The organism is Gemmatimonadota bacterium (assembly GCA_022560615.1).
Taxonomy (GTDB): Bacteria; Gemmatimonadota; Gemmatimonadetes; order Longimicrobiales; family Gaopeijiaceae; genus UBA1138.
In genome coordinates this window covers 113,364-156,045 of record JADFSR010000007.1, presented here as the reverse complement: position 1 = coordinate 156,045, position 42,682 = coordinate 113,364, and the positions used below count along the sequence as shown (strand labels likewise).

The 42,682-nt window shown below is 64.4% G+C and carries 48 protein-coding genes and 1 pseudogene (1 of these 49 running past the window's edge); 27 read left to right on the top strand and 22 right to left on the bottom strand.

What is annotated here, in order from left to right; all coding sequences use genetic code 11:
- The coding region (locus IIB36_06940; protein ID MCH7531490.1) for a hypothetical protein at nt 1-317 on the top strand (317 nt) is incomplete at its 5' end.
- Nucleotides 318-560: 243 nt separating this feature from the next.
- Nucleotides 561-1,400, top strand: coding sequence for a penicillin acylase family protein (locus IIB36_06935; GenBank protein MCH7531489.1), 840 nt, complete (start codon nt 561-563; stop codon nt 1,398-1,400).
- Between the two features lie 172 nt (nt 1,401-1,572).
- Here IIB36_06935 and IIB36_06930 read toward each other — a convergent pair whose 3' ends face one another.
- Both IIB36_06930 and IIB36_06925 read right to left on the bottom strand, forming a co-directional pair.
- Nucleotides 1,573-1,998 (bottom strand): hypothetical protein, encoded by a 426-nt coding sequence (locus IIB36_06930; protein MCH7531488.1) that lies wholly within the window; start codon nt 1,996-1,998, stop codon nt 1,573-1,575.
- Nucleotides 1,999-2,108: 110 nt separating this feature from the next.
- Nucleotides 2,109-2,408 carry a hypothetical protein gene (locus IIB36_06925; GenBank protein MCH7531487.1) on the bottom strand — a complete coding sequence of 100 codons (300 nt, stop codon included), beginning with the start codon at nt 2,406-2,408 and terminating at the stop codon, nt 2,109-2,111.
- Between the two features lie 358 nt (nt 2,409-2,766).
- On the opposite strand from IIB36_06925, the gene IIB36_06920 reads away from it, so the two are divergent.
- Both IIB36_06920 and IIB36_06915 read left to right on the top strand, forming a co-directional pair.
- Nucleotides 2,767-3,156 carry a hypothetical protein gene (locus IIB36_06920; GenBank protein MCH7531486.1) on the top strand — a complete coding sequence of 130 codons (390 nt, stop codon included), beginning with the start codon at nt 2,767-2,769 and terminating at the stop codon, nt 3,154-3,156.
- Nucleotides 3,157-3,357: 201 nt separating this feature from the next.
- A complete protein-coding gene (locus IIB36_06915; protein ID MCH7531485.1) occupies nt 3,358-4,329 on the top strand; it encodes an NAD(P)-dependent alcohol dehydrogenase in 972 nt (323 codons plus the stop codon).
- A 27-nt stretch (nt 4,330-4,356) separates the two neighbouring features.
- On the opposite strand, the gene IIB36_06910 is transcribed toward IIB36_06915, so the two are convergent.
- Entirely contained in the window at nt 4,357-4,740 is a 384-nt protein-coding gene (locus tag IIB36_06910) for a hypothetical protein (protein ID MCH7531484.1), read from the bottom strand.
- Between the two features lie 277 nt (nt 4,741-5,017).
- On the opposite strand from IIB36_06910, the gene IIB36_06905 reads away from it, so the two are divergent.
- The 10 genes from IIB36_06905 (at nt 5,018) to IIB36_06860 (ending at nt 13,946) form a co-directional block, all read left to right on the top strand.
- Nucleotides 5,018-5,422, top strand: coding sequence for a hypothetical protein (locus tag IIB36_06905; GenBank protein MCH7531483.1), 405 nt, complete (start codon nt 5,018-5,020; stop codon nt 5,420-5,422).
- A complete protein-coding gene (locus IIB36_06900) occupies nt 5,412-6,320 on the top strand; it encodes an NAD(P)-dependent oxidoreductase (protein ID MCH7531482.1) in 909 nt (302 codons plus the stop codon). Before IIB36_06905 ends, IIB36_06900 begins: the two co-directional genes overlap by 11 nt.
- 11 nt (nt 6,321-6,331) lie before the next feature.
- Nucleotides 6,332-7,117, top strand: a complete 786-nt coding sequence (locus IIB36_06895; GenBank protein MCH7531481.1) for a c-type cytochrome — start codon at nt 6,332-6,334, stop codon at nt 7,115-7,117.
- Nucleotides 7,114-8,772 carry a PQQ-dependent dehydrogenase, methanol/ethanol family gene (locus IIB36_06890; GenBank protein ID MCH7531480.1) on the top strand — a complete coding sequence of 553 codons (1,659 nt, stop codon included), beginning with the start codon at nt 7,114-7,116 and terminating at the stop codon, nt 8,770-8,772. The genes IIB36_06895 and IIB36_06890 overlap by 4 nt, the downstream gene beginning before the upstream one ends.
- A gap of 99 nt (nt 8,773-8,871) precedes the next feature.
- A complete protein-coding gene (locus IIB36_06885) occupies nt 8,872-9,774 on the top strand; it encodes an NAD(P)H-binding protein (GenBank protein MCH7531479.1) in 903 nt (300 codons plus the stop codon).
- Entirely contained in the window at nt 9,771-10,745 is a 975-nt protein-coding gene (locus IIB36_06880; GenBank protein ID MCH7531478.1) for a hypothetical protein, read from the top strand. The genes IIB36_06885 and IIB36_06880 overlap by 4 nt, the downstream gene beginning before the upstream one ends.
- A 25-nt stretch (nt 10,746-10,770) precedes the next feature.
- Nucleotides 10,771-11,277 carry a CDP-alcohol phosphatidyltransferase family protein gene (locus IIB36_06875; protein ID MCH7531477.1) on the top strand — a complete coding sequence of 169 codons (507 nt, stop codon included), beginning with the start codon at nt 10,771-10,773 and terminating at the stop codon, nt 11,275-11,277.
- A 45-nt stretch (nt 11,278-11,322) separates the two neighbouring features.
- On the top strand, nt 11,323-11,745 hold the full coding sequence (locus IIB36_06870; GenBank protein ID MCH7531476.1) for a hypothetical protein: 423 nt from the start codon (nt 11,323-11,325) through the stop codon (nt 11,743-11,745).
- 98 nt (nt 11,746-11,843) lie between these two features.
- Nucleotides 11,844-12,773 carry an N-acetylmuramoyl-L-alanine amidase gene (locus IIB36_06865; protein MCH7531475.1) on the top strand — a complete coding sequence of 310 codons (930 nt, stop codon included), beginning with the start codon at nt 11,844-11,846 and terminating at the stop codon, nt 12,771-12,773.
- Between the two features lie 54 nt (nt 12,774-12,827).
- Nucleotides 12,828-13,946: a sorbosone dehydrogenase family protein gene (locus tag IIB36_06860; GenBank protein MCH7531474.1), complete on the top strand. Its 1,119-nt coding sequence runs from the start codon at nt 12,828-12,830 to the stop codon at nt 13,944-13,946.
- Nucleotides 13,947-13,968: 22 nt separating this feature from the next.
- On the opposite strand, the gene IIB36_06855 is transcribed toward IIB36_06860, so the two are convergent.
- From IIB36_06855 to IIB36_06820, 8 genes are all read right to left on the bottom strand, one after another.
- On the bottom strand, nt 13,969-14,766 hold the full coding sequence (locus tag IIB36_06855; protein MCH7531473.1) for a hypothetical protein: 798 nt from the start codon (nt 14,764-14,766) through the stop codon (nt 13,969-13,971).
- Nucleotides 14,763-15,794: a VWA domain-containing protein gene (locus IIB36_06850; protein MCH7531472.1), complete on the bottom strand. Its 1,032-nt coding sequence runs from the start codon at nt 15,792-15,794 to the stop codon at nt 14,763-14,765. The genes IIB36_06855 and IIB36_06850 overlap by 4 nt, the downstream gene beginning before the upstream one ends.
- Nucleotides 15,791-16,741, bottom strand: a complete 951-nt coding sequence (locus tag IIB36_06845; protein MCH7531471.1) for a VWA domain-containing protein — start codon at nt 16,739-16,741, stop codon at nt 15,791-15,793. Before IIB36_06845 ends, IIB36_06850 begins: the two co-directional genes overlap by 4 nt.
- A complete protein-coding gene (locus IIB36_06840) occupies nt 16,738-17,760 on the bottom strand; it encodes a hypothetical protein (protein ID MCH7531470.1) in 1,023 nt (340 codons plus the stop codon). Before IIB36_06840 ends, IIB36_06845 begins: the two co-directional genes overlap by 4 nt.
- Nucleotides 17,757-18,539, bottom strand: coding sequence for a DUF58 domain-containing protein (locus IIB36_06835; GenBank protein ID MCH7531469.1), 783 nt, complete (start codon nt 18,537-18,539; stop codon nt 17,757-17,759). Before IIB36_06835 ends, IIB36_06840 begins: the two co-directional genes overlap by 4 nt.
- A gap of 131 nt (nt 18,540-18,670) precedes the next feature.
- Nucleotides 18,671-19,654 (bottom strand): MoxR family ATPase, encoded by a 984-nt coding sequence (locus IIB36_06830; protein MCH7531468.1) that lies wholly within the window; start codon nt 19,652-19,654, stop codon nt 18,671-18,673.
- An 86-nt stretch (nt 19,655-19,740) separates the two neighbouring features.
- Entirely contained in the window at nt 19,741-21,435 is a 1,695-nt protein-coding gene (locus tag IIB36_06825; protein MCH7531467.1) for an FAD-binding oxidoreductase, read from the bottom strand.
- Nucleotides 21,410-23,062 (bottom strand): fatty acyl-CoA reductase, encoded by a 1,653-nt coding sequence (locus tag IIB36_06820; protein ID MCH7531466.1) that lies wholly within the window; start codon nt 23,060-23,062, stop codon nt 21,410-21,412. Before IIB36_06820 ends, IIB36_06825 begins: the two co-directional genes overlap by 26 nt.
- 269 nt (nt 23,063-23,331) lie before the next feature.
- On the opposite strand from IIB36_06820, the pseudogene IIB36_06815 reads away from it, so the two are divergent.
- Nucleotides 23,332-24,088 (top strand): annotated as a pseudogene (locus tag IIB36_06815) (WecB/TagA/CpsF family glycosyltransferase).
- Here IIB36_06815 and IIB36_06810 read toward each other — a convergent pair.
- The gene (locus IIB36_06810) at nt 24,057-25,331 is read right to left on the bottom strand and encodes an MFS transporter (protein MCH7531465.1); all 1,275 of its coding nucleotides are present in this window, start codon (nt 25,329-25,331) and stop codon (nt 24,057-24,059) included. The pseudogene IIB36_06815 and the gene IIB36_06810 sit on opposite strands and share 32 nt — an antisense overlap.
- Before the next feature lie 175 nt (nt 25,332-25,506).
- Here IIB36_06810 and IIB36_06805 point away from each other — a divergent pair, with 175 nt between their 5' ends.
- Complete coding sequence (locus IIB36_06805) at nt 25,507-26,190, top strand: metalloregulator ArsR/SmtB family transcription factor (protein ID MCH7531464.1); 684 nt, start codon at nt 25,507-25,509, stop codon at nt 26,188-26,190.
- 10 nt (nt 26,191-26,200) lie between these two features.
- Here the strand turns inward: IIB36_06805 and IIB36_06800 are convergent, their stop codons facing one another.
- Complete coding sequence (locus IIB36_06800; GenBank protein ID MCH7531463.1) at nt 26,201-26,554, bottom strand: DUF697 domain-containing protein; 354 nt, start codon at nt 26,552-26,554, stop codon at nt 26,201-26,203.
- A gap of 67 nt (nt 26,555-26,621) precedes the next feature.
- Nucleotides 26,622-27,479: a prolyl oligopeptidase family serine peptidase gene (locus tag IIB36_06795; GenBank protein MCH7531462.1), complete on the bottom strand. Its 858-nt coding sequence runs from the start codon at nt 27,477-27,479 to the stop codon at nt 26,622-26,624.
- A gap of 100 nt (nt 27,480-27,579) precedes the next feature.
- Between IIB36_06795 and IIB36_06790 the strand changes: the two genes are divergently transcribed.
- The gene (locus tag IIB36_06790) at nt 27,580-28,398 is read left to right on the top strand and encodes an SMP-30/gluconolactonase/LRE family protein (GenBank protein MCH7531461.1); all 819 of its coding nucleotides are present in this window, start codon (nt 27,580-27,582) and stop codon (nt 28,396-28,398) included.
- On the opposite strand, the gene IIB36_06785 is transcribed toward IIB36_06790, so the two are convergent.
- Nucleotides 28,390-28,635 (bottom strand): cytochrome c, encoded by a 246-nt coding sequence (locus IIB36_06785; protein MCH7531460.1) that lies wholly within the window; start codon nt 28,633-28,635, stop codon nt 28,390-28,392. The two genes, IIB36_06790 and IIB36_06785, sit on opposite strands and share 9 nt — an antisense overlap.
- A gap of 153 nt (nt 28,636-28,788) precedes the next feature.
- On the opposite strand from IIB36_06785, the gene IIB36_06780 reads away from it, so the two are divergent.
- From IIB36_06780 to IIB36_06760, 5 genes are all read left to right on the top strand, one after another.
- A complete protein-coding gene (locus IIB36_06780) occupies nt 28,789-30,570 on the top strand; it encodes a serine/threonine protein kinase (protein MCH7531459.1) in 1,782 nt (593 codons plus the stop codon).
- Nucleotides 30,571-30,619: 49 nt separating this feature from the next.
- On the top strand, nt 30,620-31,168 hold the full coding sequence (locus tag IIB36_06775; GenBank protein ID MCH7531458.1) for a hypothetical protein: 549 nt from the start codon (nt 30,620-30,622) through the stop codon (nt 31,166-31,168).
- Between the two features lie 66 nt (nt 31,169-31,234).
- Nucleotides 31,235-31,702, top strand: a complete 468-nt coding sequence (locus tag IIB36_06770) for a YiiD C-terminal domain-containing protein (protein ID MCH7531457.1) — start codon at nt 31,235-31,237, stop codon at nt 31,700-31,702.
- Between the two features lie 163 nt (nt 31,703-31,865).
- Nucleotides 31,866-32,774 (top strand): cysteine synthase A, encoded by a 909-nt coding sequence (cysK, locus tag IIB36_06765; protein MCH7531456.1) that lies wholly within the window; start codon nt 31,866-31,868, stop codon nt 32,772-32,774.
- 142 nt (nt 32,775-32,916) lie between these two features.
- Nucleotides 32,917-33,996: an ATP-binding protein gene (locus tag IIB36_06760; protein ID MCH7531455.1), complete on the top strand. Its 1,080-nt coding sequence runs from the start codon at nt 32,917-32,919 to the stop codon at nt 33,994-33,996.
- 39 nt (nt 33,997-34,035) lie between these two features.
- Here the strand turns inward: IIB36_06760 and IIB36_06755 are convergent, their stop codons facing one another.
- Together IIB36_06755 and IIB36_06750 are read right to left on the bottom strand one after the other, a co-directional pair.
- Nucleotides 34,036-34,461: a type II toxin-antitoxin system VapC family toxin gene (locus tag IIB36_06755; GenBank protein MCH7531454.1), complete on the bottom strand. Its 426-nt coding sequence runs from the start codon at nt 34,459-34,461 to the stop codon at nt 34,036-34,038.
- The gene (locus IIB36_06750) at nt 34,458-34,745 is read right to left on the bottom strand and encodes a type II toxin-antitoxin system prevent-host-death family antitoxin (protein MCH7531453.1); all 288 of its coding nucleotides are present in this window, start codon (nt 34,743-34,745) and stop codon (nt 34,458-34,460) included. The genes IIB36_06755 and IIB36_06750 overlap by 4 nt, the downstream gene beginning before the upstream one ends.
- Before the next feature lie 111 nt (nt 34,746-34,856).
- Between IIB36_06750 and IIB36_06745 the strand changes: the two genes are divergently transcribed.
- The 5 genes from IIB36_06745 to IIB36_06725 all read left to right on the top strand — a co-directional run bounded on the left by IIB36_06745 (nt 34,857) and on the right by IIB36_06725 (nt 38,597).
- Nucleotides 34,857-35,045 (top strand): hypothetical protein, encoded by a 189-nt coding sequence (locus tag IIB36_06745; GenBank protein ID MCH7531452.1) that lies wholly within the window; start codon nt 34,857-34,859, stop codon nt 35,043-35,045.
- Nucleotides 35,046-35,047: 2 nt separating this feature from the next.
- The gene (locus IIB36_06740; GenBank protein MCH7531451.1) at nt 35,048-35,266 is read left to right on the top strand and encodes a hypothetical protein; all 219 of its coding nucleotides are present in this window, start codon (nt 35,048-35,050) and stop codon (nt 35,264-35,266) included.
- A gap of 158 nt (nt 35,267-35,424) precedes the next feature.
- On the top strand, nt 35,425-35,973 hold the full coding sequence (locus IIB36_06735) for an SDR family oxidoreductase (GenBank protein MCH7531450.1): 549 nt from the start codon (nt 35,425-35,427) through the stop codon (nt 35,971-35,973).
- Nucleotides 35,974-36,177: 204 nt separating this feature from the next.
- The gene (locus IIB36_06730; GenBank protein MCH7531449.1) at nt 36,178-37,713 is read left to right on the top strand and encodes a multicopper oxidase domain-containing protein; all 1,536 of its coding nucleotides are present in this window, start codon (nt 36,178-36,180) and stop codon (nt 37,711-37,713) included.
- Nucleotides 37,713-38,597, top strand: a complete 885-nt coding sequence (locus tag IIB36_06725; GenBank protein MCH7531448.1) for a LamG domain-containing protein — start codon at nt 37,713-37,715, stop codon at nt 38,595-38,597. Before IIB36_06730 ends, IIB36_06725 begins: the two co-directional genes overlap by 1 nt.
- 749 nt (nt 38,598-39,346) lie before the next feature.
- Here the strand turns inward: IIB36_06725 and IIB36_06720 are convergent.
- The 5 genes from IIB36_06720 to IIB36_06700 all read right to left on the bottom strand — a co-directional run.
- Nucleotides 39,347-40,051, bottom strand: coding sequence for a DUF3179 domain-containing protein (locus IIB36_06720; protein MCH7531447.1), 705 nt, complete (start codon nt 40,049-40,051; stop codon nt 39,347-39,349).
- Nucleotides 40,052-40,378 carry a hypothetical protein gene (locus tag IIB36_06715; protein ID MCH7531446.1) on the bottom strand — a complete coding sequence of 109 codons (327 nt, stop codon included), beginning with the start codon at nt 40,376-40,378 and terminating at the stop codon, nt 40,052-40,054. It abuts the gene before it with no gap.
- A gap of 374 nt (nt 40,379-40,752) precedes the next feature.
- On the bottom strand, nt 40,753-40,965 hold the full coding sequence (locus IIB36_06710) for a hypothetical protein (protein ID MCH7531445.1): 213 nt from the start codon (nt 40,963-40,965) through the stop codon (nt 40,753-40,755).
- A gap of 75 nt (nt 40,966-41,040) precedes the next feature.
- Nucleotides 41,041-42,618 (bottom strand): NAD(P)/FAD-dependent oxidoreductase, encoded by a 1,578-nt coding sequence (locus IIB36_06705; GenBank protein ID MCH7531444.1) that lies wholly within the window; start codon nt 42,616-42,618, stop codon nt 41,041-41,043.
- A protein-coding gene (locus IIB36_06700; protein MCH7531443.1) for an NAD(P)/FAD-dependent oxidoreductase crosses the window boundary here: on the bottom strand, nt 42,615-42,682 show its final stretch. It continues 1,519 nt past the right edge of the window; only the last 68 of its 1,587 coding nucleotides appear in the window; the start codon falls outside the window, past its right edge — the gene reads right to left on this strand; its stop codon occupies nt 42,615-42,617. Before IIB36_06700 ends, IIB36_06705 begins: the two co-directional genes overlap by 4 nt.

Genomic DNA, 42,682 nt, shown 5'->3' with positions numbered 1-42,682 from the left:
CAGCGACCAAAAAAATCCTGATTGATGAAAATATGGGATACCGCAATATGCTCGCTCATTTCCGGCGGAGTCTCGTCCTGCTGGACCAGAACAATCTGGTCAAATCGCCGGAAATGATTGATGACACTTTTGTTCTCCTGCAGGAGGTCGTGCTGGTGGACAATCTGGCCGTCCAGGACAATGTCAAAGAGTTTTTCCGCCTGTATAATTCCAGGCTCGTGCGTATGGCGAAGGCCGTTAACAACCAGGCCTATATTGATCTCCTGGTTCAATGGGACCCGGAACGCACCGACTATTACGAGTCGAATCGATATTAAACCTGCCCGCTTCCACTGTGTCCGTTGAACCTGCCATATCTCCGATCTCCCGCACAACATCTGGGTGACACTCGCCCGATAAACTCCAATCGGGCCCGAGGTCTGTCACAGGCCGTGCCGCATCGCATCAGAAATCCCCCCCCCATTCGTTGTTTTTCCACCGGATATCCCGTATTTTGTTTTTGCAAATGCGTGGACATCAGCGTGCGCGCTCCGTCCATCTATCTCTAACATTGAAGGGACTTGGTATTCTATGCCGGAACCGGCGCATACGAATGGGATGGCTTTCGTAGTGACCTCCCGGAGGAGTTTAATCCTGAGCGTGGCTGGATCGGCACCGCGAACCACAACATCCACCCTCCTGGCTACGACCCACCGCTCTTTTTTAAGAGCGCCACGACATTCCCCAGATTTGAGCGCCTGCGGGAGGTGCTCTCGGGCCGAACCGGCTTCACCCTTCAAGATCATATAGACCTCCAGCAAGACGCGTACTCCGCAGCGGCCAACGCGGACCTGCCGTTTTTCCGTGGATGGACCTCAGAGGATCCAGCGATCGAGCGTGCCAGAGCCGACCTCGCCGCCTGGGACGCGGTGTACCAACGTGACAGTCGGGCCGCGGCGATCTACAGCGCGGTGCGGCGTGAGATTCCCGATGACGTTCGGGCAAATGAAGGATCCGAAGAGGCCCGCCATTCGTTGCTGGAGGGAGCCATTCAGCAGGGGCTCGACAATCTTCGAGCAGAGCTGGGGGAGGATTTCGAGGAGTGGCGTTGGGGCATGATTCAGCGGTCCGAATTCCCCCACAGGTTCGTGTCGGCATATGACCTTCCCTCGGTAGAGCGATCCGGAGGGGCTGGGACCATGGCGGCTACCGGAGCGACATACCGCCACATCGTCGATTTCTCCGACTTCGATAACTCCGTCTTTACCAACGCTCCGGGGCAGTCCGGCCGACCTGGGAGTCCGTTTTACGGGAATCTCAGCGAACCGTGGGGGGCCGGGGAATACTTTCCCATGCTCTTTACCAAAGAGGCGGTTGAGGCTCGGGCTGAATATAGGCTTCTGCTGGTACCGGCTCGGTGAAATGAGCTCTGGTATCATGCGGATCTCCTGGAGGTTGGGGATCAGGCTTCAGCCCGCAGGCTGACGAGTAGCCCTTTCACCTCGAGGAGTCGAATCAAGCGAGCCGTACAACCGGGCTTTCCCACTGGACGCATCGGTGGCAGAGAGAGTGGGAGTATGGGCCTCCCCGGCCTTATCGGAAGTCTTGCACTCCGACCAGCTCCGCGCCCCAGGGGCAGAACCGCCCGACCGTCAGATAGTCCTGAAGCAGCGAGTCTACGAGGGACGGCCGACCATCGCATACTTCGATGGTGAAGTCCGCCATCTCGATATCGATCGGGTCCAGGTGCCAGGTCCAGGGAGCGTTATGGTCAGCCCGCCCCTGCCCCTCGCGGAGCGCTCCGTTGGGGATGCTGGCCGAGCTCTTCGCATCCCGAAGGTCGAAGATCTGCCGGATCGTCGCCTCGTTGGTGACCCATACCCGGAACTCCTCCTGGCTCACGCGAAATGTCGCCAGGACTCCTCCTTCCAGTGGCTCCTCAGGAGCTGTGGAGCTCGCTCCGCACGCTGGGAGGGCCGCTATCGCCACGGCCAGCACCAATACTCTCGCGTTCTTCATCGTTTCGACAAGGTGAGTAAAGCCGGCCACGCAACGTCGCCCTGGTGCTCTGGTACGCCCGCTGGGACTGGACCCGGCCGCGGGCTGCTCGGCTCGGCGACCGGATCCTCTCAGCAGCGCTTCGTCTGCTGGATGTAGTCGGCGGGAAGGCAGGACGCGTGATCTACCACCTGCTCTTCGACCAGCTCCGTCGTAGCGCCCGCTTCCGGCGCATCGACCGGCGTCTCCTGTTTCGGAGCGGTTAGCGCCAGGAGCGCGACCATGAGCGGGACACCGATGAGAGGTGCGCCGAGTGCGGCCCACAATGGGACCTCCCGTCTTTCGCTTATATGTGTGTTGAGCATCTTCCCTCCCACTTCACAACCCGGGACGCGGCCCTGCCGCGCTCCCTCACGTTTCACTTCGTTCACGAAGGCTCGGAAGTTTCATCCGGGTGCCTAACACCGCCTGGCACGTCTCGGTTCCCAAGCCCTCTCTTCAACAGCCTGGACGAATATTGGAACAGGACGCGATAGCTACTCCGAGCAAGTAGCTCGACACGTTGCGGGCCGGAAAGATGTGCGCCACCCCGGCAAGAATCTCCGCGCGGCACGTTCAAGTGGGGTGACCGGTATTCGGTGCATGGCTCCCGATTTCAGTGAATAATCTCAGCATTTTGCCGAGATTCGGGGTCGCCACCGATACCTATGCGATGTCTGTGACACCCTGGTACGGCTCCTGCTGCAACAAACCTTTGGGCGCTCCGTGAACTAACCCGAAAGGAAGACGATGAATCCAGCGTTGACCGCTGCGGAGTGGCGGGCGCAGCTCGGAGACCCCGAGGTGGACCCGCACTCGCCGTCCTTGGGAAAAAGGTTGGCGTGGGCCACCCATCACGTCGATCGCTCGCACAAGCTGACCTTGACCCCGTACGGGCTCGCCGCCCTCTGTCTCCACGGCCAGCCGAACGGCTTCACGAGGGAGGATGCGGACAACCACCGGACCTGCGCAGGCTTTCTCTCCAAAGCCGCAGCATACCGTGGCCTAGCTGACTGGCACTACTCAATGGCAGACCGCATCGAGGCCCTACTGCCACCGGAGAACACCAATGCCTCATTAGTTCGAGCGCGTGCGTCACTCGGCGCCGTGCCGGATCCGGCTGATGGGAGACGTCTCTAGAGGGCAATAGCACAGGATCTGCCTTGGCGGTCGCGGAAAAGCACCGCATCTTGATCGGCCTCACACCACACCTATCCGAGTTGATCCATGAAGACAGGCTTCTTCCAGAGGACCTCTCGCGTCGAACAGGTGGCGCTGGCCGGCGGCCTGGCTACGCTGCTGGCGATTCCAGGCCCGGCCACGGGTGCCCAAGCCGAGACCATGCGCCAGTACCAGTTCGGCGTGGTCGACGACGAGGTCACCCTCGTGATGAAGGAAGTGGACCGGCCCGTTCCGGGCGCAAACGAAGTCCTGGTCCGTGTGCGAGCCACTTCCCTGAATCGGCGAGACCTTTCGATCCTCGAATCGCAGTATGGCGGCGGAAGTCCGCGAACCGGCCTCGTGCCCCTCTCGGACGGGGCGGGGGAGGTGATCAGCGTAGGACCCAGCGTCAGTCGCTTTGAGGTCGGAGATCGCGTGGCCGGGACGAACGCATCGGCCAGAGGTGGCGCAATCGACGGCATGCTCTCGGAGATGATCGTCAGTCATGAAGACGGGCTCGTCGAGATTCCGGAGCATCTCACGTTCGAGGAGGCCGCCACTCTCCCCTGTGCGGGGGTGACCGCGTGGAACGCCCTCTTCAAACATGGAGGCCTGACCGAAGACGACTTCGTCCTGCTGGAAGGCACGGGCGGCGTCTCCATCTTCGGACTGCAGTTCTCTGTAGCCGCGGGGGCGAGGCCGATCATTACGAGCTCGAGCGACGCAAAGCTAGTGCGTGCTCGCGAGCTGGGGGCGTACGGCACCGTCAACTACCGGACCAACCCCGAGTGGCAGGACGCGGTGCGGGACATCACCGGCAACGCGGGCGTCACCCAGGTCCTCGAAGTGGGTGGCCGGGACACACTGCCGAGGGCGATGCGGGCACTCGGATACGGCGCCCATATCGCGATAATCGGAGGCCTGTCGGGCTTCGCCAACACCATGCCCATCGGTTCGTTCATCGGCCGTGGAACTTCGGTGACGGGAATCTATGTTGGATCCAGGGAGGACTTCGAAGCGATGAACGCCTTCATCACCCGACATCGGCTGCGCCCAATCATCGACAGGGTATTCACCCTCGAGGACGCGCCCGCGGCATACGAGTACATGGCCAGCGAGAGCCACCTCGGGAAGATCGTGATCACGCTGTAGGACGCCTGAGTTTCTACAAGACGGCGGCTATCCTTCCCGCAGTGCCTCCGACGGCTGAATCCGGAGTCCCCGGCGCACGGGTCCAGCAGCCGCGAGCAGCCCCACGGTGACCATGAGGACCGCCACCCCGATGATGAGGCGCATGTCCCGTTCCACCCCAACCCCAAAATCGAGCTCCATCGGTGGCACGGCGGCCAGCACACTGAGGCCGACCATCACCCCGATCCCGAGTTGTTTCACCGATCGCGCCATCACTCCGGCTAGGACGCGGCGTTGGTTCGCTCCGAGGGCTGAGCGGATTCCGATCTCCCGGCGGCGCTGCGTAACGTCGAAGGACATGAGCGAGAAGATGCCGGCGGTCGAGAGGAGGAGGACACTGAGAATGACGAGGTCGAAGCCACCCGCGGCCACTCGCGTGATCGTCCGCAGTGGGTCGTCCAGGTCACCGAGCAGCGGAGAAGTTCTTCACGAATCGCGGCGCCGTATGCGTCGCCATCGAGCCGCGTTACGGCGAGCATCGTCAGTTGCTGAAGATCTCCTAGGCTCAGCGCAAGGCATGCTCGGAGGCTGTGGCGATCACAGGCCGACGACTCCGCTGGCGCACCGAGATCACACGCTTTAGCCTGTCGCAGCACCCTACCCCGACGCTCGGATCTCAACTACTCGAAGGTAGAAACTGGAGAGGGCAATGAACCGCATCGCCAAACTGGCGAGTATCACCCTAGCTGTCGTCCTGGTAGGCGCCGCAATCACGTACGTCTACATAACGCCCTACGACCGCATTGCTGGCGTCAGGATCGGTGGCGCCGAGACTCCCCCCCCGAGTGATTGGCGCACCGTGAACAACCTGGGCGTGATCCAGCTCAAGACAGGCGGATTCCCTCCGTTCGTGGTGAATGTCGTGTATGTCGGCACGGAGGACGGCGTCATCACCGCGACGAGACCGGACGGTGGCTACTGGGCGAAGCGAGCGCGGGCCAGTCCCGATGGATGGCTCCGCATCGGTGATGCCACCTACGCCATGACGGCCACCGAAATCCTCGCCGACGAGGAGCGGATTCCCAACATCTCGAGCTTCCATCATGATCTTTGAGCCCGGCAGTACTCGAATCGGCTGGATCGGCCTAGGCGTCATGGGGCGCAGCATGTGCGCGCACCTGATCGACCGAGGCTTCTCGGCGACCGTCTACACGCGCACCCAGGAGACGGCCGACGCGGTCCTCGCGAAAGGCGCGACCTGGGCGGACACACCGAAGGCTGTGGCCGAGCAGAGCGACGTGGTGTTCAGCATCGTCGGGTTCCCGAGCGATGTGCGCGAGGTCGTGCTCGGGCCTGATGGTGCCCTCGCCGGCTGCGAGGCTGGAGATGTGCTCGTGGACATGACCACCAGCGAGCCGTCGCTGGCGGTGGAGATCTACGAGGCGGCGAAGGCCAAGGGCGTGGCGAGCGTGGACGCTCCCGTCTCGGGCGGGGACGTCGGCGCGCAGGAAGCGCGCCTGTCGATCATGATCGGCGGGGACGCGGAGGTGGTGGAAGCACTGGGCCCGTGTTGGGAGGCGATGGGCAAGGCGATCGTCCGACAGGGCGGTCCGGGCGCAGGGCAGCATACCAAGATGGTGAACCAGACGCTGATCGCTTCCGGCATGATCGGCGTGTGCGAGGGCCTGCTCTACGCCCACAAGGCGGGGCTCGATCTGGACACCGTCATGGAGTCCGTCGCGTCGGGCGCGGCCGGCAGTTGGTCCCTGTCGAACTATGGTCCGCGGATGATCGCCAACAACTTCGATCCCGGGTTCTTCGTGGAGCACTTCATCAAGGACATGGGGATCGCGCTCGCCGAGGCGAACCGCATGAACCTGGCGCTGCCCGGCCTGGCGTTGGCGCACCAGCTCTACACGGCGCTTCGGGCGCAGGGTGGAGGGAGGAAGGGCACGCACGCGCTCCAGCTCGCGATGGCGAGCCTGTCGGCCCTCGACTGGGAGGGGCGCTGATGAGAGATCACATGAGCCCATTCGTACGGTTTTTTCTCCCGTGGGTCTGCGCGTTCGCTCTACTGCTCCCTGCTGCCGAGCAGAGTCGCGCGCAGGCTTCCGGAGACCATCAATACACCAGCACGGACATCGAGGTGGGCTCTCGCGTCTATACGTCCGAGTGCGCGCTGTGCCACGGAGCGAACGGGGACGAAGTAGATGGCGTGAATCTCCGGCTAGGTCAATTCCGCCGTTCGGTGTCGGACGCCGACCTTCGCGAGGTCATCACGACGGGCCTCTCCAACGCCCGCATGCCCGCCTTCGACCTGCGCTCGGACGAGCTCGACGGGATCGTCGCGTACATCCGCGCCGGCTTCGATCCGAGCGGGGTCGCGGTCAAGGTCGGCGACGTGGCTCGCGGCCAGGATCTCTTCGAGGGTGAGGGTGATTGTTCGTCATGTCATCGAGTGAACGGCCGGGGCCCACGCGCCGCGCCCGACCTCAGCGACATCGGCGCCGTTCGCACGGCCGCCGCGCTTCAGCGAGCGTTGCTCGACCCGATTTCCGCCTTGCTGCCCATCAATCGACCGGTGCGGGCTGTGACTCACGACGGCGAGACCATCCTCGGGCGACGGCTGAACGAGGACACCTACACCGTGCAGTTGATGGACTCGGCGGGACGCCTACGCTCGCTCGTGAAAGCCGAGCTGGCCGAATACGAGGTAAGTGAGACGCCCACCATGGAGCCCACGACGCTCTCCAGCGACCAGGTCGCTGACCTCCTCGGATACCTTCTCTCGCTCAGGGGCATGCAATGAAAACGGTCCGGCGCACCCTTGTGTCACTGTTCGTCCTCGGAGGGCTGCTCGCTTCCGATCAGCTCCACGCCCAGGTGTCGTATGATCGCATCTTGCGCGCCGACGAAGAGCCCGAGAACTGGCTCACGTACAACGGCAACTACTCCAGTCAGCGCCACAGCGGCCTCGATCAGATCACACGGGACAACGTCGACGATCTCGAGCTGAAGTGGATGCTCCAGGATCAAACGTTCGGGGCTTGGCAGTCAAACCCGATCGTGGTCGACGGGATCATGTATGTCACCCAGCGACCCAACGACGTCATGGCCGTGGACGCCGTCACCGGTCGGGTGTTCTGGCTGTACCGGCACACGCCGTCCGAGGACGCGTCGGTTTGCTGTGGCGCGAACAACCGCGGTGTGGCCGTGCTCGACGACAAGGTCTTCATGGGCACCCTCGACGCGCGGCTGATCGCGATCGATGCGATCAACGGCAAGCCGCTCTGGAACATCGAGGTCGCCGACGTGAACCTCGCGTACTCGATCACGATGGCGCCCCTGGTCGTTAAGGACAAAGTCATCGTCGGCGTCGGCGGCGGTGAGTTCGGGATTCGTGGATTCATCGCGGCCTACGACGCCGAAACGGGGGAAGAAGCTTGGCGCTTTCATACGATCCCCGGACCCGGCGAGCCCGGGCATGACACTTGGGAGGGCGACGACTGGGAGCACGGCGGCGCCCCCGTGTGGATCACGGGCTCCTACGACCCCGCGCTCAATCTGACGTACTGGGGCGTGGGGAATCCCGGTCCCGACTGGAACGCCGACCAGCGCCCGGGCGACAATCTCTACTCGGACGCGGTTGTCGCTCTCGACGCCGACACCGGCGAGCTCTCGTGGCACTTCCAGTTCACGCCGAACGACGGCTACGACTACGACTCGGTTCAGGTGCCCGTGCTCGTCGATATGGACTGGAATGGCGTACCGTCGAAGCTCATGCTGTGGGCGAACCGGAACGGCTACTTCTATGTGCTCGACCGCGCTACGGGAGAGTTCCTCCTGGGCGAGCCGTTCGTGAAGGTCAACTGGTCGAGTGGCCTGGACGAGAACGGAAGGCCGATCCCGACGCCACAGCCGGCGGGCGCCCCAACATGGCCGGGTAATCAGGGCGGCACGAACTGGTATCCACCCTCCTACAGTCCGAGCACGGGCCTCTTCTATTTCGCGGCCTGGGAAGACTACGCGACGATTTACGAGCCGGAGCACTCCGACTACCGGCCCGGTCGGCTGTTCCTAGGCGGCGGCTTCAGTGTGCTGGCACCGGTGCCGGGCGCTCCCACCATCGGGATCGGTCGCACCACCCCGATCAACAACTGGACGGACGCAGTCGGGCACGGCGCGGTGATCGCCATGGACCCCCGCGTGGGGGGAGCGGCGTGGAAGTTCCGACAGTTCGACGTCAGCGACAGCGGCATGCTGACCACGGCATCGGACTTGCTGTTCACCGGTGGCCGCGAGGGCCACTTCCACGCGCTCGACGCGTGGACCGGAGAGTTGCTGTGGAAAGCGAGCCTCGGCGGACAAATCGTGATGGCGCCGATCACGTTCATGGTGGACGGGACGCAGTACGTGTCGGTGATCTCTGGTCACACGTTGGTGACCTTCGCGCTGCGCGACTAACGGTCGCGATGGCGCCCCCGACGATCTAGTGTCCCGTTCCAGAAGTTCGCCGGCATTCGGGCACCGATGTATCCACCCTGCTGGGACGGGACACTAGACATGACCATTGCCGTCACTGGCGCCAACAGCAGTGTCGGTCAAAACCTGTTGGCGCATGTCGCCCAGAACGGCAACGTCGACGTCATTGCCGGAGTGCGATCAGAACGGGCCGCTGCCTCCCTTCCAGCTTCGGCTCATATCACACCCTGCATCATCTCTTATGAGGACGTTGTCGAGCTGGCCGAGACCATCGAAGGTGCGTCGTGCGTCGTGCACCTTGCGGGCATTCTGATCGAGAGCAAGACGTCCAACTATACGAGCGCGAACGTCTCCACGACCGCTGCCGTCGTGGAAGCTGCCCGAGCAGCGGGCGCAGGGCATATCGTCTTGATCAGTGCACTCGGCGCCAGCTCGAGTTCGGCCAACGCCTACCTGAGGTCCAAAGGGGACGCCGAGCGGGCGGTCGCGGAGTCAGGGATTCCCTCGACCATCATCCGCACCCCGATTCTGCTCGGACCGGGCACGGCGGGCGCCGACGCGCTCGTGCGAACAGCAATGCGCGGGACAGCCGCGCTCTTGGGAGGCGGCGGTTATTCCCTGCGCCCTTTGGATCTCGATGACTTGAGTCGCGCGATACTACGGATCTGCGACACTCCACCCGAAGGCGTCTCCACGCATGAGCTGGTCGGCCCGGAGTCCATATCTTATCGGCACCTGGTTGAGCGAGTCGCCGATCTCATGGGCGCGGAGTTGTCGCTGCGAACGACCCCCGTTTGGCTCGCCAAGTTGGGTGCGGCCTTCACCAGCCGCATGAGAGGAGGAGGCATCTCGCCGACCGTCATCGACGTCATCACGACGAGCGATGAAGTGCACAACAATGCGGATGATGACATAGGCGTCAGCCTCACGCCGTTATCAGAGACACTGGAAAAGATCCTATCTGAGGTGAAGCAAGAGACATGACAGAGGCAGGACCCGACGACATCACCGCGCCTCGCAAACCAAGTGCATTGCAGCGCCTTCTGTTCCTAGGCCTCACCGCGCTCTGTTTTGCCTACCTCTACTACCGCTTGAACGGCGCCGCCATACGTGAGGGTCTCTCCCTCCTCGACTACATGTCTCAAGTGTTCGCCAACGTTGCCTGGATGCCTTGGCTGTTGTTGATGGTGGCGTACTCGTTCCTGTATTTCTTCATCGACACCCTGGTTGTGACGCGCGCGCTCGGCTGGTTCATCAAAGAGATTCCCTACAGAGACATACTCCCCATCCGGGCCAGCGCCTACATCATCTCGCTCTTCAATGAGCAGATCGGCAAGGGCGCCATGGCCTACTACCTGAATAGGCGCGATCAGGTACCCGGCTGGGAAGTCGGCTCGGTCATGTTGTTCGTCATGTTTTGCGAGATTTTCTACTTGCTGATCTGGGCCACGATCGGGTTCTTCGTCAGTCGTGACTCACTCCCGGAAGTATTCGGTCTCATTCCCCTCATTGCCTTGGGAGCGGCAGTAGCTCTCGCACTATGGATGCTCTACTTCCAGGGCAAGATCCTACCAGGCAGCCAACTACGGGAGAAGCGATTTCTTCACGCCTTCAAGTTGGCCAAGCCATGGCACTATGGAGCCTTCTTCCTGTTGCGCTCCCCCGCCATAATCGCCGCCGTCTTCGTCTATGCGATCGCGCTGACCCTGTTCGGCGTTGATGTCTCCGTTACCTCTTTGCTCGGGTACCTGCCGGTGATCTTCTTCGCGGCCGCGGTACCCACGCCAATGCGCGCTGCGGCGATCACTTCCTGGGTCATTCTGTTTCCCGAAAACGAGGGACAGATGGCCGCCTTCGGATTCGTCCAGCACAACTTCTTCATTCTGTTCAACGCAGGGATCGGACTTCTTTTCTGGCGACGCGCTCAGCGCGACATGTTTGGTCAGGGTGGCTAACCTACTCACCGGCCTTCGATTGATATTGGCGGTGCCGGCCGCACTAGCCTTTGCGCAATCGGAGTTGATGTCGCCACTCTTGCTGCTCGCCATAGTGGTCATTGCGATCGCGACCGACTTCCTGGACGGTGTGCTAGCGCGCGAGACGGACACCGTGTCGCCTCGCGGCCGACTGTTCGATCACGCGACCGACTTCTTTTTCGTCACGTCCGGACTTGCCGGGGCTGCCTTCGCCGGTCAGGTATCGGCTGCACTTCCCTTACTCGTAGTGGTGGCCTTCTCACAGTACGTGCTCGATTCCCATTTTCTACATCGCGAAAAGCAACTGCGCATGAGCTCTCTCGGGCGTTGGAACGGCATCTTCTATTTCGTGCCCTTGGTTCTTATCGCAGTGTCACGCCTCAACGTCGTGGCCGGCGTTACCGAAGTGCTTTCCACGCTAATTATGTCGTTGACCTATCTTCTCATCCTTTCGACGGTAGCTTCGATCATTGATCGGGCCATTGCGCCACGGCGACTCGCTGCGCCATGATCTGATCTCTGACTTGATTCGAACCGCTACACTAGGACGCGCGATATGTCACGGCAGAACGAAGAAATCGATCGCATGCTCGAGAAAGAGCTGCGAGCCAATCCGGAAGCTGCGACCGCTGACCTCCAGGAGAAGGCGGCAAAGATCAAGAAGGGTGTCGCGGAGATGAACCTCCGTTCCTTCCATGGGACTCACGTGGGAGCCGTGAAGAGAAGGATCTCCGGCAAGAAGGGTGGCCGGAAGAAGGGCGCTCGGAAGAAGTCGGTGCCCCGGGGCCGACCAAGGGCTCAGGCGACCGCTGACCTGAGGGCTAGGATCAACTCCCTGATCGAGCGGGAAATCCAAGGAGCCCACAAGTCCTTCAACACGGCTCTCGAGGAGGCTCTGCGGAGAGCCAGAAAGTTCGACAAAATCGAGGACTTCGAGAGGATTCATGAGGTTCTCGTGAAGGCGAGGAGGATGTTCTAGAAAGTGTGGAGTAGAGCCGTGTTGCCTCGCAGCGTGCGCTCGGGTAGCATGGCTGTTGCGTCACCGCCGCGGTGGCGAACGCGCGAGGGGAGGGGAATGTGAGATCGCTTGTGTTTGCCGTCGTGAGCGTGCTGGCAGTGGGGCTCGTGGTCTCTGGCCTCGAGTCCGCGCAGCAGGACCTTACCCACGTTACGCCGCCGCCCCCTGCCGCCTCGGTCAGGCTCGCGGAACCGCAGGCCCAAGAGACCTCCGAAGCGACTTACCCCCAGGTGCACGCGCAGGAGGTGCACGCGCAGGAAGCCATCGCTCCCCCGCTGCCCGACACCCGACGCTTCCGCAGCCGCCGCTGGAGCCGGAGTCGCAACCGCTATCCGGGACCGATCCCGACCCCCGCCGATTGGGAGCCGCCCGAGGGACCGGTGCGCATCGCGCTGCAAGCGGGCCATTGGAGAGCGGACGAGGCGCCTCGCGAGCTTTCCGGCCTGCGGGACAACGGGACGGCCTGGCGAGGCACCGCGGAGTGGGAGACCAATCTGGCGATCGCGCGGAGCGCGGGCGCCATGCTCGAGCAGATGGGCTACGAGGTGGACATCCTCCCGGCCGTCGTTCCACCGAACTACCGGGCCCACCTCTTCATCGCCATACACGCTGACGGGAGTAACGACTCCAGCGCGTCCGGATACCGCGTGGCCGCGCCGCGGCGGGACGCGACCGGGCGTGCGTCTCGATTCGTGAGGCTGCTGGAACGGAGCTACGGAGAGGCCACGAAGCTGAGAAGGCTCCCGACCGTCACCCGACGCATGCAGAACTACTACGCGTTCAACTTCCGCCGGTACGAGCACGCGCTCCACCCGATGACGATCGGCGCCATCATCGAGACGGGGTTTCTGACGAGTTCCAGGGATCGCCGGGTGATCCTGAGCGACCCGGAGCGGGCAGCGCGCGGTATCGTCGAGGCGGTCGTGGCATTCCCGGAAACCCCACCACCGACGCGCCCACCTTCTGCTGTCGGCAGCCAACGGCAATGACCGCCGCCCGCTGACTCGGCGGCAACCGCAGGACTCGAAACGACGGAGGCGACGATGCGAGGCGATACGACGCGCGGGGTGAGGCTGACCACGGTGCTCTTGCTGGCGGCGGCGTGCACCGCCCCGACGGAGACGCCCGGTCAGACCTCCCAGAGCTTCGTCCAGGTACCGCAGGGCTTCGAGGTGTCGATCTTCGCAGAAGGGCTGCCGGGCGTGCGCATGCTCGAGCTGGGTCCCGATGACCGACTGTATGCGGTGCGCTCCTCGGCCGGAGAGGTCGTACGCTTCGACTTGAACGCGGATGGAACCGCGAACGGCGCCCCGACGACCGTCGTGTCGGGACTACGTCAGCCGTACGGACTCGCATTCCGCGCTGGGGATCTCTACATCGGAGAGACCCATCAGGTCATTCGCCTGACAGGGCCGGGCTTCACCCAAGAGACCATCGTCGTGCCGGGGCTTCCGGCGGGAGGGAGTCACTGGACGCGGGAGATCGTGTTTGGTCCCGACGATAAGCTCTACGTCTCCATAGGTTCGACGTGCAACCTCTGCGAGGAGGTTGACGAGCGCCGCGCCGCTGTCGTGCGCTACGCAGCGGATGGTTCGGGCGAAGAGATCGTCGGCGTGGGCATACGCAATGCCGCCGGGTTGGCGTTTCACCCTGAGACCGGGGAACTGTGGGCGAGTCAGAACGAGCGTGACCGTCTAGGGGACGACGTTCCCGCCGAGGAGCTGAACATCCTGGTGCCGGGTGGCGCCGTCGAACACTTCGGGTGGCCGTACTGCTACGAGGCCGGCGTGCCGAATCCCGAATACGCGGATGCCCAGCGATGCGCGGGCACGGTTGCCCCGGCGCTCGAGATGCAGGCGCACTCCGCGCCGCTCGGGATGGTGTTCTACGAGGGGGAGCAGTTCCCGGAGGAGTACCGAGGCGATCTCTTCATCGCCTTCCACGGCTCGTGGAATCGCTCCGAGCGGACCGGATACAAGGTCGTAAGGGTCCGTGTAGAAGACGGTCGACCCGTCTCCTACGAGGACTTCGCCACCGGCTGGCTTACGGGGTCCGGAGCCGTGCGGGGTCGACCGGTGGCGGTCGAGGTCGGGCCCGACGGAAGCCTGTACGTGTCGGACGACGGGACGGGCCGCATCTGGAGGGTGCGCTGGGCGCAGTAGAACGCCGGAGCGAAGACCGCCGCTACCGCTTCGGGCCCACCTTCCCGAGCTGTCTTCCCCACCGGGCCCGGCTTTCGAGCGCGAGCAGTTTCCCCAATATCACGGAGCCGTCGAGCCTGGTCGCTTCGAGGATCTCGATCGCGTCGGCTCTGGAAAGAGGGCCCGGGTCGAGCAACTGGGCGAGCGCCTCCTCCTCACCTTCCAAGGGTGGGGCACCGATACTCGTCGACTCCTCTTCCACCTCGATCGTGTTGTCGGCCCGCAATCGTTCGTCGGAAGGGCCGAGCTCATCAGCTGACGACATCCCGCGTCTTCGGTTGGCCGCGTCCAGCGAATCGAGCATCCGTTGCGCCATGGCGAGATTCCACTTGGCATCGCTTTGCTCGGGGTTGAGACGGAGTGTGCTGCGGTTGGCCTCGACCGACACCGCGGCGTGGACCCGCATCGAGTCGCCGCCCTCGGCAGCCACCGCGCGAAGGAGGCGCGAGACGCCAAGGTTGTAGAGCGCGAGGGCCCGGACCTCCTCGTCCGCGCTCTCGGTGCCGATCGCGAGCTCCGCCTCGGCCGCCGAGCTGCCGAGCTCGAGCAGAGTCGTGCCGAGGTTGTAACGCAGATCGGGCCGAGGTGATTCCGCGTCCGTCCGACCCCGATAGATCGCGGCGGCCTTGGGCAAAGCACCGCTCCGGTGGAGGCGATTGCCACGCTCGACGCTGCTGCGCTCTCGCGCGGTGACGAAGAGCAAGCCTGAGAGCGCGAGCGCCGCGACGGTGGCATACCGCCACCAGCGGGCGATCACGGCGTCCATCTCGCCGCGTTTCACTCTTCAGGCTCCGCGAGGCGGGGGAACTCCACGATGCCGGCCGCGTCCATTCTGCCCTCGACAAGCAGAAGCGGAATCGCCAGCAGGATGAGCCACAGCGCCGCGCCCACAGCCTCGCCTCCCGGAGTGGATTCCGTGTTGGCACGCCGGAAGACACCGAGCAGTGAGCGGAGGCCGGCACCGCCGCTGACGTTCCGGTAGCCTCCCCCGCCTGCAGAGGCTATGCGCCTCAGGAGGTCCTCGTTCAACCGTGACACGACCGGCTCGCCATCGTCCCCCAGAACCGGGAGCGGATCGGGGTCCAGTGTCGACAGCTCCGAGCCCCCGCTGGTGCCGACGCCTGCCGTCCACACGCGGACGCCGGCGGCCACCGCGGCGGCCACCGCGTCCAAGATCTCCGCTTCGTCCTCGTGACCTTCGCCATCGGTGATGAGCAGGATGACCTGCTGAGCCTCCGGCCGGCGGCGCGTGTCGAGCAGCTCGCGCGCGTGCGTGACCACCAACGCCAGCGAAGTGCCTTGGTCACGGTCCGCGACCAGATCCGGCGTGAGCGGCTCGGTGAAGAATCGTATGAGCGCAGGGTCATCGGTCATCGGGAGAACCGAGTACGGCCAGTCGGCAAAGACGGTGAGGCCGAGGCGCTCGTTCGGCATCGACTCCGTGAGCTCCCGGATGACCGACTTGGCGCGCTCCAGCCGGCTCGGCCGGACGTCGGTCCCTGTCATCGACAATGAGAGGTCCACGGCGATGACGAGGTCGACCGGCTGCGTCGGATCGAGCGTAGCGCCCAGGTCGACGTAAGGGCCAGCCGCCGCGAGACTCATCGCCACACCGGCTCCGATGAGGCAAGCGAGGCGGCGGTGCGGGAAGCTGTAGAGGTCCCGCGAAGTCAATCGTCGGGCCGCCGCCGCTCCGCCGAACGCATCTGCGAGCTTCCGGTGCCGGCGCGCTTGGGCGGCGAGCGCGAGCGACAGCAGGAGCACTACGATCGGGACGAGAGCGAGCAGCTCAGGGCGGGAAAACGTCACGGGACGAGCCCCCACCGCGATCCGCGGAGCGTAGTCGCGCCGACAACGAGAACGATCCCGCTGAGCAGGAGCCACAGCCCGAGCGGTATCGCCTGCTCTCGCTCAATCATCACCTCCGACACCGCCTCCAACCGGTCGATTTCGTCGTAGATCGCCTGCAAGGCCTCTACGTTGCTCGCGCGGAAGTACTGTCCTCCGGTGATGCGCGCCGTCTGCGCCAGCACGGTCTCCATGGTCGCCGCCGCCGCGCCCTGCGCCTCGTCCGTGCCGATGGCGATCGGATAGACCTTTATGCCGAACGTCGCTGCCGCGCGGGCCGCGAGCGATGGCACCATCCCGGCTTTGTTGTGCGCCCCGTCCGTAACGAGGATGAGCACCTTCGAGCTGTGGGGCGTGTCCTTGAGCAGCCCCGCCCCCGCGGCGATCGCGCCGGCGACGTCGGTACCGTCGATCGCCAGGCCGACCTCCATCGCCTCGACCGCCATCTCGATGGCGTAGGCGTCGTCAGTCAGAGGCAAACGGATCAGGGCCTCACCGGCGAATGCGACGAGCCCGACGTCGTCGTTGCGCTGCTCGAGAAAGCGCCGCACGGTCGCTTTGGCCACTTGGAGTCGCGTAGTGCGTTCAGCCATGTCCTGCGCCCACATCGACGAAGACAGATCGATCGCGAAGGCGACGCCCACGCCTTCGGTGATCGGCTCCTCGATGACTCGCACGATCCGGGGCTGGCTGAGCACGAGGACCAGGCACGCGAGCGCGGCCAAGCGCATCGCATGTGGAAGCAACTCGATGGTGCGGCCTCGCCAGCCCCCGAGCGCGAGAGATTCGGAGTCCTGTCCCCGGGGGACGAGCAGTCCGGCGAGCCCGCTCGGCCGCACCCACAACCACCAGACCGGCAGCAGCGCCAGGAGGGCCAGGGAGCCGGGGCGGCCGAGCTCGATGCTCATGCCTCGATGCTCCGCGACGCGTGCACCCAGCTCCTCAAGTCTCGCCAGTGGCCTTCCGCGGTGCTCGCATCAGGACGCAAGCGCCCGAACTTGACGATTTCGGCGGTGTGCATCGAGGCGTACAGATCCTGAGCAGATCCGTTCGTCCACGCTTCGAGTCTGCTCATGAGCTCTGAGCTCGTGAGGCTCGGACGCCACCCCGCGTCGAAGCCCTCGACGAAGCTGCGCACGACCGCGCTGCTCCGGCCATAGAACTCGTCGGTCCGCCCGTCGGTGTGCAGCCCGAGCGTGAGTATGTGGTCCAACTCGTCGAGTGCCTTCTGCCAGCGCACCAAAGCGGAGTCCACCGGCGACGCGCTGTCGAGCGGCTCCTCCGTTTGCCGATCAGGGAGCAGACTCAACGCGACGGACCGGGCGACGGCGAGCAAGAGCAACGAAAGCGCGACGATCGCTGCGACAGCCAGGCGGTTCCATCCGGGTCCGATCACGTCCGCCGGGGGTCTCGGCTCGAGCCCGCTCGTGATGTCCTCGGGCACGATGACCGACGCGACCCAGACATCTCGGCGCGGAACCGCGGCCCGCGTGAGTGAAGCCCTGCTTACCGTGCCGGTCTCGATGTCGCGCCACGAGCCGACCACCGATCCGCCGGGCAGTCTCTCGCCACGAACGCCTGCCGCAGGACCGATGTACACATCGAGACCCGGAACCGGGGCCAACCCGACCCTGAACGCGATGAGCGGATACATCAACGTCAGCAATGCTCCGTCGCCGGTGGACTCCGCACTCCAGGTGACAGGGCGGAAACTCTCCAAAGCGAACGCGGTGGCGACCGTGTCCGGGAAGTAGACCGCGCTACCCGGAGGGACCTCCACGGCGACGGAGAGCTCGAAGACGTCGCCCAGTCCGATGGTGTCGGCGGAGAGCGTGACGACGGCTTCCGCGGTGACTTGCGCGGCTGCAGGAGCCACGGCGAGCGCGGACATCAGGACCCACAGGATCGACACACGCGTCCTGCTCACCGGGTCACCCGCTCTCGCCGACGAAAAAAGGCGATTAGGGGCAGCACGTAGTCTTCCGCGGAGCTGACCTCTATCACATCCAATCGGAGCTCCCGGAACAACGTGCCCATAGCCGCGCGCTTCGTCGCGCGGCGCTCCGCGTATTGCCGGCGCACGCGCTCGTCGCTCGTGTTCACGACGTGCCGCAGCCCCGTCTCAGGATCCGCGAGCGAGAGCAACCCGACATCGGGAAGTGTCGCCGTGCCCGGGTCGCTGAGCCGGATCGGAACCAGATCATGCTCGCGACTGAAGCGACGCGCGTCGTGCACGAACATCGGGTCGGAGTCGTCGTCCATCAGGAAGTCGCTGATCAGAAAGACGGCGGTCCGCTGGTGGAGCACCTTCGCCGCATACTCCAACGCTTTGGAGAGCTTGGTGCCGCGCCCGGACGGGCGGAACGAGAGTATCTCGAGCACCAGACGCAGCGCGTGGCGACGGCCGCTGTCCGGCGGGATGAAGAGCTCCACGCGGTCTGTGACCAGAAGTAGCCCCACGCGGTCGTTGTTTCCCGTCGCCGCCAGCGCCAGGATCGCCGCGATCTCCGAAACGATGACCGCGTTCCGTTTCGCGCCCGTCCCGAAGTCCTTGGACGCCGAGAGATCGACGACGAGCAGCGCGGTGAGCTCACGTGCTTCGATGTACTCCTTGACGAAAGGCCGACCACGGCGCGCGGTGACGTTCCAGTCGATCGCCCGCACGTCGTCACCCGGTTGGTATTCCCGGACGTCGGAGAACTCCATGCCCCGGCCTTTGAAGACCGAGCGATACTCGCCGCTGAAGAGCGACTCGACGAGACCGCGCGTGCGTAGCTCGATGCGCCGCACCTGCGCGGCGACTTCCTTCGAGAAGACCCGCTCGGGGCTCACGGCACTCAGGGGGCCGGCACCGCCCCCAGCACACGCCGCATGATCTCATCGGCGTCGATGCCACGGGCGTCCGCCTCGTAGGTGGTGCGTAGACGGTGCCGCAGAACGAGAGGAGCCATCGCCTTCACGTCGTCCGGCATCACGAAGTCCCTGCCGCGCACGTACGCGCGCGCGCGCGACGTGCGCGTGAGAAAGATGGTGGCGCGAGGCGAGGTGCCGAATTCGATCAGATCCTCGAGGTCCTCCATTCCGTAGGCGGCGGGCTCGCGCGTCGCGAAGCCGAGCTCGACCACATAGTCGAGGACCTTCTCCTCGAGGTGAACCGCGGCGACTTCGTGCCGCGCAGCAGAGATCTGCTCGACGGTGGCGACGGCCTCGATCGGCGAGGGATCAGCGTGGGCGACGCGCCGCACGATCGCCTTCTCCTCCTCCCGCGACGGGTAGCCGATGTCGAGCTTCATCGCGAAGCGGTCGAGCTGTGCCTCGGCGAGAGGATACGTGCCGTGGAGCTCGACCGGGTTCTGGGTGGCGAGCACCATGAACGGGGAGTCGAGCGGGTAGGTCTCTCCCGCGATCGTGACCTGTCGTTCCTCCATCGCCTCCAGAAGCGCGGCCTGAACCTTCGGCGGCGCCCGGTTGATTTCGTCGGCAAGGATGATGTTCGAGAAGATGGGGCCCTTGTGGACCCTGAACTCGCCGGTCCGCTGATCGAAGACCGGCGTGCCGACGATGTCCGTCGGCAGCAGGTCCGGCGTGAACTGGATCCTGCGGAAGTCTGTATGAATCGCCTCCGCGAGCGTCCTCACCATGAGTGTCTTGGCGAGTCCGGGCAGCCCCTCCAGTAGGACGTGCCCGCCGGTCAGAAGCGCTATCAGGAGTCCCTCGATGGCCTGATCCTGCCCGACCACGCGCTCGTGCATCGCGCCGGTGACCGTGGTGAGCAGCTCGCTCCCGGTACCGGCCGTCGCCCGCTCCACGTCAGTTGCCATCCACAGTCCTCACTCTGCCCACCTCCTGAGCCTCGAACATGGTCATTGGAGCGAGGGGACAATCTTCGGTGAGGGTGGGCGGTGCGCTAGCCGGAGCCGGTCTGGAGGCCGAATAGACCGCCGGGATTCATGATTCCATCAGGGTCGAGCGCGTCCTTGAGCTGACGAAGGGACGCCACTCCCCGTTCCGACAGCTCCCGCTCGAGCCAGGGCCGATGCTCGTAGCCGACGCCGTGATGGTGTGACAGAGCACCACCGCCGCTCACGAACGTCTCGGTCGCGACCCGCTTTATCTCGGAATACTGCTCGATCGCTTCTTCCGGTGTCGAGCCCTCCCTACACCGAGTGCAGACGGTGTAGTAGAGGCAGGCTCCAGTCTCATAGAGATGGGAGATGTGGCTGCCGATGTATCCTTCGAATCCGGTGACGTCGCGAATGACCCGTCGGAGCGTCTCATTGCTCGCCTCGTAGAGCGGCATGAGGTTGGACCAGACGGTGGCGGTCTCGAACGAGTCGGCGATCGTGCCGTATTCCATCATGAAGTCGCGGAGATAGGGGACGTCGTAGCGCGACTCCTTCCACGACTCCCCGGGACCCCTGCCGAGATCGAAGGCTCGATGCCTCTTGAAGATGGCCAACGCGCGCCGCCGCAGTTCACGGGTCAACGGTCCCGGACCTTCGAAGGCGACGACGAGTGCGGCTGGCCGACCGTATCCACGGGCCTTGAGCAGCCGCTTCACGGGACCCTGAATCAGGGCCTGGATCCCAGTGGAGGGACGCTTCGCCGCAAACATGAGCTCGGTCTCGGCCTCGTCACTCAGACGCGCGAGACTCGGCATGTAACCCGCCCGAACGGACTCGTGCAACGCGTTGAACCCATCCCGGTAGGTCGGGAACAGGAGCATGCGATAGTCTTCATACTCGGGAATCCGATGCACGCGCATCGTGGCTCTCGTGATAATCCCGAAGGTCCCTTCACTTCCCACCAGGAGCCGATTCAGATCGGGTCCCGTCGACGCGGCGGGCACCGGTTTCGTCTCGATGACCCCGGTGGGCGTAACCACCGTCATGCCCAAGACCATGTCCTCGATCTTGCCGTACACGTTGGACTGGGTGCCCGCGGAGCGCGTAGCGAGCCATCCTCCGAGAGTGGAGTAGATGAAGGAATCCGGGTGATGACCCAGCGATAGTCCGTGGGCCGCCAAGGCCGCCTCGATCTGCGGTCCGAACATGCCCGGTTCGAGATCGGCCGTCATGGAGTCGACGTCCAGCGCGAGCAGACGATTCATGCGCCGCATGTCGAGCGTAATCGTGGGACGCTGATCATCCTCCGCGACTTCCACGCACCCGGCGATGTTGGTTCCGCCACCGAACGGAATCAGCGACGCCCTGTGCTCGCTCGCCAGCTCCACGATCCTGACCACGTCGTCGTGTCCCCCTGGATACACGATGACATCCGGAGCACGGTCCACGATGCCGGCACGCAGCCTGGCGACGTCCCGAAAGCTGCGTCCGTAGCAATGAATCAGGCGATCTTCGTCGTCCTCACGAACGTTGCCGTCGCCGAGGGCCAGCCGCAGGGCGCAGGAGAGCGTCTCCGTGTGCCTCGAGGGTGGCAGAGCGATCTGGGCGAGCTCGACAGGCGGGTGCCGTTCGGGATCATCCCCGAGCTCCGCGGTCTGCACGATCCAGGGCCAGAGAGCTGGGCGACCCTCCATGTCGTACTCGATGCCCTCGGGCCCCCAGCCCCACCACTTATGCCGATACTTGTCGTGGCTCATCCGAGGTCCGTTCAGCACTCTGGCCGCGCGCAGACGTAGCGTCCGCGCCTGGCACTCGTGCGCCCGCAGGGCGATCATCCGCCACGTTCATGAGTCCGGGCACCCAGGCGTCCAAGAAGTAATCACGCCAGGCTACCGCATCGATGTCCCACGAGAAACGGTCACGGTCTATGGGATGCAAGGCACGGAGCAGCTCCCGCGAGTTCTCGGTTTCGAACTCGGGGCCTCGTTCGACATAAAACCCATACACGTCGGCAAACTCTGCCATGCGTTTGAGGAGGCGCAACCGAACAGCCGCCCGGCGGGCCCGCCGCTTCAGCCCCAGCCATGAGTACAGGTCTCGTAGCAGCTCGAGTCGTCGACGCGCCCTTTCGACATTCCTCTCGTAGATCCGAGGTGGTGTCCACTTGAACTTCCGGTCCTGCCAGGTACGACCGGGAAGATCTGCAGAGTCCCGCTGGAACGCCTCTCGGAGGAAGGTGGTCATCTCGCCGAGCGTCACCGGGTTGGTCCGGGCACTCGCGATTTGATACACCTCGAAGTGGGTAGGATCGTCAGGGGGCGCGGCCGCGAGCACCAGGTTGGTGACGAGATCACAGGGTACGAGATCGATCTTCGTGTCCTCGTAGCCCGCGAACTCCTGCACGTTGCCACGTCCGTATTCGACGGCGATGGGGTGAAACATTCGTATCCTGTCGAACCACCCCGGCACGGGCTCGGAAAGCGTTCCCTCGATGATCGAGGGGCGAACGATCGAGAGCGGAACGGAGCCGCGATCGCGAGCGAGCAGCTGCTCGGCCAACGATTTGGTGAACTGATAGGCGTCCCTCCAACCGTGCTCGCGGGAAACTTCCGTGCCGTACTCGATGGTGGCACGGTTAGCCAGATTCTGCCGCCAGCGATCGCGGGCTTCCTCGGTGACGGGAACGGCCTGGCCGTCTTCGCCCGGCGAGTCGTCAGGGCGTTCGAGAAACGCGGCGCCCCGAATCGCAGCACATCGAGCGAGCATGTGGTCGATCTCTTCGTCGAGAGAGAACTGCGCTGCCTCCCCGTCTGGCAGGCTTCGCAGCGTGTGACCATCGGGAATGACTCGCTCGGGGGAAACCTCGTAGGCGGTTTCGTACACGTAGGCCGTAGACACGTGCACGAGCGGGACGTTTCCGGCGTCCTGTGCAAGCTTCAGAATGCGCCGCGCGCCGAGGGCATTGATTTGAAGTGCACGGTCGAACTGCTCCCGGAACGAACAAGTCGCGCCGCAGTTGATGATCATCGTCACTTCGCCGGCCAACTTCTCGTACGCAGCGTCGTCGAGACCCAAGTGCCTGCGGGCCAGATCGCCGGAAACCGGTACGACTTTGCTGCTCAAGCTGGAGTGGAAGTTGCTCTGCCACTCGTCGCGGAGACGATCGAACACGGGAGAGCGGGCGATTTGCCAATCGATGCGCGCGGCCGCGTCCACCGAGCGACGCGACCGCACGAGAAGATGCACCTTTTCCACGGACGGCAGGTCGCGGAGGATCTTCTCGAGAACGGACTTCCCCAACAGGCCGGTAGCGCCCGTCAGGAGGATGCGCTGCCCGGCGTACCTGTCCTGCAGTGGCGCGAGTCTCTTGGCTTCCGTCGTCATCGGTGTAGTTAGGGGATCTCTTCTCGTCCGACTGACAGGGGAACCTACCATCTACGCGGCCACAATCACCACGAAAGGTGGTTGATCCGAATCCGCACCGAAGCATGGTAGAGACCAAGACGGCCACATGCGAGATTCCACCCCGAGACTCGGAGGCGACGCCGGCGACGGATTGCGCGAGCGGCGGGACCTGACCTTGATTTCCACAAGCTCCTCGCCACCATATCTCTGGACCGGATGCTTGCTTGACTACTCAGAGCGGGAGACGAATGAGTCGTAGCTCCGCCCGCGTTCTGGGAGTGCCGATCACGCATCGCAGCCTCGACGCGGCCACAGCCGGGATCAATGCCTGTGCCTCGTCCGGCCGGGGTGGATACCTCTGTCTCGCCAACGTCCACATGATCATGGAAGCGTTGGACGACCCCTCGTTCTTCGACGTGCTCGACCACGCAGAGGCCGTGGTCCCCGACGGCATGCCGTTGGTCTGGTCACTCCGCGCCGACGGATACCGGGAAGCCGAACGAGTCGCGGGCATAGATCTCACGACGGCCGTGCTCGAGCTCGCGCAAGAAAGGGGGCTCGCTGTGGGCTTCTTCGGCGGGCAGCCGGAGGTATTGGAGCGGCTGCTCGCGCTGGTGCGCTCGCGGTGGCCAAAGGTTCGCGTTGCATACGCATACAGCCCCCCGTTCCGCGCTCATAGCGAGAGCGAAGTGGAGCAACAGATCCAGGAGATCAATAGCTCGGGGGTGCCAGCTCTTGTTCGTGGGCCTAGGATGCCCCAAGCAGGAGCGATGGACGGCCGCGAATCGGGCGAATACCACGGCCGTGATGCTCGGAGTGCGAGCCGTTTTCGACGTCCTTTCAGGGGCGAAGCCCCACGCGCCAACTCTGATTCGCCGCCTCGGCCTCGAGTGGCTCTTCCGCCTCGTGCTGGAGCCGCGAAGGCTCCTCTGGAGATACGCGCGCCACAATCCGCGGTTCGTGTGGAGACGTGTCACCGAGAGAGTCGGTCGGCGGCGGGGCTAGCAGCCCGTGGTAGCGTCTCGTACATGCGCACGGCCACCACGAGCGCCGACAGCGCGGTGAGCCCCGCGACCGTCCAGATCGCGGCCTCGATCGATACGGCATCCGCGATGATGCCGGCCACCAGCGCACCGACCGCGAAGCCGCTATCCCGCCAGCTGCGATAGATGCCTACGGCGGAGGCTCTCCACTGGGGGTGCGCAACGTCGCCGATCGCCGCGAGCAGCGTCGGATACACCATCGCGGTGCCCACGCCGAGCAGCGCGGACGCCATGGCCCAAGCCCAGATCGTGCCGGCGGACGCAATCGCCGCGATCGCAATGGCCTGCACACCCATGCCACCGGCGATGAGCCACTTTCTGCCCGTTCGGTCCGAGAGCCCGCCGGTGACGAGCTGGCCTAGACCCCAGACCGCTGGGTAGATGGCGGTCAGTAGTCCGATCTGCCCTACCCCGAGGCCCTGGCTCGCGAAGTAGATGGGGAAAATGCCCCAAGCGACGCCATCGTTGAGGTTGTTCACCAGCCCCGCCTGGCTGCATGACGACAGCGCCGGGTCCCGGAAGCTCGTGAGTGTGAACACCTCACGGGTCGAGAGGCTCGCGGAGGCACCTGGTTTCGAAGGATCCCAGGAGGCGCTTTCGAGCCGCGCAAAGTCGCGCGTCTCCCGAACGAAGAGGAGCGACAGGCCCAGCCCCAGCCCCGCGTACGCCAGCCCGAGAAAGAAGGGCGCGGGCCGCAGGCCCGCGCGCTCGGCGATGTACCCCGTCAGCAGGGCGGTAACCGCGACCGCGAGATACCCTGCGGCCTCGTTGAAGCCCATCGCAAGGCCCCTTCGTCGGGGTCCGACGAGGTCGATCTTCATGATCACTGTGGCCGACCACGACAGTCCCTGGTTGACGCCCAGCAGCGCATTCGCCAAGACGATCCAGGACCAACTCGGCGCCCAGATCAGCAGCAGGGGGACCGGAAGACCCACGATCCACCCGGCCAGAAGGACCGGCCTACGGCCGAAGCGGTCGCACAGCGTGCCGGCCGCAAAGTTGGTCGCTGCTTTTACGATGCCGAACGCGACGATGAACGTCAGCGCCGCGGTCAGCCCCGTGAGGCCGAACTCCTCCTTGGCCAGCAGCGGGAGGACGGTGCGCTCCTGCCCGACCATCCCGCCCACCAAGGCGTTCACTCCAACGAGCAGAGAGAACTGAGCGAGGTTCTCCCTGAGGCCCAACCGCATCGGGCTCTTCCCCATCAATCGCTCATCCCGGGATCCGTGAACGCGGGTCTAGCAATGGTCTAGGCAATGCTCATCAGTGCCCTATTCAAATGAACGCTTGAATATGATGCTCGCCCTGTTCGGTATTGTCAAGTATTCTTTTGAATACCAGTTTGGCAGCATTCGCAGGCGATCCCGCGAGGAGGGACGGATGGAGCCGGCCGACTCCAGACATGAGGCGAAGGAAGAGATGTTCGACGGCGTCGCCTCGGTCGCCAAGGCGCTGGGCAGCGGGCGGCGAGGCGAGGTCGTCGACGTGCTCGCGCAGGGCGAACGTTCGGTGGAATCACTGTCGATAGAGATCTCGCAGAGCGTGGCGAACACGTCCCACCACCTCCAGATCCTCGCGCGGGCAGGCCTCGTCCGGCGCCGCCGCGAGGGCACGCACATCTACTACCAGCTCAGCAGTGAGCGCGTGGCAGACCTCTGGGCGGCGCTGCGCGACGTGGCGTCGGTACACGTTTCCGGTTTCCACGACCTTGTGGACGCCTACTTGGGAGATCGGGAGAGCCTGGAGCCAGTGACTCGATCCGAGCTCGCCGGCCGCTTGGAGGACGAGGATCTAGTTCTTCTCGACGTACGGCCGGCATCCGAATACGCCGCTGGGCACATTCCCAGTGCGCGGTCGGTCCCGATCGAGGACATCCACGAGCTCCTGCAGACGCTGCCCGACGATGCCGACATCGTCGCGTACTGCAGGGGGCCGCACTGCGTCTACGCTCTGGATGCCGTGCGTGCGCTGACGGCGCAGGGACGCATGGCTCGGCGGATGGAAGGTGGCCTTCCGGAGTGGCGGCGGGACGGGCTGCCGGTGACGTCCGAGGAGGTTGGCTGAGCCTCCGCCTCTACGGCCCGTCGCCTTCCTCGAGGTTGTCGAGCACGGCCCATCCGATCGCCTCGGTGACGCTGGCCGCCACACCCGCTCGGACCACAGATCCGAAGCCAGGTACCAACGAAGCCAGCAATCGTGCTGAGCCCTTTCCGAGGACCCCTCCAAGGGCGGCGTACCCCGCTGACTTCAGGGCAGCCGCGGGCAGCCGGACGCCGTAGACCGAAGCGAGGCGGAGCACGAGCGCGGCCTGGATCGGCGCGATGAGCGCGGCATCCGAACCCGGGATGGGCGTCAGGAAGCCGATGGCCCCCGCCGCTACTCCGGCCGTGTGGATCGCCCGTGATGCTCGTTCCTTGCGCTCGTCCATGCTTCCTCGCTGTTCGCTTGGGGTCTCGTCGTCCCTTATTAGACGGGTGGAAGGTCGGGATGGTTTCCTACTGCCTCGCGGCCCGCTCGCGCTTCCCCACGATGTTGAAGAAGGAAAAGACCTTCGACAGCGTCTCGGGCGCCTCCCGAACGAACAGCGAGTGGTCGCCGCCCGGGACCTCGATGTAGACATGCTGCATCCCCAGCTCTCGCATGCGAGCCACCCAGGTGCGGCTCCCCTGGACGGGGACGGTCGCGTCCGCGTCACCGTGGAGAACCAACACGGGAACGTCCCTGAACGTCTCGAGCTCATCGAGAGCCTCACGGCGTGGAGCCGGCGCGGCGACGGCCAAACCGGCCCAGATCTCGGGGTATCGGGCAGCGAGGTGGTATGTGCCCGCGCCCCCCATCGAATGACCCCACAGGTAGATGCGACTGTCATCGATGCTGTACGTTTCCTGCGCAATCGCCAGAACGTTCATCACGTCCTGCTCGCTCAGCTTTCCGAGGTTGTCGGGCAGCGTGCCCTCGTCCCCTTCACGCGCGGCGCCGCGCGGGATTCCGTAGCCGCGGCTCCCGTACCAGGCCCGACGGTGGTAGCCCAACGGTGACACGACGACGTAGCCATCTCGCTCGGCGAAGTCGATGAAGCTGTCGTAGCCCATCATCCAGTCGTAGGGCCTCCCCAAGCCGTGAAGAGCGACGATGAGCGGCCACTCTTGGGAGGCATCGTAGTCGGAAGGCACGAAGACGGCGTACGGCACTTCTTCACCGGTCTCCTCGAACACATAGGTGAGGCCCACCACCCTCGAGTCCGCCTCGACCACCGTGCCCGGCTCCTGGGCTGTGGAGCCAACCGGAGCGGCCATCCAGATCATTGCGCCTAGCACAAATAGGCCGATGGCTCTATGGCAACGTTCGATCATGGTTCTATCCTCGGGGAAATGGCTCCTGGCAACATCCGACGCACGGCACCGACGGCGCAAGCGGCTTGATGCTCCGTACGCAACGGAGGAGATTCGGGGAATGGACGGAGAGATCATCGCGAGGGGCCTTGCGTTTCCTGAAGGACCGGTGTGGCTGGACGGCAGCCTCTATGTTGTCGAAGTCCATGCGGGCCGAGTCTCGCGCTGGACTGCCGAAGCCGGAATCGAGCTCATCGCGGAGACGGGCGGCGGACCAAACGGTGCCACTCTCGGGCGCGATGGCGCGCTGTATGTGACGCAAAACGGAGGCGCTTGGAGCGCCCATCGCGCCACGCCGGCGATCCAACGTGTCACGCTCAATGGCGAGGTCGACACGATCACGACTGAGGTGGCAGCGCTCTCGCTCGGGGCACCGAATGACCTCGCGTTCGGGCCCGACGGACGCCTGTACTTCACCGATCCTCGAGGCGCTCCCGACCCCGCCGAGAACAGCGACCCTGGACGGCTCTTCGTGTGGGACGTCGAGGCGGGCACCGGCGAGCTTCTCCGCGAACTCGAGCCCGTATTCCCGAACGGTATCGCGTTCACGGCCGATGGCACACTGCTCTGGACGGAGTCCTTCAGCCGCCGCGTGATGAAGCTGCGGGATGGGCGACCGAAAGTCGTGATCGAGCTGCCGGAGCGACACTTCCCTGACGGGATTTGCGTGGGGGACGACGGACGCCTCTACGTGGCCTCGACCTACGCGCACTGCGTGACGGTGGTCGAGGACGGCGAGATCGTAGACCGCCTGCTCTGCGGCGACGGCATGATCACGAACTGCTGCTTCGGCGGTACCGACCTATACGTCACCGAATCCCGGCACGGGACGCTTTGGCGTTTTCCCGTCGGCCGGCCGGGACTAGGTCTCCTACGCTAGCTCTGAGAGCGTTCCCCCCTCACCTTCCGGCATCGTGGTCCGGGTGATGTAAAAGAGGTCGTCGAGCGTGCGGCCGGGCCGGCCCCACGATCTTACGAACTGCTCGCCTGCGAGCGCGGGAACCGTCCCGTCATCGAGGGCCCGACCGTGACAGGACGCGCAGTCGCTCGTGTAGAGGTCCCTGCCGCGGTCCGCCTGGGCGGCCGTGAAATAGCCACCTTCTCGCTCCGCGGGCACCTGGGCAAATGCCGCGCGAGCGGAAAAGTTTCGATTGTTACTATGCCGCGCCAGCTCTACCTTGGGCCGATAGCGAAAGAGTCTCGAGTCGCGCGGCTGATGTGGGCGCGCATCGTAACATGACGCCGAATCTGACGTAGCCCAGAGGGGCCGATGCCTGACCTTGTCTCTCGGCTAGACACGGCCCTAAAGGGCCGCTACCGCATCGAGCGAAAGCTCGGTCAAGGCGGGATGGCCACGGTATACCTGGCCGTTGACCTGCGCCACGAACGCGAGGTCGCGCTCAAGGTGCTGGTCCCGGAGCTCGTCTCTGCTGTGGGTTCGACTCGATTCCTGCGTGAAATTCGAATCGCCGCCGGCCTGAGGCACCCGCACATCCTCCCGCTGCTCGACTCGGGGGACGCCGACGGATTTCTTTACTACACCATGCCGGTCGTCCGGGGTGGATCGCTTCGGGACCGACTGAAGCGCGAGAAGCAGCTACCGGTCGACGAGGCAGTCTTCATTGTATCCGAGGTGGCTGGCGCCCTCTCGCACTCGCACGCGAACGGGGTGATCCACCGGGATATCAAGCCTTCCAACATCATGTTGGACGAGGGACGGGCCGTAGTTACCGACTACGGCATCGCGCTGGTTGTGCAGAGTGCCTCGAAGGATCGTCTCACGGCCTCCGGATTCTCGCCGGGCTCCCCCGAGTACATGAGTCCCGAGCAGGCCGCGGGCGAGTCGCAGGTCGACGCCAGAAGCGATATCTATTCTTTGGGTTGTGTGCTCTTCGAGCTGCTCGCGGGTGATCCTCCGTTCACCGGCTCAATCCCCCAGGCCATCCTGGCCAAAAAGCTCCTGGCCTCCGTACCGAGCCTGCGCGTGGTTCGGGATTCGGTGCCCCCCCACGTGGAGGCGGCGGTCACGACCGCCTTGGCCAAGAGCCCTGCCGACCGGTTCCGATCGGCCGAAGAGTTCCGCCAAGCGTTGACCGGTGAAGGCCTGGGTTCGACTGGTGCGAGTGTTGGGGGTGCGGACGTGCTCCGCGGGCGCTCGGTTTCGCTCCCTCTCGATTCATCCGAGCGCCTCAAGGCGTGGTCGGCGGGCGCCCTCGCGGCTTTGGTCGTCGGAGTCGCCGCTGTTCTCACCGGGATCGGCTTCCTGAGCACGATCGCTTATGACGTCACGCTGAACATTCCGGCGGAGTACACACCGTCTCGGACCGACTTCCCGATCGTCGGCGCGCGCGCGCTGGTGCCCGCCGTCTTCTACGGGTTCGCAGTGCTCGTAGCGTACGTGTCGCTTCGCTACGTCTGGCGAGCGGTCGTCTTCGGCCTAGTCCGTGTTCCAAGGGTAGGGCCGACGCTGGAGTCGATGGGGCGCCGCTCCAGTGCCATGTGGTTCGCGCTGTGGAAACCGCTGAGCCCAACTACCGTGGCCGATGTGTACTTCGTGTCCGCTGTCTTGTCCGGCGTCTTGCTCATAACGGTCTTCTGGGGTCTGCTTTTGGTCTTCTTCGAGCCTCATGACACGGGCATTTTGTCGCCCATGTTCCAGTCCCTTCACCAAGGCTTCTACTTCTCCTTCACGCTTCTCGTGATCGTGCTGGCCGCCGGATACCATCGCGTGTTTCGCTACGTGCGCAGGAGAGAGGGCGGGGGCGGACGCGTGATTGCAGCGAAGTGGGGCAGTCTCGCGTGGATGATCATCCTCGTTGTGATCATGACGTTGCCCTGGCGACTCATTTGGAACAACGAGCATCCAAGGGCACTGTTCAACGGGGATCCAGCGTATATCCTCATCGAGACAGATGCCGAGGTCGTGATCTACAGACCCGGGACTCAGTCTACGGAGAGGTATCGCAAGGACGGTTCGCTGGATCTCGAGCGCCTGGGTACGATCGGATACCTGTTCGAGGGTATGGACGCGTTCGAGGACGCGGACCCCTGATGATCACGTGGCAATCCCACCATGGTTACTCACAGTGAAGGAGGGTCGCATGAAGAGGCTCGTACTCTGCTCGGTCCTGACAGTCGTCGTCAGCTTGGGGACCCAGCAGCCCGTTCAGGCACAAGGCATGGGAGCAGTCCTGGATTTCATCCACAAGCTGAGCGGCCCGAAGATGATCGGCCCGGCGCTTTCCGTGTACACGGAAGGGGAGCGGGTACGGGGCCGCTTTACAGGTGCTTGGCGGTGGAGCTTCAACTCCGACGACAAGATCGATCCCGATGGCTCCAAGATCACGATGCTTTCGCTTCAGCCCACTGTCGAGGTGCCCTTGGGGTCTTCGCCCCTGGACGCCGTGGCAGGCTTCGCCCTCCACCGATTCGGAGGTGATGTGAAGGAGGACTTCTGGCACTGGTCCATTCCCGCATACTTGCAACTGCGGTTCCCGTTGACGGGGCCGGTGAGCGTGAGGTTAGCTGTTGGAGGCCACTATTTCGCCGAGTTCGGAGCTACGGACTTCGATGATTTGGTCGTGGACGTATCGCGGACGGGAGGCGAATGGGTCTGGGCTTCGTTCGCGGGCATCGACATCGCGTTCTAGCGCGGATAGCCTCCAGCGGTTGGTCGCATCCCAACGGCGCGACCGACCCCGCCCGCGAGTGGAGCCATGACTGACGACGGTTGGAACCCAGAGTCCCTGCGCGCCCAACTCAACGCCTATCCGCCCTACGCCGGCGGGGGCGTCCTCGTCACGCACATCGCCGAGGACGCCAGCGAGATTCGCGTGGAGATGCCGCTCACCGAGCAGAACCTCAACCTGGTCGGGACGCACTTCGGGGGCAGCCTGTACGCGATGGTCGATCCGCACCTGATGATCCTTCTGATGCAACGGCTGGGCCCCGACTACGTCGTCTGGGACAAGGAGGCGACCATCGGCTTCCGGAAGCCAGGAGTCGGCACGGTGCACGCCACGGTCCGCGTCACCGACGAAGAGATCGCGGCAATGCGAGCGGCTACGGCGAACGGCGACAAGTGCCTGCCGCAATGGACGCTCGAGGTCCTGGACGAGGGGGACGAAGTGGTCGCAACCGTGCTCAAGACCCTCTACGTGCGGCGTAAGCACACCCCTCATTGACCCTGGCGCCGACTTCGATGCGCGACGGTTCGACGCGCTGACTCTTGGTTTCCGGTGGACGCCCGGGTAGCCGCTGCGCTAGACGGGTTCTTTCCGGGTGCCGGTGTTTTCGCGATGATCGGGAGAAGTGAACACCTGATGTGACTCTTGATGGGGCAACGCCGTGATCGATGCGCTGATTGGGCGCACGCCGGTGGTTCGGCTGGAGAAGGTCGTCGAGCCCGACTCCGCCGAGGTTTGGGTCAAGCTGGAGGGCATGAACCCCGGCAGCTCCATCAAGGATCGGCCGGCGCTCGCCATGGTCCTCGACGCAGAAGAGAAGGGACTTCTCTCCCCCGGTGACACGATCGTGGAGCCCACGTCCGGCAACACCGGCATCGGCTTGGCACAGGTCGCTGCCGCACGCGGATACAGGCTCGTCCTATGCCTTCCCTCTTCGATGAGCATGGAGCGGAAGCGCACGCTTAGCGCCTACGGTGCTGAGCTCGTGCTCACGGATCCGGAGCTGCGCATGATCGCCGCAATCGAGGAGGCAGAGCGAATCCGTGACGAGACGGGGGCGTTCCTACCGAACCAGTTTTCCAACCCGGCCAATCCGAGGAGCCACTACGAGACCACCGCCCCTGAGCTCTGGGATGGGCTCGACGGACGGATCGACGCCTTCGTATACGGAAGCGGTACCGGAGGCACGATCTCAGGCGTCGGAAAGTTCCTGAAGGAGCGCCTCGATGACGTGCTGGTCGTAGTTGTCGAGCCCGCGAGGAGCGCCGTCATTTCCGGAGAGCCGCGTGGCCAGCACAAATTTCAGGGGATGGGGCCCGGATTCATCCCTGAGAACCTCGACCAGTCAGTGATCGATCGGATCGAGAAGGTCCTCGAGGAGGACGCCTTCCCGCTGGCTCGTCGACTGGCGCGCGAGGAAGGGCTCTTCGTGGGAATGAGCAGCGGCGCCATCCTCTGGACAGCGCTGAAGATTGCGCGCGAGTTGGGACCGGGGCACCGCGTCGCATGCATCGCGCCGGACTCGGGGAGCCGGTACCTGACCACCGAGTTGTTTGAGGACGATCAGTAGAGCTCCGTAACCGTCCCAGTTGAGGTTTTGCGAAATAGAAATTGATTTCTAAAATGCAAAACATGATCCGACGGACGATTGACCAGCTCCTCCTGGAGCGCGTGGAGACCTATCCGGCCGTGGCACTCGTCGGCCCCCGCCAGTGCGGGAAGACCACTCTTGCACAGGCGATAGGATAGGGGGGGCCTATTTCGACCTCGAGCAGGAAGCTGAGCGCCTGCGCCTGGACCTCGACTGGGACCGGCTGATGGCCGAAAAGGATCTCCTGATCTTGGACGAGGCCCACTGCTGGCCCGAGGTCTTCGCCCGGTTGCGCGGGGCGATTGACCGGGACCGCAAGCGCATGGGGCGCTTTCTGCTTCTGGGCTCCGTGTCACCTTCACTCATGGTCCAAGTCTCGGAATCGCTGGCAGGCCGTCTGTCATTGATCGAGCTGACACCGTTTCTCCTGAGCGAACTGGACACGAAGGCGTCGCGTGAACGCCGCTGGTTGTGCGGGGGTTATCCCGATGGCGGCGTGTTGGAGCCCAAGCGCTTTTCACAGTGGCAACTGGATTACCTGGCGCTGATCTCTCAGCGCGACCTGCCGACCTGGGGCTTGCCTGCCAAACCGCAGACCACGGAGCGCCTATCACGAATGCTGGCAGCGCTACACGGCCAGGCGTGGAATGCTTCGCAGGTGGGCCAAAGCCTGGGACTCTCATACCAGACAGTCAACAGCTACGTCGACTACCTGGTTGGGGCCTTCCTGATCCGGAGGCTGCAGCCCTATAAGACCAATATCAGAAAGCGCTTGGTTAAGAGCGCCAAGGTCTACTGGCGCGACAGCGGTCTGCTCCACGCCCTACTGAACGTGTCGGACGAGAGGGCTTTGCTCGCCCAACCGTGGGTCGGCGCGAGCTGGGAGGGCTATGTGATCGAGCAGGCCATCGGGCAGCTGTCGGCGCATGGGCGAACGTTCGATGCCTACTACTTCAGGACCAGCGATCAATACGAACTCGACTTGGTATTGGATTTCGGGACGACCCTGTGGGGTGTCGAGATCAAGCTGACATCCTCGCCCGGCCCCAAGGACATGGCACGACTGAACAAGACGGCCGACATGATCAACGCATCGCACCGTTTTTTGGTCTCGCAGACCAATCGACCGAGTGGCGACGGTCGCCGCGTCTCCTGCAATCTGCCTTGCTTCCTCGATCACCTCACACAAAGCGGATCGTAGGACGTTCCCGCGGAGACGCGGTGGCACGCCTCGTTCGGCCTAGAATTCGACCAGCGTGAACCCTTCCCGACGTGCCGCCGTCCCGAGTCGGTCGTCGAGCGTGCAGAACCGGTGGGTATCCGGTCGATCCTCGGCCCAGATCAACGCCGCACCGAGCTGGAGCGCATCGGCGGCACGGAGTGCGTGCCGAAGCAGGAGCCTACGCACATGCCCACGGACCGCGTCCGTCGGCGCGACCTCGTACCAGGAGCCGACGAGGTCGTCGAGTAGACCTCGGGCGACGTCCGTCGCCGCCGCATCCAAGGCGTGCTCCCGCTCCAGCCTGGCAATCGCCGACGCACATTCCACGGAAGTGCCCCACCACACGACCATTCCCGGACCGGAGCGTGCGCGGTCGCACACCGCGGTCGTCACCGGTTCATCTACCAGCAGCGGCACGATCGCGGAAGTGTCCCAAAACATCACCAGCCCGAGGCCCTCTCCTCCAGGACCGCCTTCAGGCCGAGTCCCTCCGGATCCGAAGGACGCGGCCGGTCCCAGAAGTCCTCTGGGAGCGACTTCGGCGGCGGGGCTACGAGCCCCTGTTCGATCAGAGACGCCATGGAGCCTTCATTCTCGGCCGGCGGAAGGGGCGAAACCATGGCCACGGGGGTCCCGCGGTCGGTCACGACGAGTGTGTTTCCGCCCCGGACCAGCCGGAGGCATTCCGACAGGCGCGCCTTCAGCTGAGAAACGGAGATCGACAACATATGACTATTCTAGTCACGACTGCATGTGCTCGCTAGTCATCCTTCAGAATCTCCCGAAAGAGCACCCTCTCGGGCCGTACCCTTCACACGTTTCTGCGCGAGCTCGAGGCGATGGGGTATGATCGGCACATCTTTTATCTTTGGCTGCCGTCAGCGGACCTTGCGGTGACCTGGAGGCTCTACGACGCCAGCGCCATCCCACCCACGCCCCTCATTGCCCACGGCGCTGGGGCGCGTGAGTTCAAAGTGGTCGATACCGAGCGGTGGGCGGTCGTTCGCCGACACGTCGAAGAGGGGTAGCAGTGATACGTCGCGGAACCAGAGACGTTGCGGCAATCATTCGGGACGGGACCGCGATCGACGCGGCTATCGAGCGGGCGCACCGCCGTGTCATGATCGGTCACCGTCAGCTAGGTATACCGATCGCGATATGGCGGGAAGGGCGGGTCGTGGAAGTCCCACCCGAGAGCATACCGGTGCCGGAGGAGGACATCGGACGGGTCGACGGTACTGGCGGATAAACGGATAAAGGATAGTCGGTCGAACCGAAAGATAGTCGAAGGATAGCCGGTCCAACCGCTCTATGGACGCGGGAGTCGCGGTACGCCGTGTTGCGGGATGGGACACGGAGAGAGGGGCTGCGGGGCGCGGCCGATCGCCATCGCCGCGCGAGGCGTGGGTGACGCTCGGAAGGTGGAGTGGGACGAGGGGATGTTCAGGCGGGCGGGTCGAGGTGGCCGAGGCGCTGGAGCGTCTCGGACGCATCGACATTCTGATCAACAACGCCGGCTTCCGAGGGTCGAGCCCTCTTACGGAGATGAGCATTGACGAGTGGCGCGCCGCGGCGGCCGTCAACTTCGACGGCCCCTTCTTCTGCACCCGTGCCGTCGTTCCCGGCATGATCGCCAACGGCTACGGCCGCATCATCACCGTGTCGGGCCTGAACTCCTTCCACGGACGAAGCAACTGGTCACACGTGTGCGCTTCGAAGATGGGAGCGATGGGCATGACCCGGGCGCTCGCGGTAGAGCTGGCACCCTACAACATCCTGGTGAACCACGTGGTCCCGGGAGCGTACGTCGCGCACCCGAACCTGGAGCAGATACCCCTAGGGCGTGTGGGCCTCGCGCAGGAGCTCGCGAATACCTACGCATTCCTTTCGTCCGAAGATGCGAGCTACATCACGGGTCAGACGTTCCACGTCAACGGTGGGGAGATCCGGTACTAGATCGAGGGAATCTGCTCGCACCACAGCACCTCCATGGATCGACCTCGTGGATCGCCTGGCGCATCACGGGCAAAAAGGGCGTTCGGGTGCCCCTCGGTGCGGGCGGTGACCGCCAAGGCAGCGACTCCGAGCTGAGCTAACAAACGGCGGTCGCGACACATCTCCTAATGCATGCTCATACGATCGCCGATATCGAGGCGGAAGATGCTGCGACTCGCCGCGGGAGCCGCCGCCGGAGTAGCGCTGCCTACGGTAGGTCTCTCGGCCTGTTCTGAAGACAGCGTGGGGCCCCTGGACGAGACCGATTCGGGTCCCAGCGATTCGGATCCGAGCGTCGCCCCTACCCCGCTCCCGATCCCGGAAATGCTGGTCGCGTCGACGTTCAACCTCGAGATGCGGACCGGGACGCGGGAGTTCCTCCGGGACAAAACGACTCCCACCAAGGGGTACAACGGCGACAACCTCGGTCCCACGTTGTTCCTGCGCTCTGGCTCCGACGTCTCGCTCAACGTGACCAACAACATCGGCGTGAATACGACGACGCATTGGCACGGCATGCACGTGCCGGCGGTCATGGACGGCGGACCGCATCAGCGCATCGACCCGGGCGCCGTATGGTCGGCCTCGTTCCCGGTTCTCAATCGCGCATCCACGTACTGGTACCATCCGCATCATCACGCTCCCACTGGGCAGGGGGTGATCTTCGACCCGACGAGCACCGGCTATCAGGTGTACGAAGGTCTGGCAGGCGTGATCATCGTCGAGGACGACATCTCGGACGCGCTGCCGCTACCGCGAACCTACGGAGTGGACGACATCCCGCTGATCCTGCAGGACCGGCGATTCCACGACGACGGAGAGCTGCTGCACTTCCCCACGGACTTCAACCCCGCATCGGATCCCGCGCTGCGGAAGGGTGGGCACTTTCTCGTCAACGGCGCGGAAGCGCCCGTGCTAGAAGTGGGGGCGCAGGTTGTGCGCCTCCGCATCCTGAACGCTTCCAACGCCCGCATCTACAACCTGGGTTTCAGCGACAACCGCACCTTCCACCAGGTGGCGTCGGACGGCGGATTTCTGCGCGCGCCGGTGCCGCTTTCCCGACTGCTCCTGGCCCCAGCCGAGCGGGCTGAGATCCTCCTCGACCTGGGCTCCGACCAGGGCACCACGTTCAAGCTGCGAAGCTTCAACAGCGGCCTGGGCACATCGATGGTCCCGTTCCCGCTCCAGGACACGTGGGATACCGCAGACTTCGATCTGCTCGACATCACGGTGGGCGCTGCGCGCTCGAACCCCGTCACCACGATCCCAGCCGGACTCACGACCGTGGAGGCGATTTCCGATTCTGAGGCCATCAACCTGGCGAGCGCCCGACCGTTCGAGCTCGCGGCGAATCCGTTCGGTATCAACGGCCAGCGCATGGACATCGACGTGATCAACGAGAGCATCCGCCTGGGTGACACGGAGGTCTGGGAGATCACCAACCCGACGACCCAGGCGCACCCCTTTCACGTACATGGGGACTCGTTCCAGATACTCACCCGCGACGGGTTCGCCCCCCCGGAGAACGAGCTCGGGTGGAAGGACGTGGTGCTGGTCCGGCCGTTCGAGACGGTTCGCATCGTGAAGCGCTTCCGCGACTACGCGGATTCCACGAGCCCCTACATGTTCCACTGCCACATCCTCGAGCACGAAGACGTTGGCATGATGGGCCAATTCGTCGTCGAGACTGGAGCCCAGTGATGCCAGAGCCGCGCCGAATTCGTAGATGGGTGATCGCATTGATGCTCGGGACTGTCGGCGCCTGCGGAGCGCAGGACGCCATGGAACCCGTGATCGACGATGATGACACGACCTCAGACTTCGACCCCGGCGATCCGCCACCGGAATCCGGACAGGACTTCCACTTGATGTTCGACGGCGTGGACGACCGCGTCCTCGTTCCATGGAATGCCTCGTTCCCGACCGAGGTGTTTACCATCGCCGCCCGGATACGGCTGACGACTCCGAGCGCGCGAGCGGCGGTCATCGCGAGAGGTGAGGACGACAACTCTTTCAACTTGAGCTGGCAGATGTATGTGGGACGGACGGGTTCATTGGAGGTCATGCTCGAGGCGTCCAACGAGGACAACTACTGCTACCCGAACAACGACTGTGTACGGCAGGGGGTTTGCGAGTCGGACGACATGTTCGTGGCTGACGGCGCATGGCACCATGTGGCCCTCACTCGAGACGCGGGCGGCACTCTGGTCTTCTACGTGGACGGCGCGGAGCGCGCCCGCTGTGAAGGAACCGGTACCCCATCGTCCAACAACCGACAGTTCCTGAGCCTGGGGGCGACGCACGGCCAGATCGGACCGCTGCCGCCCGGCGGCAAAGAGCCGCCGATCTGGTTTTTCCCAGGTGAGATCGAGGACCCCGCCATGTGGTCGAGGAGCCTTTCACCCGCGGAGATCCAGGCGGTTCACGAGACGGGCGTCGATGTCAGCTCGGATGGCCTACAGGGCTATTGGAGCCTCAATGAAGGAGAGGGCCAGACGGTCTACGACCGCTCACCCGCGGCCAACCACGGATACCGCGGGGCTCAGCCAGCCACGGACTCCGCCGATCCGGCCTGGGTGGGGTAGCCGCAGGCGCCAACAGAAGATCCTCGCCGACCGTGACGAGGGAGCCATCAGTCCCACCGGTGCGATATCGATGTCGACCCTGAAACACGGAGCAGGCGGATCGGACCCTCTGTAGGCCGTGTCCTCGTCAGCGGCTCCGGCCGTGGCGCTCACACCGGAGGAGGCCGTGCGCGCGCGCCCCGTCTGCGGCTGCACCCGCGGACCTCTACCTGCGCCGCGGAGGCTGACGAACCGCTGTAGCAGGTCGAACCAGAAGGGGGCGCCCAAGGAGACCGCCAAACCCGTGATCAACCAGCCGGTGAGGCGCATCAGAAGTTGCCACAAGTTCCCGGCGGGGCACGAGGCGCCGAAGGGAAGCATGCACTTGATCCTGACGCGGGTCCGCTCCTCCGCGGTCCACCCCACGGGAAGCTGCGCCGCGTCGAGGGTGGCCTGACCCTGTTCTACCGAACATGCGCGGAACGTCCATGAAAATGCCTGCGAGTCGTACCGCCCAGCGGGTGGGCAAGCGCTCGGAACTCGGAACTGCCTCGCTCAAGCCCATCAGGTCGGGTCGACGCACCGATGGATCATATCGGTGAGTGTCGAAGGCGGCATCAACCAGGGATGAATACTCTTGTAGCAAACCGCAGCACAAGGCGGACGATCCTACATCGCGGAACCGAGATCCTGAATCCGGCAGTAGCCCAGGTCCGGTCCGCTACCCCACCCGGACCTCAAGACGCACACAGTTTATACGCAATCGTGTGCTAGCGTCCGTAGATCGTGGTTTCGGGGAACGTCAGAGCGAATCCGTACCACCGCGAGAACAGCTGAAGCGGCCGCTCGATCTCGATTCGCTCGCCGCTCGAGTCTCGGAGCACTCCGCTCTCGAGAACCAGATGCTGGCCGACTGTGACGAGGGAGCCATCGGTGGAGGCCGTCTGCTCCTCCGTGAAGAAGGCGTCCAGACCATACGTTCCGGGCTCCACGTAGACGACCAGACGCTTGCCGTCGAAGACATCGACGATGGCGCCACCGCCCGCTTGGACGACCTCCATCGGATAGAACCGTTGCTCTGAATCGGTCCAGATTCCGAGTCCGATATCCATCGTAGGAAGACGAGTGTCTTCCTTCACGATCGTGCTCCTGAAGCCGTCCCGCAGGAAGGGGATCCGGTCGGCGATCGGCGCGAACATGCCCCTTCGCCCCCGGACTGGACGGTCCGAGATGGCGACGGACAAGCCGGGATACCGGTCCAGTGCCTGCTTAGCCGTCATGTGCAGGAGATTGAACACGGGAAGCACGGACCCCTTGAGAGGGCCGTAGACCGCCCTGCCCGTGATGTGGTTCCAAATGGTCTCCGTTTCCTCGTCGGCGAGCATCGAGAGGCCGTTGAAGATGCCGCGAGTCCTGAAGTGGTGAACCTTGCCGTCAACCGTGGGAGTCAGACCGACCCCTGTGTTACAAACCACTCAGAAGGACACCATCCATGGCTCACCGTTGGTCTCCCCCTGGGCCACGTGGTGATACACCATCTGATCGGTGAGAAAGGCGAGCAGCCCAGCTGGGTGGTCCATGACGAGTACGCGGGTGTCACCCTGCAGCTTCTTTGCGGAGATCGCGTCCTGCAGCGGCTCGGTTTCAGTAACACGAAACGGCTCGAACCTCGAGCCGACTCCCACGCGCGCGATATCGATGTCGAACTCGTTGTCCTGCCCGCTGATGGGTGACGCCCAGAACGCAAGCGGGAGCGCCAGCGGGACCGCGGCTCGAAGGAAACGGACGGGACGCATGTACATGAATCGGACTCCTCGCGTTTTTGTGCGACGACGACGTGTGTTCGCCGTGATCACTCGAACTCTGGATGCCTCGGCTACACGATTCGTTAGCTGGCGGAGCAGCTGCCTAAAAATAGGGCCGCCAGCCTCCGGGCTCCGGCGTCGCCGCCAGGCCCATAGAAGGCATTTCTACCGCGCTTTCGGGTGGGGAGTCACGGTAGGTCGTGTTGCGGGATGGGACACGGAGAGAGGGGCGCGGGGCGCGGCCGATCGCCGTCGCGGCGCGAGGAGTGGGAGACGCTCGGAAAGCGGATCGGGACGAGGGGATGTTGAGACGGGCAGGTCGAGGTGGCCGAAGGGCTCAGCATGTCCGGGAGGACAGCGGGGGGAGACCCTCAGTCTTCGAACTCGTCGGGCAGCGACTGGTCGAAGCTGAATTCTGGGATGGGCTCGGCCTCGGCGGGATCGAAGGCCGGGGTCTGGTCGAGGAGGAAGTCTCCCTGCGGGGGGCCGCGCGCGGGCGAGATGGGCGGGGGTCTGTGGGGCAACTCGAGGTGCACGGCCTGGGCGAGGAACGTTGCGTGAACTTGAGCGGCCGGCGCTTTCATGAGCCTTCCACTCGCGCAGCTCCGTGAGCGTCTTGACCGGCCGACCCAAGCCTGGAGCCAATGCACCGCGTCTGATCAGTCCTTCAGGATCTCCCGAGCCGCGTTGAATCCCGGCACTCCGGTCACCCCACCACCCGGGTGCGTGCCGGCCCCACACAGGTAGAGCCGCGCAATCGGCGCGCGGTACCGGGAGGCACCTGGCACCGGACGCATGAAGAGCAGTTGGTCCAGTGTCATCTCACCGTGGTAGATGTTGCCCTCGGACAGCCCGAACGCCCGCTCGAGGTCCAGCGGCGTCATGACATGCCGCGCCTCGACGAGCGAGTGCAAGTTGGGGGCATACTCAGCAAGCGTTTCTACCGCCAGGTCGCCGAGCTTCGCGCCGGCCGCGGCGTCCCACGCGCCTTCCCGCAGCGCATACGGGGCGTACTGGAAGACGATCGACACGAGGTGCTTCCCGTCCGGCGCCACGCTGGGATCCGACAGCGACGGGATCGATACTTCGAGATACGGACGCTCCGAGACGCGGCCGTACTTGGCCGCATCATATGCCCGCTCGAGGTACTCCAGGCTCGGGCTGATAGAAACCACACCCTTCAGGTGGTCCCCCGCGCCGGGCTGGCACGTGAAGTCCGGCAAACCGCTCAGCGCGAGATGCACCTTGGCGCACACGCCTCGGTAGCGGATGTTGCTCACCTTGCGAGCGAACTCCGGCGCCATCTCACTGGGCTCCAAGAGCTCGAAGAACGTGCGACGCGGATCGGCGCTCGAGACGATACGCAGGGCACGAATTTCCGCGCCGCCGACGACCACGCCCACAGCCTGTCCACCCTCGACGATGATGCGCTCGACGGCTGTGCCCGTCCGAACCTCTGCCCCTGACTCCTCGCAAGCAGCCACGAGCGCTTCACTCAGTCGCCCGATTCCGCCCCTCACGCGCCGTGTCGGACGGATGACCCCCACGCCCGCGCCGACGTGATGATGCAGCAGCGTGTACACGGTCCCGCCAGCCATCGGACCCTGGCAGAGGCCACTCACGGCGGACGCGGCCACGGCTCCCTTCACGAGGTCGCTCTCGAACCAGTCCCCGAGCAGCTCGTACACGGACATCGGCAGAATCCGCATGACCTCGACCATGTCCCTCTTGCCGAGCTTGCGCAGCTTCATCCCGAGCTTCGCCGAGGCGATCAGGTCCCCGAGGTCGTTACCGGTCACATCCGGTGGAGTCGACGTCCACGCCGCTTCCAGGAAGCCGGCAGCCTTCCCTATCAGCTCGGTGAACGGGAGCCACGCGTCGGCATCCGCGGTCGAGATCTCCCGGATCGCCTCGGCCGTCCTGCGGGAGTCGCGCCAGAGCGTGAGCGGCGTTCCATCGACCACGGGAACGAACGCGCTGGCGTCCGCGTCGAGCAGCTCGAGCCCGTGGCGGGCCAATCCCAGATCGCTCACGACCGCGGTACTGAGTCCGCCGATCCGGTGAGCGCCCGTGTCGACCTTGAAGCCCGGGAATACCTCTTCGGTCGAGGCGGCGCCCCCGACCACGTCGCGCTGCTCCAGCACGAGCACTTTGTGACCAGCCCTCGCCAGGTACGCGGCCGTGACGAGGCCGTTGTGCCCCGCCCCGATGACGACGGTGTCGTAAGAGACGCTCATCGGGGTGCGTCCTTCAGAATCTTGAGCGCGGCCAAGCGCCCGGAGGCCCCCGTTACTCCTCCGC

Coding starts and splice junctions, on each gene's coding strand:
- IIB36_06715 (MCH7531446.1), bottom strand. CDS start 40,378: ATGTACATGCGTCCCGTCCGTTTCCTTCGAGCCGCGGTCCCGCTGGCG.
- IIB36_06795 (MCH7531462.1), bottom strand. CDS start 27,479: ATGATCGAACGTTGCCATAGAGCCATCGGCCTATTTGTGCTAGGCGCA.
- IIB36_06880 (MCH7531478.1), top strand. CDS start 9,771: ATGACAGAGGCAGGACCCGACGACATCACCGCGCCTCGCAAACCAAGT.
- IIB36_06915 (MCH7531485.1), top strand. CDS start 3,358: ATGCGCCAGTACCAGTTCGGCGTGGTCGACGACGAGGTCACCCTCGTG.
- IIB36_06730 (MCH7531449.1), top strand. CDS start 36,178: ATGCTGCGACTCGCCGCGGGAGCCGCCGCCGGAGTAGCGCTGCCTACG.
- IIB36_06805 (MCH7531464.1), top strand. CDS start 25,507: ATGGAGCCGGCCGACTCCAGACATGAGGCGAAGGAAGAGATGTTCGAC.
- IIB36_06820 (MCH7531466.1), bottom strand. CDS start 23,062: ATGACGACGGAAGCCAAGAGACTCGCGCCACTGCAGGACAGGTACGCC.
- IIB36_06835 (MCH7531469.1), bottom strand. CDS start 18,539: ATGGAGTTCTCCGACGTCCGGGAATACCAACCGGGTGACGACGTGCGG.
- IIB36_06800 (MCH7531463.1), bottom strand. CDS start 26,554: ATGGACGAGCGCAAGGAACGAGCATCACGGGCGATCCACACGGCCGGA.
- IIB36_06930 (MCH7531488.1), bottom strand. CDS start 1,998: ATGAAGAACGCGAGAGTATTGGTGCTGGCCGTGGCGATAGCGGCCCTC.
- IIB36_06790 (MCH7531461.1), top strand. CDS start 27,580: ATGGACGGAGAGATCATCGCGAGGGGCCTTGCGTTTCCTGAAGGACCG.
- IIB36_06920 (MCH7531486.1), top strand. CDS start 2,767: ATGAATCCAGCGTTGACCGCTGCGGAGTGGCGGGCGCAGCTCGGAGAC.
- IIB36_06860 (MCH7531474.1), top strand. CDS start 12,828: ATGCGAGGCGATACGACGCGCGGGGTGAGGCTGACCACGGTGCTCTTG.
- IIB36_06750 (MCH7531453.1), bottom strand. CDS start 34,745: ATGTTGTCGATCTCCGTTTCTCAGCTGAAGGCGCGCCTGTCGGAATGC.
- IIB36_06780 (MCH7531459.1), top strand. CDS start 28,789: ATGCCTGACCTTGTCTCTCGGCTAGACACGGCCCTAAAGGGCCGCTAC.
- IIB36_06895 (MCH7531481.1), top strand. CDS start 6,332: ATGAGCCCATTCGTACGGTTTTTTCTCCCGTGGGTCTGCGCGTTCGCT.
- IIB36_06745 (MCH7531452.1), top strand. CDS start 34,857: ATGGGGTATGATCGGCACATCTTTTATCTTTGGCTGCCGTCAGCGGAC.
- IIB36_06905 (MCH7531483.1), top strand. CDS start 5,018: ATGAACCGCATCGCCAAACTGGCGAGTATCACCCTAGCTGTCGTCCTG.
- IIB36_06705 (MCH7531444.1), bottom strand. CDS start 42,618: ATGAGCGTCTCTTACGACACCGTCGTCATCGGGGCGGGGCACAACGGC.
- IIB36_06900 (MCH7531482.1), top strand. CDS start 5,412: ATGATCTTTGAGCCCGGCAGTACTCGAATCGGCTGGATCGGCCTAGGC.
- IIB36_06825 (MCH7531467.1), bottom strand. CDS start 21,435: ATGAGCCACGACAAGTATCGGCATAAGTGGTGGGGCTGGGGGCCCGAG.
- IIB36_06890 (MCH7531480.1), top strand. CDS start 7,114: ATGAAAACGGTCCGGCGCACCCTTGTGTCACTGTTCGTCCTCGGAGGG.
- IIB36_06810 (MCH7531465.1), bottom strand. CDS start 25,331: ATGGGGAAGAGCCCGATGCGGTTGGGCCTCAGGGAGAACCTCGCTCAG.
- IIB36_06710 (MCH7531445.1), bottom strand. CDS start 40,965: ATGAAAGCGCCGGCCGCTCAAGTTCACGCAACGTTCCTCGCCCAGGCC.
- IIB36_06870 (MCH7531476.1), top strand. CDS start 11,323: ATGTCACGGCAGAACGAAGAAATCGATCGCATGCTCGAGAAAGAGCTG.
- IIB36_06845 (MCH7531471.1), bottom strand. CDS start 16,741: ATGAGCATCGAGCTCGGCCGCCCCGGCTCCCTGGCCCTCCTGGCGCTG.
- IIB36_06725 (MCH7531448.1), top strand. CDS start 37,713: ATGCCAGAGCCGCGCCGAATTCGTAGATGGGTGATCGCATTGATGCTC.
- IIB36_06885 (MCH7531479.1), top strand. CDS start 8,872: ATGACCATTGCCGTCACTGGCGCCAACAGCAGTGTCGGTCAAAACCTG.
- IIB36_06830 (MCH7531468.1), bottom strand. CDS start 19,654: ATGGCAACTGACGTGGAGCGGGCGACGGCCGGTACCGGGAGCGAGCTG.
- IIB36_06770 (MCH7531457.1), top strand. CDS start 31,235: ATGACTGACGACGGTTGGAACCCAGAGTCCCTGCGCGCCCAACTCAAC.
- IIB36_06775 (MCH7531458.1), top strand. CDS start 30,620: ATGAAGAGGCTCGTACTCTGCTCGGTCCTGACAGTCGTCGTCAGCTTG.